The organism is Stenotrophomonas sp. Steno-Z10-BAI (assembly GCF_056393115.1).
Map to the genome: position 1 here is coordinate 622,351 of NZ_JBWJOZ010000001.1, position 57,671 is coordinate 680,021.

At 66.3% G+C, this 57,671-nt stretch carries 44 protein-coding genes and 1 tRNA gene (2 of these 45 only partly in view); 18 read left to right on the forward strand and 27 right to left on the reverse strand.

Going from position 1 to position 57,671, the window contains the following annotated elements; translation table 11 throughout:
• A protein-coding gene (gene aspS / locus AC06E9_RS02920; RefSeq protein ID WP_121039169.1) for an aspartate--tRNA ligase crosses the window boundary here: on the reverse strand, positions 1-908 show its 5' portion. The gene continues 850 nt to the left of window position 1, outside the view; 908 of the gene's 1,758 nt are visible here — the first part of the coding sequence; its start codon is at positions 906-908; its stop codon lies beyond the left edge, outside the window.
• A 435-nt stretch (positions 909-1,343) separates the two neighbouring features.
• Here aspS and AC06E9_RS02925 point away from each other — a divergent pair, with 435 nt between their 5' ends.
• Entirely contained in the window at positions 1,344-2,033 is a 690-nt protein-coding gene (locus tag AC06E9_RS02925) for a DUF3011 domain-containing protein (protein ID WP_428999447.1), read from the forward strand.
• Between the two features lie 49 nt (positions 2,034-2,082).
• On the opposite strand, the gene AC06E9_RS02930 is transcribed toward AC06E9_RS02925, so the two are convergent.
• Complete coding sequence (locus AC06E9_RS02930) at positions 2,083-2,718, reverse strand: hypothetical protein (RefSeq protein WP_121039175.1); 636 nt, start codon at positions 2,716-2,718, stop codon at positions 2,083-2,085.
• Between the two features lie 162 nt (positions 2,719-2,880).
• Between AC06E9_RS02930 and AC06E9_RS02935 the strand changes: the two genes are divergently transcribed.
• Positions 2,881-4,149 carry an MFS transporter gene (locus tag AC06E9_RS02935; RefSeq protein WP_121041194.1) on the forward strand — a complete coding sequence of 423 codons (1,269 nt, stop codon included), beginning with the start codon at positions 2,881-2,883 and terminating at the stop codon, positions 4,147-4,149.
• Between the two features lie 62 nt (positions 4,150-4,211).
• Positions 4,212-6,458, forward strand: coding sequence for a glucosylglycerol-phosphate synthase (gene ggpS, locus AC06E9_RS02940; protein WP_152152013.1), 2,247 nt, complete (start codon positions 4,212-4,214; stop codon positions 6,456-6,458).
• 174 nt (positions 6,459-6,632) lie between these two features.
• Here the strand turns inward: ggpS and blaL2 are convergent, their stop codons facing one another.
• The gene (gene blaL2, locus AC06E9_RS02945; protein WP_478055447.1) at positions 6,633-7,541 is read right to left on the reverse strand and encodes a L2 family extended-spectrum class A beta-lactamase; all 909 of its coding nucleotides are present in this window, start codon (positions 7,539-7,541) and stop codon (positions 6,633-6,635) included.
• A gap of 68 nt (positions 7,542-7,609) precedes the next feature.
• Positions 7,610-8,482: a hypothetical protein gene (locus tag AC06E9_RS02950; protein ID WP_478055448.1), complete on the reverse strand. Its 873-nt coding sequence runs from the start codon at positions 8,480-8,482 to the stop codon at positions 7,610-7,612.
• Between the two features lie 90 nt (positions 8,483-8,572).
• Between AC06E9_RS02950 and AC06E9_RS02955 the strand changes: the two genes are divergently transcribed.
• Positions 8,573-9,433, forward strand: coding sequence for a LysR family transcriptional regulator (locus AC06E9_RS02955; protein ID WP_478055449.1), 861 nt, complete (start codon positions 8,573-8,575; stop codon positions 9,431-9,433).
• Between the two features lie 108 nt (positions 9,434-9,541).
• Here AC06E9_RS02955 and AC06E9_RS02960 read toward each other — a convergent pair whose 3' ends face one another.
• The gene (locus AC06E9_RS02960) at positions 9,542-11,398 is read right to left on the reverse strand and encodes an ABC-F family ATP-binding cassette domain-containing protein (protein ID WP_121039187.1); all 1,857 of its coding nucleotides are present in this window, start codon (positions 11,396-11,398) and stop codon (positions 9,542-9,544) included.
• A 344-nt stretch (positions 11,399-11,742) separates the two neighbouring features.
• On the opposite strand from AC06E9_RS02960, the gene AC06E9_RS02965 reads away from it, so the two are divergent.
• Positions 11,743-14,136 carry a TonB-dependent receptor plug domain-containing protein gene (locus AC06E9_RS02965; protein WP_478055450.1) on the forward strand — a complete coding sequence of 798 codons (2,394 nt, stop codon included), beginning with the start codon at positions 11,743-11,745 and terminating at the stop codon, positions 14,134-14,136.
• 242 nt (positions 14,137-14,378) lie between these two features.
• Entirely contained in the window at positions 14,379-16,082 is a 1,704-nt protein-coding gene (gene ybaL / locus AC06E9_RS02970; protein ID WP_088433889.1) for a YbaL family putative K(+) efflux transporter, read from the forward strand.
• Between the two features lie 6 nt (positions 16,083-16,088).
• Here ybaL and AC06E9_RS02975 read toward each other — a convergent pair whose 3' ends face one another.
• The 4 genes from AC06E9_RS02975 to AC06E9_RS02990 form a co-directional block, all read right to left on the reverse strand.
• Entirely contained in the window at positions 16,089-16,970 is an 882-nt protein-coding gene (locus AC06E9_RS02975; RefSeq protein WP_478055451.1) for an AraC family transcriptional regulator, read from the reverse strand.
• A 209-nt stretch (positions 16,971-17,179) separates the two neighbouring features.
• On the reverse strand, positions 17,180-18,481 hold the full coding sequence (locus AC06E9_RS02980) for an O-acetylhomoserine aminocarboxypropyltransferase/cysteine synthase family protein (protein ID WP_282264007.1): 1,302 nt from the start codon (positions 18,479-18,481) through the stop codon (positions 17,180-17,182).
• 124 nt (positions 18,482-18,605) lie between these two features.
• Complete coding sequence (gene clpB, locus AC06E9_RS02985) at positions 18,606-21,191, reverse strand: ATP-dependent chaperone ClpB (RefSeq protein WP_478055452.1); 2,586 nt, start codon at positions 21,189-21,191, stop codon at positions 18,606-18,608.
• Positions 21,192-21,296: 105 nt separating this feature from the next.
• Entirely contained in the window at positions 21,297-22,613 is a 1,317-nt protein-coding gene (locus tag AC06E9_RS02990) for a retropepsin-like aspartic protease (protein WP_282264004.1), read from the reverse strand.
• Positions 22,614-22,727: 114 nt separating this feature from the next.
• Between AC06E9_RS02990 and AC06E9_RS02995 the strand changes: the two genes are divergently transcribed.
• Positions 22,728-23,438, forward strand: a complete 711-nt coding sequence (locus tag AC06E9_RS02995) for a glutathione S-transferase (protein WP_478055453.1) — start codon at positions 22,728-22,730, stop codon at positions 23,436-23,438.
• A 20-nt stretch (positions 23,439-23,458) separates the two neighbouring features.
• Here AC06E9_RS02995 and AC06E9_RS03000 read toward each other — a convergent pair whose 3' ends face one another.
• From AC06E9_RS03000 to AC06E9_RS03015, 4 genes are all read right to left on the reverse strand, one after another.
• The gene (locus AC06E9_RS03000; RefSeq protein WP_121039206.1) at positions 23,459-25,057 is read right to left on the reverse strand and encodes a SulP family inorganic anion transporter; all 1,599 of its coding nucleotides are present in this window, start codon (positions 25,055-25,057) and stop codon (positions 23,459-23,461) included.
• Between the two features lie 205 nt (positions 25,058-25,262).
• Positions 25,263-26,984, reverse strand: a complete 1,722-nt coding sequence (locus AC06E9_RS03005) for a thiamine pyrophosphate-dependent enzyme (RefSeq protein ID WP_478055454.1) — start codon at positions 26,982-26,984, stop codon at positions 25,263-25,265.
• Between the two features lie 84 nt (positions 26,985-27,068).
• Entirely contained in the window at positions 27,069-27,929 is an 861-nt protein-coding gene (locus tag AC06E9_RS03010) for an XAC2610-related protein (protein ID WP_478055455.1), read from the reverse strand.
• A 35-nt stretch (positions 27,930-27,964) separates the two neighbouring features.
• Entirely contained in the window at positions 27,965-28,447 is a 483-nt protein-coding gene (locus AC06E9_RS03015; protein ID WP_152151863.1) for a DUF3574 domain-containing protein, read from the reverse strand.
• 242 nt (positions 28,448-28,689) lie between these two features.
• Here AC06E9_RS03015 and AC06E9_RS03020 point away from each other — a divergent pair, with 242 nt between their 5' ends.
• From AC06E9_RS03020 to otsA, 4 genes are all read left to right on the forward strand, one after another.
• The gene (locus AC06E9_RS03020; RefSeq protein ID WP_478055456.1) at positions 28,690-31,140 is read left to right on the forward strand and encodes a TonB-dependent receptor plug domain-containing protein; all 2,451 of its coding nucleotides are present in this window, start codon (positions 28,690-28,692) and stop codon (positions 31,138-31,140) included.
• A gap of 108 nt (positions 31,141-31,248) precedes the next feature.
• Entirely contained in the window at positions 31,249-32,007 is a 759-nt protein-coding gene (gene otsB / locus AC06E9_RS03025) for a trehalose-phosphatase (RefSeq protein ID WP_088433909.1), read from the forward strand.
• Positions 32,008-32,093: 86 nt separating this feature from the next.
• Complete coding sequence (locus tag AC06E9_RS03030; RefSeq protein ID WP_152152472.1) at positions 32,094-33,875, forward strand: glycoside hydrolase family 15 protein; 1,782 nt, start codon at positions 32,094-32,096, stop codon at positions 33,873-33,875.
• A complete protein-coding gene (gene otsA / locus AC06E9_RS03035; protein WP_152152474.1) occupies positions 33,872-35,236 on the forward strand; it encodes an alpha,alpha-trehalose-phosphate synthase (UDP-forming) in 1,365 nt (454 codons plus the stop codon). The genes AC06E9_RS03030 and otsA overlap by 4 nt, the downstream gene beginning before the upstream one ends.
• Before the next feature lie 111 nt (positions 35,237-35,347).
• Here the strand turns inward: otsA and pgeF are convergent, their stop codons facing one another.
• The gene (pgeF, locus tag AC06E9_RS03040) at positions 35,348-36,127 is read right to left on the reverse strand and encodes a peptidoglycan editing factor PgeF (RefSeq protein WP_478055457.1); all 780 of its coding nucleotides are present in this window, start codon (positions 36,125-36,127) and stop codon (positions 35,348-35,350) included.
• Positions 36,127-37,122 carry a 23S rRNA pseudouridine(1911/1915/1917) synthase RluD gene (rluD, locus tag AC06E9_RS03045; RefSeq protein ID WP_478055458.1) on the reverse strand — a complete coding sequence of 332 codons (996 nt, stop codon included), beginning with the start codon at positions 37,120-37,122 and terminating at the stop codon, positions 36,127-36,129. Before rluD ends, pgeF begins: the two co-directional genes overlap by 1 nt.
• A gap of 116 nt (positions 37,123-37,238) precedes the next feature.
• On the opposite strand from rluD, the gene AC06E9_RS03050 reads away from it, so the two are divergent.
• On the forward strand, positions 37,239-38,123 hold the full coding sequence (locus AC06E9_RS03050) for an outer membrane protein assembly factor BamD (RefSeq protein WP_121039231.1): 885 nt from the start codon (positions 37,239-37,241) through the stop codon (positions 38,121-38,123).
• Between the two features lie 49 nt (positions 38,124-38,172).
• Here AC06E9_RS03050 and AC06E9_RS03055 read toward each other — a convergent pair whose 3' ends face one another.
• The 3 genes from AC06E9_RS03055 to sucC form a co-directional block, all read right to left on the reverse strand.
• A complete protein-coding gene (locus AC06E9_RS03055) occupies positions 38,173-39,807 on the reverse strand; it encodes an NAD+ synthase (RefSeq protein WP_222019497.1) in 1,635 nt (544 codons plus the stop codon).
• Positions 39,808-40,063: 256 nt separating this feature from the next.
• Complete coding sequence (gene sucD, locus AC06E9_RS03060) at positions 40,064-40,939, reverse strand: succinate--CoA ligase subunit alpha (protein WP_137190155.1); 876 nt, start codon at positions 40,937-40,939, stop codon at positions 40,064-40,066.
• 21 nt (positions 40,940-40,960) lie between these two features.
• The gene (sucC, locus tag AC06E9_RS03065; RefSeq protein WP_121039240.1) at positions 40,961-42,130 is read right to left on the reverse strand and encodes an ADP-forming succinate--CoA ligase subunit beta; all 1,170 of its coding nucleotides are present in this window, start codon (positions 42,128-42,130) and stop codon (positions 40,961-40,963) included.
• A 333-nt stretch (positions 42,131-42,463) separates the two neighbouring features.
• Here sucC and AC06E9_RS03070 point away from each other — a divergent pair, with 333 nt between their 5' ends.
• Positions 42,464-44,077 carry a sensor histidine kinase gene (locus AC06E9_RS03070; RefSeq protein WP_282263250.1) on the forward strand — a complete coding sequence of 538 codons (1,614 nt, stop codon included), beginning with the start codon at positions 42,464-42,466 and terminating at the stop codon, positions 44,075-44,077.
• Positions 44,078-44,149: 72 nt separating this feature from the next.
• Complete coding sequence (locus tag AC06E9_RS03075) at positions 44,150-45,535, forward strand: sigma-54-dependent transcriptional regulator (RefSeq protein ID WP_121039246.1); 1,386 nt, start codon at positions 44,150-44,152, stop codon at positions 45,533-45,535.
• A 51-nt stretch (positions 45,536-45,586) separates the two neighbouring features.
• Here AC06E9_RS03075 and pilB read toward each other — a convergent pair whose 3' ends face one another.
• The 3 genes from pilB to AC06E9_RS03090 form a co-directional block, all read right to left on the reverse strand.
• A complete protein-coding gene (pilB, locus tag AC06E9_RS03080; RefSeq protein WP_478055459.1) occupies positions 45,587-47,311 on the reverse strand; it encodes a type IV-A pilus assembly ATPase PilB in 1,725 nt (574 codons plus the stop codon).
• Between the two features lie 87 nt (positions 47,312-47,398).
• Complete coding sequence (locus AC06E9_RS03085) at positions 47,399-47,818, reverse strand: pilin (RefSeq protein WP_222019499.1); 420 nt, start codon at positions 47,816-47,818, stop codon at positions 47,399-47,401.
• A gap of 109 nt (positions 47,819-47,927) precedes the next feature.
• Positions 47,928-48,359, reverse strand: coding sequence for a pilin (locus tag AC06E9_RS03090; protein WP_222019500.1), 432 nt, complete (start codon positions 48,357-48,359; stop codon positions 47,928-47,930).
• Positions 48,360-48,719: 360 nt separating this feature from the next.
• On the opposite strand from AC06E9_RS03090, the gene AC06E9_RS03095 reads away from it, so the two are divergent.
• From AC06E9_RS03095 to coaE, 3 genes are read left to right on the forward strand one after another with little or no spacing between them, the layout of a single operon-like run.
• Positions 48,720-49,979, forward strand: coding sequence for a type II secretion system F family protein (locus AC06E9_RS03095; RefSeq protein WP_478055583.1), 1,260 nt, complete (start codon positions 48,720-48,722; stop codon positions 49,977-49,979).
• Between the two features lie 7 nt (positions 49,980-49,986).
• On the forward strand, positions 49,987-50,850 hold the full coding sequence (locus tag AC06E9_RS03100; RefSeq protein ID WP_121039283.1) for a prepilin peptidase: 864 nt from the start codon (positions 49,987-49,989) through the stop codon (positions 50,848-50,850).
• Positions 50,851-50,860: 10 nt separating this feature from the next.
• Entirely contained in the window at positions 50,861-51,472 is a 612-nt protein-coding gene (gene coaE, locus AC06E9_RS03105; RefSeq protein WP_478055460.1) for a dephospho-CoA kinase, read from the forward strand.
• A gap of 36 nt (positions 51,473-51,508) precedes the next feature.
• On the opposite strand, the gene AC06E9_RS03110 is transcribed toward coaE, so the two are convergent.
• The 4 genes from AC06E9_RS03110 to rimK form a co-directional block, all read right to left on the reverse strand.
• Positions 51,509-52,873, reverse strand: coding sequence for a sensor histidine kinase (locus AC06E9_RS03110; protein WP_121039289.1), 1,365 nt, complete (start codon positions 52,871-52,873; stop codon positions 51,509-51,511).
• Complete coding sequence (locus AC06E9_RS03115; RefSeq protein WP_019183933.1) at positions 52,836-53,513, reverse strand: response regulator transcription factor; 678 nt, start codon at positions 53,511-53,513, stop codon at positions 52,836-52,838. Before AC06E9_RS03115 ends, AC06E9_RS03110 begins: the two co-directional genes overlap by 38 nt.
• A 142-nt stretch (positions 53,514-53,655) precedes the next feature.
• Positions 53,656-54,123, reverse strand: coding sequence for a hypothetical protein (locus AC06E9_RS03120; protein WP_478055461.1), 468 nt, complete (start codon positions 54,121-54,123; stop codon positions 53,656-53,658).
• A 251-nt stretch (positions 54,124-54,374) separates the two neighbouring features.
• Complete coding sequence (gene rimK / locus AC06E9_RS03125; protein ID WP_121039296.1) at positions 54,375-55,268, reverse strand: 30S ribosomal protein S6--L-glutamate ligase; 894 nt, start codon at positions 55,266-55,268, stop codon at positions 54,375-54,377.
• Between the two features lie 142 nt (positions 55,269-55,410).
• Here rimK and AC06E9_RS03130 point away from each other — a divergent pair, with 142 nt between their 5' ends.
• Positions 55,411-56,157: a hypothetical protein gene (locus AC06E9_RS03130; protein WP_478055462.1), complete on the forward strand. Its 747-nt coding sequence runs from the start codon at positions 55,411-55,413 to the stop codon at positions 56,155-56,157.
• 24 nt (positions 56,158-56,181) lie between these two features.
• On the opposite strand, the gene AC06E9_RS03135 is transcribed toward AC06E9_RS03130, so the two are convergent.
• Positions 56,182-56,255, reverse strand: a tRNA-Gly gene (locus AC06E9_RS03135).
• A gap of 125 nt (positions 56,256-56,380) precedes the next feature.
• Positions 56,381-57,671, reverse strand: partial view of an autotransporter outer membrane beta-barrel domain-containing protein gene (locus tag AC06E9_RS03140; protein ID WP_121039301.1) — the 3' portion only. 539 nt of this gene lie beyond the right edge of the window; 1,291 of the gene's 1,830 nt are visible here — the last part of the coding sequence; its start codon lies off the right edge, out of view; it ends in the stop codon at positions 56,381-56,383.

A 57,671-nucleotide genomic window follows, 5' to 3' on the forward strand; every position in this document is an offset into this window, starting at 1 on the left:
AACTCGCTGGTCTTGACCAGTTCGGCCACGTCCACCAGCTCCAGCGCGATGCGCAGGTCCGGCTTGTCCGAGCCATAGCGACGCATCGCTTCGGCCCAGGTCATGCGCGGGAAGCTGGCGGCCAGCTCCACGTCGACCACTTCCTTGAAGATGGCGCGGATCATGGTTTCCACGAAGTCCTGCACGTCGCGCTCGCGCACGAAGGCAAACTCCATGTCCAGCTGGGTGAATTCCAGCTGGCGGTCGGCACGCAGGGCTTCATCGCGGAAGCAGCGCGCGATCTGGTAGTAACGGTCGAAGCCGGCCACCATGAGGATCTGCTTGAACAGCTGCGGGCTCTGCGGCAGGGCGTAGAACTCGCCCGGGTGCATGCGCGCCGGCACCAGGAAGTCGCGGGCGCCTTCCGGTGTGGCCTTGGTCAGGATCGGGGTTTCGATGTCCTGGAAGCCGGTGGCATCCAGGTGGCGGCGCAGGGCCTGCACCAGCTTGATGCGGGTGCGCTGCATGCGCTGCATTTCCGGGCGGCGCAGATCCAGGTAACGGTACTTCAGGCGGGTTTCTTCGCCCGGGTTCTCGTGCGCGTGGAACGGCAGCGGCTCGGCCTTGTTGAGGAGGGTGATGGCCGTGGCGATCACTTCCACCTTGCCGGTGCGGAGCTTGTCGTTGGCCGCATGGCGCGCGCGCACCACGCCTTCCACCTGCAGCACGTCCTCGTAGCCCAGGCTGGCGGCCACGGCGAATACAGCGGCGTTGTCGACTTCCACCGTCACCTGCACGATGCCTTCATGATCACGCAGATCGATGAAGACCACGCCGCCCTGGTTGCGGGCAACGTCGGTCCAGCCGGCGAGGGTTACGGTTTGGCCAATCAGGGTCTCGTCGACCAGGCCACAGAAGTGGGTACGCATGGGGGTAAAGCTCCGCAGGAGAGTGCCGGCGCCAAGCTGCGCCGGAAAGCCCGTTATTCTGCGGCCGCCAGCCCGGCGGGGCAAATCCGGGGGCTGCGGCCCGGCATCACACGCTCTGAACCGGGGCCATTCCTATAGTCCGCGCACCAACGACCGCACGGGGATGTCGCCATGCAACGCCGTCTGAGCACCGTCTGCCTCACCCTTGCCCTGGCCTGTATGGCCCCGGCCCTCCACGCCCAGATGAGTACCCGGGCCTATGCCCCGGAAAATCTGTCGCAGCTGTCCTCCTCCGACCGCAGCCGGGTCATCACCCAGGAATACGCCGACCAGTCCAATGGCCGCCGGATCCCGGACGACCAGCTGCGCTTCTACCTGGCCCAGGTCAATTCGGGCTGGAACTTCTCCCGCATCAAGCAGGACATCGCCACCTCGCTGCGCGGCAACGGCAACGGCGGTGGCTGGAATGGCGGCGGCAACGGCCCCGGCAACAACGGCACGGTCCGCTGCGAAAGCCAGGACAACCGCGAGCGGGTCTGCAACACGGGCTGGCGCAGTGCCCGGCTGTCCCGCCAGATCTCCGGGACGACCTGTACCGAGGGCCGCAACTGGGGCTCGCGCAATGGGACGGTCTGGGTCAGCGGCGGTTGCCGGGCCGAATTCGTCGAGGGCCGTGGCAATGGCGGCAACTGGGGCGGCGGTGGCGGTACCGGCGCGACGATCCGCTGCGAGAGCCAGGATAACCGCGAGCGCACCTGCAACACCGGCTGGCGCAACGCAAGCCTGGTCCGCCAGATCTCCGGTACGGCGTGTGTCGAGGGCCAGACCTGGGGCGTGCGCAATGGGGCGATCTGGGTCAATCGCGGCTGCCGCGGCGAGTTCGCCGAAGCGCGTGGCAACAGCGGTGGCAACTGGGGAGGCGGTGGCGGCAACAGCAATTACAGCGTGACCTGCAGCAGCAACGACAAGCGCCAGCAGACCTGTGCCTGGGATGCCCGTCAGGGTCGCCCGGCGCTGGTGCAGCAGTTGTCGGGCACGGCCTGCGTGGAAGGCCGCAGCTGGGGCTACAGCAATGGCAGCCTGTGGGTCAGCGGCGGCTGCCGCGCCCGGTTCGGGGCGCGCTGAGCGTTACTGCCCGCGGTAGGTGCCGACCGCGGGTCGGCACCGGTGAACGTTACGGCGCGGGCGTCTCACTGCCCCACGGCGCCGGCGGCAATGCCACCGGCTTGCTCAGATCGAACACCACCTGGAAGTGGCGGCCGCCCGGGCGGGTCAATTCGTAGACGAAGCGCTGATCCGGCTCCACTTCCATCGCCCAGGTGTTCTGCACCGAAGCCAGCATGTCCGCCTTGCGGAACATCGCCACGGAATCCGAATCGACCGGGAAGGACTGACGTTGCGCGGTACCCGGCGGTTTGCTGTCGCCACCGTACATCGTCACCGCATCCGGGCTGCCATCTTCGTGGCGGTGATCATGCTTCAGGCGCAGGCCGTTCTCGGTACGGCTCAGCACCCAGGTACGCGAGTGGTCGTCGCCGACATGGAACGGAATCCGCAGCTCGTGCGCCGGATCCTCGCAGCCACGCACATGCATCACCAGGCGCTTGCCCTCGAACGGGTCCGGCGCCTCGGTGCGCGGTTCGTTGACCGCGATGCGACCTTCGAACGCTTTGCCGCAATGCGCAGCCACGGCGGACATGAAGGCATCGGACGGTGCCATCGACACCTCATGCCCGACGGTGTCGTTGGAGCCACTGCAGGCGGTGATCGCCAATGCAGCGGCCAAAGGAAGAAGTTTGACTGCGTTCATGCCCCCACCCTAACGGTCGCGACCGGGCAGCGCAAACCGCGCGCCTGATGCGACAGACCGGTTCACGCGCGCATCGCCGCCGCTGCAACCGGGGCTTCATTGCCCCTGTGTTATGGTCAATCACGTGACTTGTTCGCCTTCTTCCCCACGAAGGGCGCACGCATGTTGCGGTTGACCGCCCTGCTCGCCGGTGTGGCGCTGCTGCTGACCGGCAGCGGCCTGCTCGGCACATTGCTGGCGGTGCGCGGGGGTGAAGCCGGCTTCGGTGCCGGCACGTTGGGGTTGGTGATGTCCGGCTATTTCGCCGGTTTTTTCATCGGCACCTTCTTCGCCCCCTCGCTGATCGGCCGCATCGGCCATATCCGTGCGTTTGCCTTCTTTGCCGCCCTCGCCGCCATCGCGGTGCTGTTGCACCCTCTGTGGATCAATCCGGTGGGTTGGGGCGTACTGCGCATCCTCACCGGCATCGCGCTGGTAGGCCTTTACACGGTGATCGAGAGCTGGCTCAACGCCGAGCCTGACCCGCGCCTGCGCAGCCGCGCTTTCTCGCTCTACATGGTGGTCAACCTCTCGGCACTGGCGCTCGGCCAGGTGCTGCTGATGCTGGGCGATGCCGGCGCGACCTCGATGTTCATGCTGACCGCGATCCTGGTCTGCGCGGCGGTATTGCCGGTCACCGCTACGCGCCTGCGCCCGCCGGAGATTCCCTCGGTGCCGCGCCTGAAACTGGCGCGGCTGTATGCGATGGCCCCGGTGGCGACGGTTGCCGCCGGCCTCTCCGGGCTGGCGATGGGTGCGTTCTGGGGCTTGCTGCCGGTCTACGCTGGTGAGGTCGGCCTGGACGGCAATGGCGTCGCCCTGTTCATGCTGACCGCCATCGCCGGTGGCGCGTTGCTGCAATGGCCATTGGGTCACATCAGCGACGGGCATGACCGCCGCACCGGACTGGTCGCACTGAGCCTGGCCGCGGCGGGTATCGCCGTGGTGGCCTCGCTGCCGATGATCCAGCTGCAGACCCATCTGCTGTTCGGCCTGTTTTTCTTCTATGGCGGGCTGGCCTTCGCGCTGTATCCCTTCGCGGTCGCGCACATGCTCGATTACCTGCCGCGCGAAGATCTGCTCTCGGGCTGCTCCAGCCTGCTGCTGGTCCATGGCGTGGGCGCCGCGCTCGGCCCCGCGTTGGCGGGCGCGGCCATGCAACAGTTCGGCGCGCCTGCACTGCCGTTGTACTTCGCGGTGGTCCTGATGCTGCTGGCGCTGTTCACCACCGCGCGCCTGCTCAGCTTCCAGCGCCTGCGCACGCATCCGGTCGGCTTCCGGCTGATGCTGCGCACCACCCCCTCGGCGCTGGAACTGATGCCCGAGACCGACACCGCGCCGCCGGATCCCGATATCCCCCTCCCCTCTGACTCCGATAAGGAAGTGCATTGACTGTTTCGACACCGACCTCCCTCACTCCAACCCGTACACCGCCGGCGCCGCCGGCCCCGCAATTGATTCTCGCCACCGATCTGGATGGCACCTTCCTCGCCGGCGATCCCGCCGCGCGTCATCGGCTCTACCGGCTGGTCGACCAGCACCCCGGCATCCGCCTGATCTTCATCACCGGCCGCGGCCTGGAAGCAGTGATGCCCCTGCTCTCCGATCCGGCCATTCCGCGCCCGGATTACGTGGTCTGCGATGTCGGTGCGACCGTCGTCGACGGCCACACCCTGCAGCCGCTGCAGCCCCTGCAATCGATGATCGACGCGCACTGGCCGGGCGAGCAGGTGGTCGCCGCCGCGATGCGTCCGTTCACCGCACTCCAGCGCCAGGATGTGCCGCAGGAACGCCGCTGCTCGTATTTCTGCGATCCGGACACGCTGGCGCCGCTGCGCTCGCAGATCCAGGCCGCCGCGCAGGCGCTGGGCTGCGATGTACTGTACTCGGCCGACCGCTATCTGGACATCCTGCCGCCGGACACCGACAAGGGCCGCACCCTGGCCGCGCTTGCGCGCCTGCTGGAGCTCCCGCGCGACCGCATCCTGGTGGCCGGTGACACCCTCAATGACCTGTCGATGTACACCTCCGGTTTCCGCGGGGTGTGCGTGGGCGATTCCGAGCCGGCGCTGACTGCCGCGACGGCCGACCTGAAGCACACCTTCCATGCACAGGCGCCGGGTTGCGGCGGCATCCTCGAAGCGATCGAACATTTCGGCCTGCTCGCCGATGACGATCCCTTCCTGCGCCCACCGCCGCAGGCGCGCGCCGATGGCGCCGACCTGGTGATGGTCTATCACCGCCTGCCCTTCGATGAAGTGATGGAAGACGGCGTGCTGGTGCAGCGCCCGCCGCGCTCGCCCAACGGCATCATCCCCTCGCTGCTGAGCTTCTTCGAAGGCGGCCAGAAGGGCTCCTGGGTCGCCTGGGGCATCGATGAACCCAAGCGCGGTCCGTTCCAGACGCACCTGGCGGTGGATGCCGAGCGCTACCCGACCCTGACCGCTGCGCGCGTGCCGCTGAGCAAACAGGAAGTGGACATTTTCTACAAGCGCTTCTCCAAGGAAGCGTTCTGGCCGATGCTGCACGTGTTCTGGGAACGCGCGAAGTTCCGTGAGGAAGACTGGCAGGTATTCCTGAAGGTCAACCGCAAGTTCGCCGAGGCCACCGCCGCCGAGGCCGCGCATGGCGCCACCGTGTGGATCCACGACTACAACCTGTGGATGGTGCCGGCCACGCTGCGCGAACTGCGCCCGGACCTGAAGATCGCCTTCTTCCACCACACCTACTTCCCGTCGGCGGATGTGTTCAATGTGGTGCCGTGGCGCCGCGAGATCATCGGCAGCCTGCTCAGCTGCGACTACATCGGCTTCCACATTCCGCGCCAGGTGGAAAACTTCGTGGACGTCGTGCGCGGTGCGATGCCGGCCGAACGGCTGGCGTGGGAAAGCTGTGCCCCGCGCTTCCTCACCTATGGGTGCGCCGTGGGTCTGGACACGATGACCACGCGCCTGCGCGTGGGCGACCGCGAAGTCGCCCTCGGTGCGCACCCGGTCGGCACCGATCTGCGCCGCATCCACAACGTGCTCGCCCGCAGCGACGTGCGCAATGACATCTTCAAGCTGCGCCGCGAGATCGGCGCGCGCAAGCTGGTGCTGTCAGTGGAGCGCCTGGATTACACCAAGGGCACGCTGGCCAAGCTGGAGGCGTTCGAGCGGTTGCTGGAGCAGCATCCGGATCGCCAGGGCAAAGTCACCCTGCTCATGATCTGCGTACCGGCCGCGCGCGAGATGACCATCTACCGCACGCTGCAGAACCAGATCGAGCAGGCGGTGGGGCGGATCAACGGGCGCTTCTCGCGGCTCGACTGGACCCCCGTGCGCTTCTTCGCCCAGGCATTGCCGTTCGAAGAGGTGGTGGCGCACTACGCCGCCGCGCAGGTGATGTGGATCACCCCGTTGCGCGATGGCTTGAACCTGGTGTCCAAGGAGTTCGTGGCCACGCAGGGCATCGAGGGCAGCAACGGCGTGCTGGTGCTGAGCGAATTCGCCGGTGCGGCGGCCGAGCTGAAGGGCGCGGTGCTGACCAATCCGCATGACCCGGCCGACCTCACCGCGGGCTTGTTGCAGGCGTTGTCGATGCCCGACGAGGAAGCCACCGGGCGCATGCGCCAGCTGTTCGGCAGCGTGGAGTATTACGACGTGGATCGCTGGGGCCGGGACTTCCTGGAAGCGGTACGCACCAGCCACACCGAAGGCTGACGTTGTACCGGTAGTGCCGGCCGCTGGCCGGCTCCAATCAGTGCTGGCTCCAAGCGGTGCCGGCTCCAAGCGGTGCCGGTTTCATGGGTTGCCGGCCAGCGGCCGGCACTACCCTGTGCTGCACCGACCAACGGTCGGTGCCTGCCGGCGGGGTGGCGTACCGGGCGGTGTGGCTTACCCGGCGTGCTGCATGATGCTTTCGGCAAGCACTGCCACCTGGCGCAGCACGTCGTTGCGGCCGGCATCGTCCACCGTCGCGCCCTGCAGGTAGCTGGTCAGCACCCACGGTGCACCGCCGGCGAGCGGCCACAGAATGGCGATGTCATTGGTGGTGTCCTCGCCATTGCTGCCGGTCTTGTCACCCACCCGCCACGCCTTGGACAATCCGGCGCGCAGCCGTGTATCGCCGGTTTCGTTGTCGATCAGCCAGTCGGCCAGCTGCCGTTTCGAGGCGGGCTTGAGGACGTCACCGAGCACGAAGCGCTGCAGGCTGGCGGCCATCGCGGCCGGGCTGGTGGTATCGCGCGGGTCGCCCGGGGCGAAGCGGTTCATCTCCGGCTCGAGCCGATCATTACGGGTCACGGCATCGCCATTGGCACGCAGGAAGGCGGTCACGCCGGCCGGCCCACCCACCATGCCCAGCAGCAGGTTCGCGGCGGGGTTGTCGCTGGTGATCATGGTCGCCCGGCACAGGTCGCGCACGGTGACGTCCTTGCCGATGTGCCGCGTGGTCACCGGCGCATGCGAGAGCATGTCCTGCTGGCGCACGGCCACGCGCCGGTCCAGCGAGAGCCTGCCCTGGTCGGCCAGGTGCAGCACTGCGGCGGACAATACGAACTTGAACGTGCTGCACATCGGGAAGCGTTCGTCCTGCCGGTTGCCGGTGCGCCAGCCGGTGCCGGTGTTGAGCAGGGTCACGCCGAGGCGCCCGCCGCTTGCTACTTCCAACGCGGCGAAGTCTTTCGCCGCGACGGCAGGTTTCGGCGCGGGCAGCGGCGTCTTGGCGAAGGCGGTGGCGGTGGCGGCCAGCGCAGACGCGGCGGCCGCGCCGGTCCATTGCAGGAACTGTCGTCGAGCGATCATGTGGTTCTCCTTTTTAAGCCGCCATGGTCGACAAACCGTGTCCAGTGGACAAACGACCATTTCAATGGTCACCCATTATTTTTTCTTATTGCTTCTGCGCCACTCTCTGTTGAGTGCGCCTTGTAAAAGCGGTCGGGACAGAAATGGGGACTTGGGTCAGGTGCGCCGTATCGATGCCTGTCGGACGTGTCACCAGGAAGAATGCGCGCCACGTGCTCTGCTCGAATCACCTCAACGGACTTATTGTTAATCAGCGCGCAGTAGTCGGCGCTGCACTCGATCAGCACCCCCCATTGGCCCAAGGGTGATTCTTCGGGCAAGCGGTAGGAGACGAGTGTGAGTTTCGATGGATCAGAATCACAGAACTCAAGAGCCTTTCGCGTCCCAACGGACTCAAATGGAAACCCAGAAAAAATGACAAAAAGCAACACCATGGCTGCCCCAACCACCAGAATGGAAGGAAGCAAAGTAATGGATGCGAACCAGAGGACGACTGCCATGATGATTCGCTGCTGCCATGGCCACTGGGAAATGTCGCCGCCCCGCTTCCATTGACTGATCCACTTCGGCCGCCACCACGATTCAACGCGTGCTGTGGAGCCGAGCCTCCGCATCCATCCAATGATGAGCGGAAGCGCGAGCATCGCCAGCACGACGGTAACAAGTACCCACCATGATTGGCGCGCTAGATGAGCGCAGGCAGCCCCCATTTCTTCAAGCACGACCGTGGAAGCCTCGAGCCAGCCAAACGCAACGAGGAGCGTCAAGCGACCTCCCTCGACCGGGAACTGACCTGCATCCACGCCAAAGGCGGACAGATAGGCACTTCGATAGAGCATTCCTTGCAAGCCAAAAACAAACGAGGATGCGGCAAGCAGAACACCCGACGTAAGTACAAACCGGAAGATGCTCTTCCGCTTTTTGGGGGTCGTTTCGGTCAAGGCTGAACTCCATTCGGCAGGTCGTTGATGCACTTTAATTGCACAAAGTGCGATCATTCATCAACTCAGCTCACGGCTCACGGCTCGCCCATGCTCCGCCCCCAGCTGCCGCTCAACGCCCTGCGCGCCTTCGAGGCTGCCGCCCGGCACCAGAATTTCACCCGTGCCGCCTTGGAACTGTGCGTCAGCCAGGCCGCACTGAGCCATCAGATCCGGGCGCTGGAGGACCGGCTGGGCGTGTCGCTCTTCACCCGCTTGCCGCGCGGGGTCGCCCTGACCGATGAAGGCGCCCGCCTGTATCCGGTGCTCAACGAGGCCTTCGACCGCATCGCGGTGAGCCTGGACCGGTTCGTCGGCGGGCATTTCCGGGAGGTGTTGAGCGTGGGCGTGGTCGGCACCTTCGCCACCGGTTGGCTGCTGCCGCGCCTGGGAGATTTCAACGCGTGCCATCCGGATATCGAACTGCGCCTGCAGACCCACAACAACCGCATCGATCTGGCCGGTGAAGGGCTGGACCTGGCGATCCGGTTCGGTGATGGCGATTGGCAGGGGCAGGTCAGCGATGCCGTCTTGGATGCCCCGTTTGCGCCGCTGTGTGCACCTGCGTTGGCACGTACGCTGCGGCAGCCGCGCGACCTGGCCAACGTGGCGTTGTTGCGCTCCTACCGCAGCGATGAGTGGCCACGCTGGCTGCAGGCCGCTGGCGCGCCGGAGCTGGACGCGCGTGGGCCCGTGTTTGATTCGTCCCTGACGCTGGCCAGTGCCGCCGCCGCAGGTGCGGGCGTGGCGCTGTTGCCGTTGAAGATGTTCGAGCAGGATCTTGCCCAAGGGCGCTTGATCCAACCCTTCGCGCAGACCCTGGACCTGGGCAGGTATTGGCTGACGCGGCTGCGCTCGCGCAGCGAGAGCGATGCGGCGCGGCGGTTCCGGGAATGGCTGGAAACCCGGTAGATCCACGCCATGCGTGGATAACGCAATGCCGGGACGGAGCGCATCCACGCACGGCGTGGATCTACACGGGATGCGGCACGTACCAGCGTGCCGCATCACCCGCCGCGATCAGGCGTCCAGCAATTCCATCCACGTCTGCTCGGCCTTGCTGAGCAGGGTGGCGGTCGCTTCGCGGTCACGGCCAAGCACCGCCATGCGGGTCGCATCGGCGTAGTTGGAAGGATCGGCCAGCTGGCGGTCCAGATCGGCCAGCAGCGCTTCCAGCTCGCCCACCTTGGCTTCGGCAGCGGCCAGCTTGTGCGGGTTGGCCGGCTTGCGCGCGGGCAGCGGCGGAGTCGGCGGCGCCGGCTCCGGGGCGGCCGCGGCCATCTTCTGCTTGGTGCCCTGCGCGGCCGGACGCGAACGCAGCCACGCCGCGTAGGCATCCAGATCGCCGTCGAACGGTTCGACCACGCCATCGGCCACACGCCAGAACGTGTCGCAGACCAGACCGATCAGATGGCGGTCATGCGAGACCATCACGATCGCGCCTTCGAAGTCGGCCAACGCTTCGGCCAGCGCTTCGCGCATTTCCAGATCCAAGTGGTTGGTCGGTTCGTCGAGCAGCAGCACGTTCGGCTGCTGGTAGGCGATCAGTGCCAGGGCCAGACGCGCACGTTCGCCGCCGGAGAAGCCGTCCACCGGTTCAAACGCGCGGTCGCCAGCGAAGTTCCACTTGCCGAGGAAATCGCGGAAGGACTGGTTCGGTGCATCCGGGGCCAAATCGCGGAAGTGCTCCATCGGCGACTGCCCTTCGTGCAGCGACTCCACCGTGTGCTGGGCGAAATACCCGATGCGCAGGTCCGGATGCGCGGCACGCTCGCCGCTGATCGGGTCCAGTTCGCCCACCAGGGTCTTCACCAGGGTGGTCTTACCGGCACCGTTCGGGCCGAGCAGACCGATGCGCTGGCCGGCTTCCAGGCCGAAGCCCACGTTGTGCAGGATCACCGAATCGGCGCCGTAACCGGCCTCGACATGGTTCAGGCGGATCAGCGAGAACGGCAGTTTGGCCGGCGGCGCGAACTCGATGCGGAACTCGCGCTCGGCACGCACCGCTTCGGTGCCGGCCAGCTTGGCCAGGCGCTTCATGCGGCTCTGCGCCTGCGCGGCCTTGCTGGCCTGCGCCTTGAAGCGATCGATGAAGCTCTGCAGATGCGCGCGCTCGGCCTGTTCCTTGTCGTGGGCGAGCTGCTGCTGGCGCAGCTGTTCGGCGCGCTGGCGCTCGAAATCGGTATAGCCGCCGACGTACAGCTTGGCACCGCCCCCGTGCAGATGCAGGGTATGGGTGGCCACGTTGTCCAGGAACTCGCGGTCATGCGAGATCAGCAGCAGGGTGCCCGGGTACTTGAGCAGCCACTGTTCCAGCCAGAACACGGCGTCCAGATCCAGATGGTTGGTCGGTTCGTCGAGCAGCAGCAGGTCGCTGGGCATCATCAGCGCGCGCGCCAGGTTCAGGCGCACGCGCCAGCCGCCAGAGAACGAGGAGACCGCGCGCGAGTGGGTCTCGGCCGGGAAGCCCAGGCCGTGCAGCAGCTTGCCGGCGCGCGCTTCGGCGTCATACGCGCCGATCTCGGCCATACGCTGGTGGGCGGTGGCCACCGCTTCCCAGTCTTCACGCGCCGCGGCCTCCGCCTCTTCACGCATGACGGCGGCCACCTCGGTGTCGCCCTCCAGCACGAACTGCAGCGCCGGATCGGGCAGCGACGGGGTTTCCTGGGCCACGCTGGCGATGCGGATCTTGCCGGGCAGATCGACGTCGCCCTTGTCCGCCTCCAGCTCGCCCTTCACGGCGGCGAACAGGCTGGACTTGCCGGCGCCATTGCGGCCGACCACGCCGACGCGGTACCCCGCATGCAGGGTCAGGTCGACGTTGGACAACAGCAGCCGCTCGCCACGGCGCAAGGCGAAGTTACGAAGGGAAATCATCTTGGGGGTCCATATAACGGAATGGAATGTGCTCGTGAGCACCTTTCCTGCGACGTAATTCTAGCGTTAACGAATACTTGACGCGCCCCGGGATGCGCGGCAGGCCTCGTTTCTCTCTCCCACGACCCTGCCTGCGCTTCCCCGGGACCCTCCTGTCGAATCGAACGCCCCACGTAAATGGTTGCTTCTGCAACGTTTTTTACGAAAACGGCGAAAATTTGACAAGCGATGAATATCCCGTTAATCCGTCTATTGCGCACCGCAACAACCGCCTTCGCTGACCCGATCCTCGATGTCGTGATGTCGCTTTGGTGCAGCACCGTCACTACCGGAGCCACATCCTGATGAACCGCAAGACCAGTACGCTCGCCGCCGCCGTAGCTGTCGCGCTCGGTATGTCCAGCTTCGCCGCCACCGCCCAGGACGCCCCTGCCCGCACCGCGGCCAACACCCTGGACACCATCATCGTCACCGGCACCCGCGTGGCCGACCGCACCGTGGCCGAGTCCCAGTCGCCGATCGACATCATCACCCCCGAGGCGCTGCAGTCCACCGGCACCACCGAGCTGGCCACCGCGCTGGCCCGCGCCCTGCCCTCGCTGAACTTCCCGCGCCCGGCGCTGACCGATGGCACCAGCGGCATCCGCCCGGCGCAGCTGCGCGGCCTCTCCCCGGACCAGGTGCTGGTGCTGGTCAACGGCAAGCGCCGCCACACCTCCGCGCAGATCAACGTCAACGGCAGCATCGGCCGTGGCTCGTCGGCCGTGGACATCAACGCGATTCCGATCGCCTCGATCGAGCGGGTGGAAGTGCTGCGCGACGGCGCCTCGGCGCAGTACGGCTCGGACGCCATCGCCGGTGTGATCAACATCGTGCTCAAGGGGTCCTCCTCCGGCGGCAGCCTGGCGCTGGATGCCGGCCAGTACTCGGCCGGTGACGGCAACAAATACCAGCTCTCCGGCGACACCGGTATCGGCTTCGCCGACGGCCGCGGCAGCGTGCATGTGGCCGGCCAGATCGTCCAGCAGGACGAGAGCAACCGCGCCGGCCCCTACCAGGGCACCGCGCCCAACACGGGCAACTTCCCGAACATCGGCCAGACCACCTTCGTGGTCGGTGACCCGCAGGTGGATGCTACCGCGGCCTCGGCCAATGCCAGCTTCCAGTTCAGCGACCACGTCTCGGCCTACGCCACCGCGATGGCCAGCAACCGCGACATCACCTCGTTCGCGTTCTACCGCTCGCGCAACAACAGCAACCAGGGCGCGCTGCTGGCGCAGACCTACCCGGACGGCTTCGTGCCGGAGATCAATCAGTACTCCAAGGACCGCTCGCTGGTCGCCGGGGTCAAGGGCGATACGGACAGCGGCTGGAACTGGGACGTCAGCTACAACTACGGCGCCAACAAGATCGATTTCCACACCCGCAACAGCATCAACTACGCGCTCGGCGTGAACAGCCCGCGCTCGTTCTACGATGGCGCGCTGGAGTACACCCAGAACATCGTCAATGCCGATGTGACCAAGACCCTGGACTGGGGCCTGGCCTACCCGGTCACGCTGTCCTTCGGCGGTGAATACCGCAAGGAAAAGTGGGAGCAGTCCGCCGGTGAACTGAACTCCTATACCGGCAGCGGTGCGCAGGGCTTCGGCGGCTTCACCCCACTCAACGCGGTGGATGCCGACCGCGACAACTACGCCGTCTATGCCGGCCTGGAAGCCGACCTCACCGACAAGTTCTCCGCCGGTGTGACCGGCCGCTATGAGGATTACTCGGACTTCGGCGACAAGTTCTCCGGCAAGCTCTCCGCGCGCTATGCCTTCACCGACAAGGTCGCCCTGCGCGCCACCGCCTCCAGCGGCTTCCGCGCGCCATCGCTGGCCCAGCAGAGCTACCAGGCGGTGACCAGCACGATCATCAACGGCGTGTTCGTCGAACGCGGCACCTTCCCGACCACCAGCCCTGCCGCGCAGGCCCTGGGCGCCAGCCCGCTGAAGGCCGAAAGCTCGACCTCCTACAGCCTGGGTCTGGTGCTGCAGCCGGTGGATCGCCTGTACCTGACCGTGGATGCGTACCAGATCGACATCGACGACCGCATCGTCTTGTCGACCAACATCACCACCAATGCCGCCGCCAATGCGCTGCTGGCCAACCTGGGTCTGCCGGGCGTCACCGCGTTCTCCTACTTCACCAACGGCGTGGACACCCGCACCCGCGGTGTGGATGCGGTCTCCAGTTACACGATTCCCTTCGCCGCCAGCTCGCTGGAGCTGACCGCCGCCTACAGCTACAACGAGACCGAGGTGAAGAAGTTCATCGCCTCGCCGGCGGTGTTCGGCGCGCTGGGCATCACCCAATCGCTGATCGGCCGCGACGAGATCGGCCGCATCGAGGACAGCTACCCGCGCGACAAGACCATCCTCAGCGGCACCTGGCGTTCGGACCGCTGGGACCTGAACCTGGCCGCCACCCGCTACGGCTCGTTCACGGTGCGCAACTCGGCTACCGCCCTGCGCGACCAGACCTACGACGCCTCGTGGGTGCTCGATGCCTCGGCCAGCTACAAGCCGAGCGAGAACTGGACCCTTACCCTGGGCGCGGACAACATCCTGGACGAGTACCCGGACCGCACCGTGGACCTGCAGAACTCCACCTGGGGCATGCTGCCGTACAGCAACTACTCGCCGTATGGGTTCAACGGCGCCTATGTGTACGGTCGCGTGACCTACAAGTGGTAACCCAAGGTAGTGCCGGCCGCTAGCCGGCAACCTCCTGATAAACCCCATGCCCCGGTTCGCCGGGGCATGTGCGTTCTGGCCGCAGGAAACCGGGATTCCGCGCATTCACCGTTCAACCTACGGGCTGTCCCGGACAGCACATGACCTGACCACGGGGACATAGCAGCATTGCGGCCATCGATGTTTGCCCGGACCGGCCGCATCGGTGAAAATCGGGGCACCCCCCCTCTTTGCGAGCCCCGATGCACCATGACACCGACCTGATCAACATCGTTGCCGTTGGCCTTGGGCTCGCCTTCATTTTCGGCGCGCTGGCCAACAAGCTGCGTTTGTCTCCCCTGGTCGGTTATCTGATTGCAGGCATCTGCGTAGGTCCGTTCACCCCCGGCTTCGTCGCCGACCAGGCACTGGCCAACCAGCTGGCCGAGATCGGGGTGATGCTGCTGATGTTCGGGGTCGGCCTGCATTTCTCGCTCAAAGACCTGATGGAGGTCAAAGCGATCGCCATCCCGGGTGCGATCGGCCAGATCCTGGTCGCTACCCTGCTCGGTTGGGGCCTGGCGGCGTTGATGGGCTGGCCGGTGATCTATGGCGTGGTATTCGGTTTCTCGCTGGCCACCGCCAGTACCGTGGTGCTGCTGCGCGCGATGGAAGAACGGCGCCTGCTGGAAACCACGCGCGGCAAGATCGCCATCGGCTGGCTGATCGTGGAAGACCTGGCCTGCGTCCTGGCGCTGGTGATGATGCCGGTCCTGGCCGGCGTGTTCGGGCCCGATGCGGCCAATGAAACCCATACCGTCGGCAGCGTGCTGGCCAGCATCGGCTGGACCTTCGTGCAGCTGGGCCTGTTCGTGGCGGTGATGCTGGTGGTCGGGCGCCGGGTGATTCCGTGGATCCTGGAGCGCATCGCCGGCACCGGTTCGCGCGAGCTGTTCACCCTGGCCGTGCTGGCCATCGCACTGGGCGTGGCGTTCGGCTCGGCGATGCTGTTCGGCGTGTCGTTCGCACTCGGCGCGTTCTTCGCCGGCATGCTGCTCAACGAATCCGAACTGAGCCACAAAGCCGCCAATGATTCACTGCCGCTGCGCGATGCGTTCGCGGTGCTGTTCTTCGTCTCGGTCGGCATGCTGTTCAACCCGGCCATCCTGATCGAACACCCGTGGCAGGTCCTGGCCACCGCGGCGATCATCATGTTCGGCAAATCCGCCGCTGCGTTCGTGATCGTGCGCGCGTTCGGCCATCCGACCGGTACCGCACTGACGATTTCCGCCAGCCTGGCGCAGATCGGCGAATTCGCCTTCATCATTGCCGGCCTCGGCGTGACGCTGGGGATCCTGCCGCCGACCGGTCAGGCGCTGGTGCTGGCCGGTGCGCTGATCTCGATCATGCTCAACCCGCTGGTGTTCGGCCTGCTCGACCGCTGGCTGCTGAAGCATCAGGAAACCGCTCCCACCACGGTGGAGACGGAATTGCCGCCGGGCCCGTCGCTGGACCTGCACGACCATGCCATCGTGATCGGCTACGGCCGCGTCGGCAGCGCGCTGGCGCAGGTACTGCGCGACCGGGGCGTGCCGGTGATGATCATCGACGACAACAAGGAACACGTCGCCGAAGCACACGCGGCCGGCCTGCCCGGTATCCGCGGCAGTGCCGCCTCCGACCGCGTGCTGGCCGAAGCGCATCCCGAGCGCGCCAAGATCGCCGTGCTGGCGATTCCGCAGCCGCTGGAAGCCGGTGAAACGCTGGCCAAGCTGCGCGCGCTCAACCCCGGCCTGACCCTGCTGGCAAGGGCGCATAGCGATGCCGAGGTGAAGCACCTGCTCGCCCACGGTGCCGATGGCACGGTGATGGCCGAGCGCGAACTGGCTTACTCGCTGGCCGAGATGGTGATGTCCACCCCGCCGTACCGCACGATGGGGCAGCAGCACAGCATTCCAGTGGTGTGAGGGGCGCTACGCGACCGGCACGCAGATATCCGCACGCAGGATCGCCTCAGGGACCTCTTCCGGATCGTCGAGGTAGTGGTAATACAGCTCGACGTCGCGCAGCGTGTGGCCGCTCTCGGGCAGCCAGTCGCGCAGCAGCGCATCGGTGGCGGCCTCCAGCCCTGCGTAACTGCCCACATGGCGCAGCACGGCATACGTGCCACCGCCCAGCGTCAGCGTACGCAGCGGGGCTGGTAGCGCCTGCGGCGTGCGCCCGAATCCCATTGCGCAATCGAACACGCATTCCTGCGCCGGCGCGTCGCGGTGGTCCGTCCGTGCGATGCCGACCAGCTGCTGCAACTGTTCGGCCCATCCCTGCTCCGCCGCCCAGGTGAAGATCTCGCCGAAGGCCTGATCCAGATCATCGAAGGCCCCTTGCGTGCGCAGCGCCACCACATCGAAAGGCTCCAGCGTGGTCACCGTAACTTGCAACGGCACCGTCCCGTCCGCGTGATCGCCCGCCGGCAGCGACAGCCGCTGCTGCCAGTGGCTGCGCAGCCCGGCATCCTCACGCAACGTGCTCGGCGTGGCATCCAGCGTTTGGCGACAGGCACGGGCCAGCGCCTGCGGGCTTTCATAGCCGACGTTCAAGGCGACCTCGGTGACCCGGCTCTCGGCCTGGCCGAGCAGCGTCAGCGCCTGCAGCAGACGCAGGCGCGCCACGGTGCGCCCGGGCGTTTCGCCGGTCAGCGCGCGGTACAGGCGATGGAAGTGGAACGGCGACTGGTGCGCGATCGCGGCCAGTGCCTCCAGATCGGGCAAGGGATCGCCAGCGCGCAGGCACGCCTGCAGATGGGCGATGACACGATCGATACCGTGGCGCTGGCGTACCTGGGCAATGCGGCGCATGGCGGGCTCCCTCTCTAGGTGATGCTCAGCCTGCGCCGTGCCCCGCGCCTGCGCGTGGCCGATCTTGCGCAGTTGGGGGATCGTCAGCCGATCCTAACCCCGCGCGTAGGGCCACGCATGGATTCTCTACCCCCATGGCAGAGAATCCATGGCGCCATGGCAAAACCCCCACGGCGGCCGGCCCGCACCGGCCGCCGTGGGTCCCACCTCTACGCCTTGGCCAACGCCTGCTCCAGGTCCGCCAGCAGGTCGTCGATGTGCTCGATGCCGACCGACAAGCGCACCGTGTCTTCGCTGACGCCCGCCTTCTCCAGCTCGGCGGCATCCAGCTGCCGGTGCGTGGTCGAGGCCGGGTGCGTGGCCAGTGATTTGGCATCGCCCAGGTTCACCAGACGGGTGAACAGCTGCAGTGCATCCAGGAAGCGCGCGCCGGCGGCGCGGCCACCGGGCAGGCCGAAGGTCAGCACGCCGGAGCCGTGGCCGCGCAGGTACTTCTGCACCAGCGCGTGTTCGGGGTGGTCGGGCAACGCGGCGTAGTTGACCCAGGCCACCTTGGCATGACCCTGCAGATGCTTGGCCACGGCCAGGGTGTTCGCGTTGATCCGGTCCAGCCGCAGTGCCAGCGTCTCGATGCCCTGCAGGATCAGGAAGGAATTGAACGGTGAAATCGCCGCGCCGGTATTGCGCAGCGGTACCACCCGCGCGCGGCCGATGTAGGCGGCCGGCCCGAGGGCTTCGGTGTAGACCACGCCGTGGTAGCTCACGTCCGGCTCGTTCAAGCGGCGGAAACGCTGCTTGTGTTCCGCCCAGGGGAAGCGTCCGGAATCCACGATCGCCCCGCCCAGGCTGGTGCCATGTCCCCCGAGGTACTTGGTCAGCGAATGCACCACGATGTCCGCGCCGAAATCGATCGAGCGCTGCAGGTACGGCGTCGCCACCGTGTTGTCCACGATCAGCGGTACGCCATGCGCATGCGCGATCTTCGCGACCGCTTCGATGTCGGTGATGTTACCGCGCGGGTTGCCGATGGACTCGACGAACACCGCCTTGGTGCGGTCATCGATCAGCGCGCCGAACGCCTGCGGGTCGCGGTAGTCGGCAAAGCGCGTTTCGATCCCGAACTGCGGCAGCGTGTGCGCGAACAGGTTGTAGGTGCCGCCATACAGCGCACTGGCCGAGACGATGTTGTCGCCGGCCTCGGCGATGGTCTGGATCGCGTAGGTGATCGCGGCCTGGCCCGAGGCCAGGGCGAGCGCGCCGATGCCGCCCTCGAGCGCGGCGATGCGCTGCTCGAGCACATCGGTGGTCGGGTTCATGATGCGGGTGTAGATGTTGCCCGGCACCTTCAGGTCGAACAGGTCCGCGCCATGCTGGGTGTCATCGAAGGCGTAGGCCACGGTCTGGTAGATCGGCACCGCCACCGCGCGGGTGGTGGGATCGGGCCGGTAACCGCCATGCACCGCGATGGTCTCCGCGCGCCACTGTGATTCGGGACTGCCGTGTTCGGACATATCGCATCGTCTCCAGGTGAATGCCGACGATACCGAACAAAAAACCCCCGCCGAAGCGGGGGTTCATGCCAAACATGCATGGTGTGAGGCCCAACGGTTATCAGGTCGCCGATGCGCGCGGGGCTCAGCCCTTCACGAACACCAGCTTGCCCTCGGCCGCATCGACCCGGATCACATCGCCATTGAGGAACTCGCCGGAGAGGATCTTCTGCGCCAGCGGGTTCTCCAGCTGCGACTGGATGGCACGCTTGAGCGGGCGGGCGCCGTAGACCGGATCGAAGCCGACGTTGCCCAGCAGCTGGAAGGCCTCGTCGCTGACCTCGATGCGCAGGCCACGCTCGGCCAGGCGCTTCTCCAGGCCCTGCATCTGGATGCGGGCGATCTGCTTGATCTGCACCTTGTCCAGCGGATGGAACACGACAATGTCGTCCAGGCGGTTGATGAATTCCGGGCGGAAGTGCGCCTGCACCACCCCCATCACCGCCGCCTTCATCTGCGTGTAGGCCTCCGGGCTGTCATCGCTGCTCATGCCCTGGATCTGGTGCGAGCCCAGGTTGGAGGTCATCACGATGACGGTATTGCGGAAGTCCACCGTGCGGCCCTGGCCATCGGTCAGGCGGCCGTCGTCGAGCACCTGCAACAGGATGTTGAACACATCCGGATGCGCCTTCTCCACTTCGTCCAGCAGGATCAGCGAGTACGGGCGACGGCGCACCGCCTCGGTGAGGTAGCCGCCTTCTTCGTAGCCTACATAGCCCGGGGGCGCACCGATCAGCCGCGCGACGCTGTGCTTCTCCATGAACTCGCTCATGTCGATGCGGATCATCGCGTCGCTGCTGTCGAACAGGAATTCAGCCAGCGCCTTGCACAGTTCGGTCTTGCCCACGCCGGTCGGCCCCAGGAACAGGAACGAGCCGCTCGGGCGATCCGGATCGGACAGGCCCGCACGCGAACGCCGCACCGCATCGGACACCACCTTGATCGCCTCTTCCTGGCCGACCACGCGGTTGTGCAGCATGTCTTCCATGCGCAGCAGCTTGTCGCGCTCGCCTTCCAGCATGCGGTTGACCGGAATGCCGGTCCAGCGCGAAACCACTTCGGCGATTTCCTCGGCGGTGACCCGATCCTGCACCAGCTTGAACTCGCTGGTTTCCACTTCCTGCGCGGCCGCCAGCTGCTTTTCCAGCTGCGGCAGCTGCCCGTACTGGATCTCGCTCATGCGGCCGAAATCCTGGCGGCGCTGGGCCGATTCCAGTTCCAGCTTGGCCTGTTCGATCTGTTCCTTGATCCGGGTCGCGCCCTGCAGCGTGGCCTTCTCCGACTTCCAGATTTCGTTGAGATCGGAGAACTCGCGCTCCAGCGCATCGATGTCATTCTCAAGATCGGCCAGGCGCTGGCGCGAGGCATCGTCCTTTTCCTTCTTGAGCATTTCGCGCTGGATCTTGAGCTGGATCAGGCGCCGCTCCAGGCGGTCCAGCTCCTCCGGCTTGGAGTCGATCTCCATGCGGATGCGCGAGGCGGCCTCGTCCATCAGGTCGATGGCCTTGTCGGGCAGCTGGCGGTCGGCGATGTAACGGTGCGAGAGCGTGGCCGCCGCGACGATGGCCGGGTCGGTGATCTCCACGCCGTGGTGCACGGCGTACTTTTCCTTCAGCCCGCGCAGGATCGCGATGGTGTCTTCCACGCTCGGCTCGCCGACCAGCACCTTCTGGAAGCGGCGTTCCAGCGCAGCATCCTTTTCGATGTACTTGCGGTATTCGTCCAGCGTGGTCGCGCCGACGCAGTGCAGTTCACCGCGGGCGAGCGCCGGCTTGAGCATGTTGCCGGCATCCATCGCGCCATCGGCCTTGCCCGCACCGACCATCGTGTGCAGCTCGTCGATGAACAGGATCACCTGCCCTTCGCTCTTGGCCAGGTCGTTGAGCACGCCCTTGAGGCGCTCTTCGAACTCACCGCGGAACTTGGCGCCGGCGATCAGCGCGCCCATGTCCAGCGAGAGCACGCGCTTGCCACGCAGGCCCTCGGGCACTTCGTCGTTGATGATGCGCTGGGCCAGGCCTTCCACGATGGCGGTCTTGCCCACGCCTGGCTCGCCGATCAGCACCGGGTTGTTCTTGGTGCGGCGCTGCAGGACCTGGATGGTGCGACGGATTTCCTCATCGCGGCCGATCACCGGATCCAGCTTGCCGGTCTCGGCCCGCGCGGTCAGGTCGATGGTGTATTTCTCCAGCGCCTGGCGCTGGTCTTCGGCGTTTTCCGACTGCACGGTCTCGCCGCCGCGCACCTTGTCGATCGCGGTCTCGATCTTCTTCTTGTCGGCACCGGCGGCGCGCAGCGCCATGCCCAGGGTGCCGCCATCGTCCACCGCAGCCAGCACGAACCACTCGCTGGCGATGAAGGCATCGCCATGCTGCTGGGCCAGCTTGTCGGTGTTGTTGAGCAGCCGGTTCAGATCGTTGCCGATCGACAGGTTGCCTTCCTGTCCGGAGACCTTGGGCAGGGCCTCCAGGGTTTCATTCAAGCGTTCGCGCAATACCGGCACGTTGACGCCGGCCTGGGCCAGCAGCGGGCGCGTGCTGCCGCCCTGCTGGTCCAGCAGCGCGCTGAACACGTGCACCGGTTCGATGATGTTGTGGTCGCGGCCCACGGCCAACGACTGCGCGTCGGCCAGCGCCTGCTGGAAACGCGAGGTGAGCTTGTCCATCCGCATGTTCTTGTCCTCGATGTAAACGGGGCTGGCCGTGCCAGCACTGTCCCTGAAATGCGGTTACGGGGGCGTGTTTCAAGGGTGGATGAGATGCCGATTCAGGGTTCGTCAGGCCGTCGGTGGCCGGGCCAGCAGCGGCGGTTCGGGCGGCTGCGGGACCAGGCAGCCGAGACCGGCGGGCAGGTCCAGTGCCACGGTGTAGCCCCCGGTGACGCCGTAGCCGATCCGCCACGACGAAGGGAACAGATCCGGCGGCTGGAACGCGATATCCACCGCAATGTCGCTCAACGTATCGGTGACCTGCAGTGGCGTGCTGGCGGGCGCGTACTCGATGTCCTCCGCACCGCGCGTGGTGATCACGTTCCTGCGCTGGATCGCGGCGGCCGGCACCGACGAGCGCGGCGCGCCGCGCATCTGGAAGGCCCCATGGAAGCCCGTGTCGACCAGCATCAGGTTGTTCTCGCGGCCCCGGATCGGAAAGCGGACCTGCTGGAAGGGACCCCACAACGAGGAGGTGAAGACGGTCCGGCGCGTGCACGCGGCCGGGGTCTGTGCTCCCAGCAGCGTCAGCGTTTCACGCGAGAGCGTGATCCGCCCCAGCGCGCGCAGCACGTCCAGGCCGATCAGGTTGAGCTCGCGCGCCGCTTCGCTGTTGAACGACACATCACGTACCCGCTGCCCACCCACCTCGATATCGATCGGTGCCACCAGGCCCGCCTGCTGGATATCGCCCTCGACGATGCGCGACACCACGAAGCCCTCGGTAACGGCCAGGCCGAGCGAGTCGGCCAGCGCGCGGCTGATGTGCGAGCGCGGGGCCCCGGTATCAACGATGAAGGCGGCCTCTTGGGTGACCGGCGCGCCATCGCGCGTGCCGTGCAGCGTGAGGGTCACCGAGGGCAACTCATTGCTGAACTGGATCGGCACCGCCACGTCCTGGGCCCGCTCGGCTGCGGGCAGCGCGCTGCGCGGCCATGTGGTGAAGGACGCGAACGCCGGCCGGGTGACATCGGGCACTTCATCGCCGGCCCTGAGCATCGGCAGGATGGTGCGCTGGTAGTCCTCGCGCACGCGCAGCATCAGGCTCGCCCATCCGGCGATATCGCCCTCGATCAGCGCATTGCCCGCGAGGGTGGATTCGCACAGGAACGCCAGACCCTGCAGCGCCGGCGGTGCATCCCGGGTTTCATCCAGGCACTGGCGTGCTGCACGGTTGGAGGCGGCCAGCTCGCCACGGACACGATGGTAGCCCGCTGCACCGAGGTGACGGCGCGGACCGGATGCACCGCTCATCTCACGCAACGAGGTCAGTTCCGCACGCAGCACCGCATCGCTGTAGCCGAACCCATCGTGCAGTGCCACCGGATCGGCCGCCACCGTGGCCGGCAACACCGCCACGCACATGCCCAGGACCCACTTCCGCATCGCGTACTCCCATCAACATGCCCGCTCGACCCTAGCACGGGAACCACGCTGCGCTCACGCCTGCTTTCGGCAGCACCGGCGATGCTGGAGGTCGGTTCCATACGGAGTGGCGGCATGCATTACGAACTGTATTACTGGACCGGCATCCAGGGCCGCGGCGAGTTCGTGCGGCTGGCGCTGGAAGATGCCGGCGCGGGCTACACGGACATGGCGCGCATCCATGGCGATGTGGTCATGCAGCCGTACCTGCAGGGCAAGGTTGAAGGTCTGCAGCCATTCGCCCCTCCGTTTCTGCGTACCGGCCGGCAGGTGATCGCCCAGGTCGGCGCGATCCTGGACCACCTGGGCCCGGAACTCGGCCTCGTCCCGGATGCCAGTTCACGGCGGCAGCAGGCACTCCAGCTGCAATTGACCATCGCCGATCTGGTCGCTGAGGTGCACGACACCCATCACCCGATCGCAGCGTCGACGTACTACGAGGATCAGAAGCACGAAGCCAAGGCGCGCGCCGCCTCCATGCGCGGCGAGCGCATGCCCAAGTTCCTGGGCTATTTCGAGAACGTGCTCAAGCACAACGGCGGGCGGCATCCGCTGCGCGAGCATTCCTACGTGGATCTCTCCCTGTTCCAGCTGCTGAGCGGGCTGGAGTACATGTTCCCGCGCCGCATGCAGGCGCTGTGGCCGACGCTGCCGCAACTGCGTGCATTGAAGGACCGGGTGGAAACCCGGCCCAACATCGCCGCCTATCTCGCCTCCGAACGCCGTCTGCCGTTCAACACCAACGGCATCTTCCGGCATTACCCGGAGCTGGATGGCGAGGCATGATCCGTAGCACGACCGGAGCGCTACGCGCGTTCTGAGGGCTGCTTCTGCAGCGACAACAACGCCAGCAACCCGGCCAGCGCCACATAGGCGCCGGTGAACTGCCAGCTGATGATCTTCGGCAGTCCTTCCAGCTGCCACGGCAGATAGATGCCACCGCGCGGGTCCACCGAGTGGATCAGGCCAAACAGCGTCAGCGCCGCCGCCACCAGCAGGAACCCGGAGGCGCGCAGCAGCCTCCCGTCGATCATTGCGACCACCGCCGCGATCCACAGCATCGAGGTGATGATGAAGCCATTGCCCAGGGTGAAGATCACCGCCAGCTCCGGCAGGCCATGCCCATCCAGGGTGGTGGTCATCGCCGCCAGCTGTTCCGGTGCGATCCAGCCCGGGGCCTTGATCGCCAGCAGGTACGCCACCGAGGGCAGGAAGCCCAGCACCATCGCGCCGGCATGCTCGCGCGGCGTGGCCTGGAAGGCCTGGGTGGTGATGTCGATCGCCACGTACACGATGATCGGGGCCAGCACAGCCAGCGGCAGCCACTGCACCAGCCCGGAGATCACGCCCAGCATGCCGCCGATGCCGACGAACAGGCCGGTCAGCAGCGTGTAACCGCTGCGCGCGCCCATGTGCTTGTAGGCCGGCTGGCCGATGTACGGCGTGGTCTGCGCCACACCGCCGCAGAAGCCGGCCACCAGCGTGGCGATGGCTTCCACCAGCAGGATGTCGCGGGTGCGGTAATCGTCACCGGCGGCGCGCGCGCTCTCGGAGACATTGATGCCGCCCACCACCATCAGCAGGCCGAACGGCAGCAGCAGCGGCAGGTAGGTGATCGCGGTCGGCAGGCCGTCGATGAAGCCGAGCGTCGGCCACGGCAGCACCACCTGCGGCGGCACCCACTCAGGCACCTTGAAGCCCGGTGCACCCAGCCCGGCAAGCCCGAGGCCGTAATACAGGATCGTGCCGAACACGAACGCGACCAGCACGCCGGGCGCGCGGATCGGCAACTTGCGCTTGGCGATCAGCACGTACAGCAGCAGGCCCAGCGTGACGAAGCCGACGATCGGCGAGCGCAGCGTTTCCAGCAGCGGCAGGAAGCCCATCAGCACGATCGCGATACCGGCGATGGAGCCGAGCAGCGAGGCACGTGGCAGCGCGCGGGTGACCGCTTCGCCGAAGAACGAAAGGATTACCTTGAGCACGCCCATGATCACCAGCGAGGCCATGCCCAGCTGCCAGGTCGCGATGGCGGCATCGTGCGGCGCCAGGCCCTGCCCTTTGAAAGCCAGGAAGGCCGGGCCGAGCACCAGCAGCGCCATGCCGATGCTGGTCGGCGCATCCAGGCCGAGCGGCATCGCGGTGACATCGTCACGGCCGGTACGCGCAGCCAGGCGCCGGGCCATCCAGGTGTAGAGCACGTTGCCGACCAGCACGCCGAAGGCGGTGCCCGGGAACATGCGGCCGAACACCACATCGGCCGGGAACTGGAAGATGCCGACCAGTGCCATCGCGATGAAGCCGAGGATCGACAGATTGTCGACCACCAGGCCGAAGAAACCATTGAGATCGCCGGCAACGAACCAGCGGGGGCGTCCGGTGGGGACGGGAGCAGTGGCGGACATGCGCAGGGCGGCCGTGGGGAGGGGGTAGCCGATGGTAGGGCCTCCCCGCCCCCAGTAACAGGCGCATGGATGGAACGCCGGGAAACGTCCGCCGACGGGGGACGCGCCACCGCGCGGTAGTGCCGGCCGCTGGCCGGCTCCCGCCATTGCCTGGAGCATCCTGAGGATGCCGGCCAGCGGCCGGCACTACCGGACCGCGTGGGGATCAGGGCTTGTTGAGGAAGTTGTTCGCCAGCAGGTCGCGCACATCCCCGACCCGCCCGCTGAGCAGCGCCTTGGCGGCGTACAGGGCAGTACCGGCCACCTGCTTGGCTTCCACCTGCGGCGGCATTACCAGCTCGGTCGGGCTGGTGTGCACGTCCAGCAGCGCCGGGCCAGGATGGGCCAGGATGTCCTGCACGGCCTGCTCCAGGTCTTCCGAGCGGGTGACCGTGCGCCCATAGAAGCCGATCACCTCGGCCAAGCGGCCGAAATCGGGGTTCTTCAGGTCGGTGTAGTTGTCCAGCAGGCCTTCGACCTTCTGCTCCAGCTCCACGAAGTTCAACGAGCTGTTGTTGTAGACCACCACCTTGATCGGCAGGTTTTCCTGCACCGCGGTGAGCAGATCGCCGAGCAGCATCGCCAGGCCACCGTCACCGGACAGCGAGATCACCTGCCGGCCCGGGTAGGCCTTCTGCAGGCCCAGCGCCTGCGGCATCGCGTTGGCCATCGTGCCGTGCAGCAGGCTGGTCAGCGTGCGGCGGCGGCCATTGACGCGGATATGGCGCAGGATCCAGACCATCGGCGAGCCACCGTCGGCGGTGAACAACGCATCGTCCGCGGCGTGGCGGTCGATCAGTGCAGTCAGGTGCTGCGGGTGGATCAGCTCGCCCTCGCCCGGCTGCTCTTCCTTGGCGCGCGTGGCGAGCGCCTTCTCGCGGTGCTCCATGCATTCGTCCAGGAAGCTGCGGTCCTCGCGCTCGGGCAGCAACGGCAGCAGCGCCTCCAGGGTCGGGCCGATATCGCCCACCACGCCCAGGTTCACCGGGTGCCGGCGGCCAAGATGGCTGCCATCGCGATCCACCTGGATGAGGGTCGCCTTGTCCGGGTAGTACTGGCCCCAGGCGAAGTCCGCGCCGAGCAGCAGCAACGTGTCGCAGGCCATCAGCGTGTGGTACCCGGACTCGATGCCGAAGATGCCGGTCATGCCCATGTTGTACGGGTTGTCGTACTCCACGAAATCCTTCGCGCGCGAGGTATGCGCGATGGGCGCCTTGAGCCGGGCACCGAGCGCCACCAACGCATCATGTGCATGCTCGCAGCCGGCACCGGCATAGATGCCGATCCGCTTGCCCTCGCCGATCAGCGCGGCGATGCGCTGCAGTTCATCGTCCGAGGGGCGCAGTACCGGCTGGGTGTAGTGCACCGAGAACGGCACATCGTGCTTGACCTCGGCTTCGCTGATGTCGGCCGGCAGTATCACCACCGCCACCCCGCGGCGGCTGATGGCGGCCTGGCAGGCAAGGGTCACTACGCGGCGCGCCTGCTCGGCGCTCTGTACCTGTTCGCAGAACACGCTGCAGCTGCTGTACACCGCCTTGAAATCGACTTCCTGCGGAAACTCCATGCCCAGCTCGGCGGTGACCACCTGGCTGGCGATCAACACCATCGGCGCACGGTTGCGGTTGGTCTCGAACACGCCGTTGATGAAGTGCAGGCCACCGGGGCCGCACGAGCCGGCGCAGGCGGTGAGCTGCCCGCTGATCAACGACTCGGCACCGGCGGCAAACGCGGCCACTTCCTCATGCCGCATGTGCACCCACTCGATCTCGCTGTGGTGGATGGCATCGGTGACGTAATTGAGGGTATCGCCGACGATGCCGTAACAGTGACGGACACCGGCGGCCTGCAGGGTTTCAACCACGATCTCGGCAACGCGCTTGCTCATGACATGCTTCCACGACGAGGGGGAAGCGTCAGCCTAGTCCCGGGCAAGTGACACTCATGTGGGTTTACCCGTGGCAGCGCGCGATCACGGCTGCGTGTTCACCCAGCCCAGCACCGCGCCGCGTGTGGGATTGTCATAACGCACCTGCACCCAGCCATCGCGCTCATCCAGCAGTTCCACGCGGTCATCGCGCACCAGATACCGCTTGGTCGTGGCATCACCGGGCTGGCTGTACAAGGGCAGCCGCGCCACCCTCACATGGCCGGAAATGCGCAGCAGCGGCGAACCGGCGCGCGGTGTCTCCAGGCCATCGCCGATGGCGGTCTCCAGCACGTTGCCGTCAGGATCGAAGCTACTCCAGACCGCCAGCGGACCGCTGTCGGCGGTCTGCTTCACGAACACGTAAGGCTCGAGCACATCGTCGAGCATCAGCAGGCGCTCGGCGCGGTACAGGTACAGGCGACCGCCGTCGTAGCGGTACTGATCCACGTACCACATCGGCCCGCTGCGGCAGCTGCTGCTCAGGGTGCGGTTGTCTTCCTCCACGGTCAGACCCATCAGGTCACCGCACTGCGCGCGGTCGTTCGGGATGGGCGCCAGCGCCACCAGTTCCTGTCGCGCTGGAACGTAGCGGTAGACCGCGACCGCCTCGTTGACCATGCCGACCGCGGCGCGCGCGACCAGCTCCGGGCGGCCATCGAAATCGACGTCCTCGGCGGACAGGCGTGCGTTGCCGTCCGCGTCGGTCACCCCCGGCAGCACCTGACGCATGCCCGACGGTGCCAGTACGACGGCAATGCCGCCGTCGTCCTGCAGTGTCGCCTGCACCTGCACGCCGGCAGCCACCTCGAGCTGAAGCCGGGCCGGGTCGGCATCCTGCGCGTGCGCGCACGTCACCGCCAGGCCCATCAACAGCGCGGCCAGCATCGCATCCCTGTGTTTCATCATCGCTCCGTGCAGCGCCACCGCGGCGCCCTGGATCAGAACGATACTTCAACCGCCTGCTGCGCCCACAGCACCGACTGGTGCCCGGTGGCCTGCTTCCACGCCAGGCGGATCGCTTCGATGTCGGCGCGGCGCTGCGGGGTGTTCTCGTGCAGGACCACCAGCACCTTGGTGCGCAGGCGGTTCGGCTCGGGCGCACCGCGGAACAGCCACTGGCCGTAGGCGTCGAACACGGTCAGGCCGTCCGGGAAGCGCGGCGTGACTTGCTTGTCGAGGAAGGCGCGCCACTGCGCGTCACTGATGCCCTCGGTCTGCGGGCGGTCGGCCACGCCGGTTTCTTCGCCCACGCCGAAATAGAGCTCGCTGCGGACCCAGCCGGCGGCGGCATCCGGGCGCGCGGCGTCGCCCTGCAGGGTGGCCGTGGCAGTGGCGGGCGGGGTCGGCGTGGCGGCCGGGGTGGCGGTGGCACAGCCGCTGGTGGCCAGGACCAGGGCAAACAGAATGGCGCGGAACGACATGGACAACTCTCCGGAAACACAGGGACAGGCAGGGGAAGGAGCGTGCCGGACATCCGGGTCCGGCGCAGATCGCCAACGGCTATCTGCTGATAACCACCCCGATGGGACTTGCATCACACAGGGACATCACGCGAAGATAATATATCGCTTCATCCGGATGGATTGGTAGTGCCAGCCATGGGTCGCACCACCCGTCCCCCCCTCCCCCCGTTCCTCCCCCTCGTCGTTCTGCTGGAGTCCGCATGTCCCGTCCGTCCGCGTCGCGCCTTGGCCTTGCCATCGCGCTCGTCCTCTCCTCCCCCCTGCTGGCCCAGGACGTACTTGCGCAGGACGCGCCGAACACCGCCAAAACGCTGGACACCGTGATCGTCACCGGCACCCGCGCCGTGGACCGGACCGTGCTGGAATCCACCTCGCCGGTGGACGTGCTCACCGCCGAGGACATCCGCAAGGCCGGTGTGGTCAATGGCGAACTGGGCAGCGCGCTGCAGGCGCTGCTGCCCTCGTTCAACTTCCCGCGCCAGTCCAACTCCGGCGGTGCCGACCACATCCGTGCCGCCCAGCTGCGCGGGCTCTCGCCCGATCAGGTGCTGGTGCTGGTCAACGGCAAGCGCCGCCACAGCAGCGCGCTGGTCAACACCGACAGCAAGATCGGCAAGGGCACCACCCCGGTCGACTTCAACGCGATCCCGGTCAGCGCGATCAAGCGCATCGAGGTGCTGCGCGATGGCGCCGGCGCGTTGTATGGCTCCGATGCGGTGGCCGGCGTGATCAACGTGATCCTCGATGACGCCCCGGAAGGTGGCGCGTTCGAAGCCAGCTTCGGCGCCAACCACACCGATCTCAAGCCGATCGACCGCACCCTCACCGATGGCCAGACCAGCTACGCCAGCGCCAAGGTCGGCACTGCGCTGGGCGACAACGGCGGCTTCCTGCGTGTCGGCCTGGAACTGAAGAACCACGAGGGCACCAACCGCGCCGGCTTCGACCAGATCCCGCCGTGGGACCAGACCCCGACCAACCTGGCCCTGCAAGGCAAGCGCAACTACGAGCTCGGCGATGGCAAGACCAAGGATCTCAACGCCTGGTACAACGCGCAGCTGCCGTTCGGTGAGACCTCCACGTTCTACAGCTTCGCCACCTTCAACCAGCGCGACAGCGAAGGCGCGAACTACTTCCGCTACCCGGACAGCGACGCCAACTGGGCGCAGATCTACCCGAACGGCTACCGCCCGATTTCCGAAGGCGAGAACCGCGACGTGCAGGCCGTGGCCGGCGCGAAGGGCCAGTGGGGCGAGTGGAACTACGATGCCAGCCTGGATTACGGCGTCAACACGTTCACCTACCGCCTGCGCAACTCGCTGAACGCCTCGCTGGGCCCGACCAGCCCGACCCGGTTCAAGACCGGTGATTACCGCAACGAGCTGACGGTGGCGAACGTCGACCTCGGCCGCGTGTTCTCGCAGGGCGACAGCATCACCCACAGCCTGGGCCTGGGTCTGGAAGCGCGCCGCGACCATTACCAGACCCGCCCGGGCGACCCGAGCAGCTATGCTGCCGGCCCGTTCACGGATCGCCCGACCGGCTCGCAGGCCGGCGGCGGCCTGACTCCGCAGGATGCCACCTCGCTGTCGCGCGATGTGGCCAGCGCCTACGCCAGCCTGTCCAGCCAGTTCGGCGAGCATTTCTCCAGCGATCTGGCGGCGCGCTACGAGCACAGCGACGACTTCGGCGGCGAGCTCACCGGCAAGCTCGGCCTGCGCTATGAATTCACCCCGGCCTTCGCGCTGCGCGGTGCGATCTCCAACAACTTCCGTGCCCCGTCGCTGGCGCAGATCGGCTACGAGTCCACCTCAACCGGTTACAACGCCGCCGGCCAACTGGTGCAGGGCCGCGTGCTGTCGGTCAACAATCCGATCGCGCGCGGCCTCGGCGCCACCGATCTGAAGCCGGAGAAGTCGCTCAACACCAGCCTGGGCTTCACCAGCCGCATCGGTGAACATTTCGATGTCTCGCTGGACTTCTTCCAGATCGATATCGATGACCGCATCGCGCTGTCGGAAAGCATCACCGGTGATGCGCTGACCGACTACGTGCAGCAGCAGTTCGGCGTGGCCGGCCTGCAGAGCGCCAGCTTCTTCGTCAATGCCGCCGACACCCGCACCCGCGGCGCGGAACTGGTGAGCAACTGGCGGCAGTCGCTGGGGGATGGCGAGCTGGTACTGACCGGCACCTACGCCTATACCAAGACCACGTTGAAGAACGTGCTCGCCACGCCACCGGGCCTGCTCGCGCTGGATCCGGACTACGTGCTGTTCGGCGTGGAAGAGACCAATACGCTGACCGATGCCACCCCGCGCACCCGCGCCGCGCTGGCCGCCAGCTGGGCCAATGACCAGTGGTCGCTGAGCAGCCGCCTGAGCCGCTACGGCAGCGTGACCCGTGTGTTCAACTTCGGTGATGGCTACATCCCGCGCCAGACCTACGGCGCCGAGTGGCAGCTGGATGCCGAAGTGGAGTACAAGATCACCCCGCAGTGGAGCGTGGCGCTGGGTGGGCAGAACCTGACCGACAACTATTCGGATCTGTCCAACGATGACATCTACTACTTCGGCAACCTGCCGTACGACGTGCTGTCACCGATCGGCAGCAATGGTGCGTACTACTACGGGCGCGTGCGGTATACGTTCTGACGGGGGGTGCAGCCGACCCATGGTCGGCTCTACCGGCGGTGAACGGGGAAGACGCGTGGCGTGATGCCATGACCTGACGATCACACCCACGCTGGCATGTTGGTCACCATGGCCAACGACTTCCCCCAACGTCCGCCGCCGCCGCTGCTGGACGATGCCTGTGCGCTGTTCCTGGACGTGGATGGCACCCTGATCGAATTCGCGGACGACCCCGAGTCGGTCGCGCTGCTGCCCGATGTGCGTGAAGCGATCGGGCGCATCAGCGACCGGCTGGATGGCGCGGTCGCGCTGATCAGCGGGCGCCCCCTGGCACAGCTGGACAAACTCTTCGCCCCCTTGAGCCTGCCCGCGGCCGGCCTGCACGGCCACGAGCTGCGCAACCATGAGCAGCGCGCGCAGAGCAGCGATCCTTCCGCCGATACCAGCGAGTGGCTGCATGCCCTGCACCAGCAGGCGATGCGTTTCGCGCATGGCTATCCCGGCGTACTGGTGGAGGACAAAGGCCGCAGCCTGGCCCTGCACTGGCGCGGGGCACCGCACGCCGCCAACGACGTGCGTGCCTTCGCTGAACGGCATATCCGGGGCCATGGCGGCTACCGGCTGCAGCCCGGTGACCATGTCATCGAGTTCCTCCCCGAAGGCAGCGACAAAGGCCGTGCGATGCGGCAGCTGATGCTGCAGCCGCCGTTCCGCGATCGCATGCCGGTGTTCGTCGGCGATGACCTCACCGATGAATTCGGCTTCGGCGCGGCCAACGACCTGCACGGCTGGAGCGTGCTGGTCGGTGCACGCGAGCCCAGCGATGCGGTGTTCGCGCTGCCGACGATACGCAGCGTGCACGCCTGGCTTCGCGAGAATGCCTACTGATGCCTTGACCCCAAGGCCCCCTGACGCCGCGCGCAGGTCTCCCCCACCGGTGTGCCGCCGCGGCATGACACGAGACTTCCTGCATCATGAGCGAACCCGATCTGAATCTGGGCGTGGTCGGCAATGGCAGCTTCGGCGCGCTGATCGACAAACACGCGCGCGTCGTCTGGAGCTGCCTGCCGACCTTCGACGGCGACCCGACCTTCTGCGCCCTGCTCGGCCCCAATCAACAGGACGGCGGTGACTTCGGCATCGAGCTGGAGGACATGGTCGACAGCGAACAGAGCTACCTGACCAACACCGCCATCCTGCGCACGGTACTGCGCGACAAGCACGGCGGCGCGCTGGAAATCATCGATTTCGCGCCGCGCTGGCGCCAGAACGACCGCTTCTACCGGCCGGTCAGCCTGATCCGCCAGGTGCGGCCACTGTCCGGCAACCCACGCATCATCGTGCGCGCGCGGCCGCTGGCCGACTGGGGTGCCCGCGTCCCGGATGCGACGTGGGGCAGCAACCACATCCGCTGGGTACTGCCCGACCATGTGCTGCGCCTTACCACCGATGTGCCGCTGCGTTTCGTCCGCGATGGCCTGCCGTTCGTGCTCAACCACCCGGTGCACCTGGTGCTCGGCGTGGACGAATCGCTGAACCGTTCGCTCAGCGGCTACGTGCAGGAGTCCTTGCAGCGCACGCGTGACTACTGGCGCGAATGGGTGCGCTATCTGTCGATCCCGCTGGAATGGCAGGACGCGGTGATCCGCAGCGCGATCACGCTGAAGCTGTGCCAGTACGAGGACAGCGGCGCGATCATCGCCGCGATGACCACCTCCATTCCGGAAGCGCCCGGCAGCATCCGCAACTGGGATTACCGCTACTGCTGGCTGCGCGATGCCGCCTTCGTGGTGCGTACGCTCAACCGCCTCGGTGCGACCCGCACGATGGAGCAGTTCCTGGGCTACATCTTCAACCTGGCCACCGCCGATGGCAGTCTGCAGCCGCTGTATGGCATCAGCTTCGAGGCCAAGCTGGAAGAGAGCGAAGTGCCCTCGCTCTCCGGCTACCGCGGGATGGGCCCGGTGCGGCGCGGCAACCTGGCCTGGGTGCAGCGCCAGCACGATGTGTACGGCAGCGTGGTGCTCGCCTCCACCCAGCTGTTCTTCGATCGCCGCCTGCAGGACCCGGGCGATGCGCACACCTTCGCGCGGCTGGAGCCGCTCGGCGAGCAGGCCTTCACCCTGCACGACGTACCCGATGCCGGGCTGTGGGAATTCCGCGGCCGCACCGAAGTGCACACCTACACCAGTGCGATGTGCTGGGCCGCGTGTGACCGCCTGTGCAAGATCGCCGTGCGATTGAAACTGGATGACCGCGCCACCTATTGGCGCGAGCGCGCCGACATCATCCATGCGCGCATCATGCGCGACTCGTGGAGCGAAGCACTCGGCCACTTCACCGATACCTTCGGCGGCCATCGCCTGGATGCGTCGTTGCTGCTGCTGGCCGACATCGGCTTCATCGAGGCCACCGATGCGCGCTTCGTCGCCACGGTCGAGGCGATCGGCCGCGATCTCAAGCACGGCAACGCGCTGTATCGCTACGTCGCGCCGGATGATTTCGGCGAGCCGGAAACCAGCTTCACCATCTGCACGTTCTGGTACATCGACGCGCTCGCCGCGATCGGTCGCCTGGACGAAGCACGCGAGATGTTTGAAACCCTGCTGGAGCGCCGCAACCATCTGGGCCTGCTTTCCGAGGATCTGGCGTTCGACAACGGCGAGGCGTGGGGCAACTTCCCGCAGACTTACTCGCACGTGGGCCTGATCACCGCTGCCATGCGCCTGTCGCGCAGCTGGCAGGAGGCGTCATGAGCCGCCTGGTCGTCGTGTCCAACCGGGTCGCCGTCCCCGGTGAATCCCGCGCCGGCGGCCTGGCGGTCGGCCTGCTCGCCGCGCTGAAGGAGCGTGGCGGCCTGTGGTTCGGCTGGAGCGGCAAATCCGTGCGCGACAACAGCGGCACCCTGCATGAGCAGGTGGACGGAGACATCCGCTACGTCACCATGGACCTCAACAAGCGCGACGTGGATGGCTACTACAACGGCTTCGCCAACCGCACGCTGTGGCCGCTGCTGCACTTCCGGCTGGACCTGGTCGACTACGACCGCGCCACGCGCGAGACCTATCGCCGCGTCAACGCGCTGTTCGCCGAGAAGCTCGCGCCGCTGCTGCGCGAGGACGACATTGTCTGGATCCACGATTACCACCTGATCCCGCTGGCTTCGCTGCTGCGCGAGCGTGGCATCGGCTGCCGGATCGGGTTCTTCCTGCACGTGCCGATGCCCTCGGCCGATCTGCTGCAGGCGATGCCAGACCACCTCCGGCTGTTCTCCAGCCTGTATGCCTACGACCTGGTCGGCTTCCAGACCCAGCGCGATGCGGACCGATTCCAGTCCTATGTGCGTCTGTTCGGTGGTGGCCGCGTGCTGCCCGATGGCGAACTGGAGGCACCCGGCGGCCGGCGTTTCCGCGCTGCCGCCTTCCCGATCGGTATCGATACCGACTTCATCGCCCGCCAGGCCAAGGCGGGGGCGAACAAACCGGCGGTCAAGGACCTGCGCGGGAGCCTGCGCAATCGTCAGCTCGCGATCGGCGTGGATCGGCTGGACTACTCCAAGGGCCTGCCCGAGCGCTTCCAGGGGTTCGAACGGTATCTGGAACGTCATCCGGACCAGCACGGCTCGTTGACCTATCTGCAGATCGCCCCGGTCTCGCGCGGGGATGTCACCGAGTACCGCCAGCTGCGCAGCCAGCTGGAACAGATCGCCGGGCACATCAACGGCGGGCATGCCGCGCCGGACTGGACCCCGCTGCGCTACGTCAACCAGAACTTCACCCATGCCACGCTCACCGGCTTCTACCGGGCAGCGGCGGTGGGCCTGGTGACGCCCCTGCGCGACGGCATGAACCTGGTCGCCAAGGAGTACGTGGCCTCGCAGGACCCGGAGAACCCGGGCGTGCTGGTGCTGTCATTGCTGGCCGGTGCCGCCGATGAGTTGAAGCAGGCGCTGCTGGTCAATCCGCATGACCTGGATGGCGTGGCGGACGCCATCGCCACCGCGGCGACGATGCCGCTGAAGAAGCGCGTGGAGCGCTGGCAGGCGATGATGGATCACCTGCGCACCTACGACATCAATCATTGGCGGCAGACGTATCTGCAGGCGCTGGAAGGGTGATGCCGGCCAGCGGCCGGCACTACCGGTGATGGCGGGAGTGATGCAGCCAGGCTACGGGGAGCGCATGCGGTAGTGCCGGCCGCTGGCCGGCTCCCTGCTACCGTCCAACGGTCAGGGCGCGATCCACGCCAGGGTTGCCATGCGCCCGGTGCGGCGGTCGCGCCGATGCGAGTAGAACCGCTGCGGGTCCGCCAGCGTGCAGTACTGCCCGCCACTGATATGTGCCGGGTCCAGCCCTGCCGATTGCAGGCGCCGGCGGGCCAGCGCGTACAGGTCCACCTTCCAGTGCCCCGGCCGGGTTGGCAGGAAGGCCACGGCAGCGCCTTCATCACCTGCGACGAACGCCTCGAACACGTCCTCACCGATCTCATACAACGCGGGCCCGGCCGCCGGGCCCAGCCATGCCTGCAGCTGGGCGGCCGGGGTCTGCATGGCGGCCACGGTGGCCTCCAACATGCCGTCGGCCAGCCCGCGCCAGCCGGCATGGGCCGCCCCGATCTCACCGCCCTCGCGGGCGGCGAAGACCACCGGCAGGCAGTCAGCGGTGAGGATGGCCAGCACCACGCCCGGAACCGAGGTCACCGCCGCATCGGCGGTGGGTTCGGCCTCGACGCCAACGGCCGTCGGCGGCGCGGTGAAGCGCCGCACGCCGGTGCCATGCACCTGGCGAAGCCAATGCGGCGCCGAGGGCAGGCCCAACCCGGGCACGAGCAGGTCGCGGTTGCGCTGCACCTGCGCCGGGTCATCCCCGTCAGCGGCGTAGCGGTTGCCCATGTTGAACTGGTCGAACGGCGCCACCGAACCGCCCGCGCCATAGCGCAGGGTGGTCAGCGCATGGACCCCGGTCGGGGCGGGCCAGTCGGCGGGCAGCACGGGCACGGGGGCGTCCATCAGCGGCGGTTGCGTTCCTGCTCGGCGAAGCGCTTGCTGTCTTCGCGCAGGGCGTGCAGCAGGGCCTGCATGTCGGCCGGCGGCGGCGCGCTGTTGCTGATCTTCTCGCCGGTGATCGGGTGCACGAACTCCAGCGTTTCAGCGTGCAGCGCCTGGCGCTTGAAGCCGCGCAGTTCGGCGACCAGCTCCTCGCTGGCGCCCTTGGGCAGTTTCAGCGCGCCGCCATACAGCTGATCGCCGATGATCGGATGACGCAGATGCGCCATGTGCACGCGGATCTGGTGGGTACGGCCGGTTTCCAGGCGGCATTCCAGCGCGGTGTGCGCACGGAAACGCTCGCGCAGGCGGTAATGGGTGATCGCTTCCTTGCCGTCTTCGCGCACGGCCATGCGGATGCGGTCGCGCGGGTGGCGGTCGATGCCGGCGGTGGCGGTGCCGCCGGAGACCAGCGCACCCACCACCACGGCCAGGTACTGGCGGTGCACTTCACGCGCGGAGAGCTGCTCGACCAGCGCGGTCTGCGCCTGGATCGTACGGGCGATCACCATCACGCCGCTGGTGTCCTTGTCCAGGCGGTGCACGATGCCCGCGCGCGGCAGCACCGCCAGCGAGGGATCGCGGAACAGCAGCGCATTGACCAGGGTGCCGGTCGGGTTGCCCGCGCCGGGGTGGACCACCAGGCCGACCGGCTTGTTGATCACGAAGACATGCTCGTCCTCGTACAGGACCTCCAGCGGGATGTCCTCCGGCTCGGCATGGGTCTGGGTGTCGAGAACGACATGCAGGCTGGCCACCTCGCCCCCGCGCACCGGGTCACGGCCGCGCACGCTGTCACCGTCCAGCAGGACGTCGCCGGACTTGATCCACTCGGTCAGCTTGGACCGGGAGAATTCGGGGAAGAGCTCGGCCAGGACGGCGTCGAAACGCCGGCCGGCAGCGGTATCGGGCACGATGGCCTGGCGGGGGGAATCGGAATCAGCAGGGGTATCGGACATGGGGGTACACCGCAATAGGGACAATTTTGGGGTCCGGGCGACCAGTTTCAGTCGCGGGACAGGCCACTAGGCTATCATCGACCCTTCGTATTCCAGCCGCGTCCCGCCCTGACCCCATGATCCGACGCTCCGTTATGCTGTCCGCGCCCGTCCGCCTCGCCGCCCTGATGCTGGTGCTGCTCTTCGTCGCCACCGGCTGTCACCGCGGTACCAAGGGCAAGAATCCGGATGAAGGCCTGCCGGTCGAAACGCTCTATGAGAAGAGCCACAAGCTCATGGAAGGGGGGAACTGGAGCGGTGCCGAAGCCAGCTTCCGCCGCCTGGTAGCCCAGTACCCGTATGGCCCGTATACCGAACAGGCCATGATCGAAAGCGCCTACGCGCAGTACAAGGCCGGCAAGCACGATGACGCGGTGTCCAGCGTGGACCGCTTCATCCGTACCTACCCGACCCACCGCAACATCGCCTACCTGTACTACCTGCGTGGCCTGGCCAACGGCAACCGCGACACGGTCTTCCTGCGCCGCGTCTGGTCGCTGGACCCGAGCCGCCGTGACCTGTCGAGCCCGCGCCAGGCCTATGCTGATTTCACCATCGTCACCGAGCGCTACCCGAACAGCCGCTACGCCGCCGATGCGCGCCAGCGGATGATCGCCCTGCGCGACGTGTTCGCCCAGTACGAGCTGGACAACGCCCTGTACTACCTGCGCCGCGAGGCCTACGTCTCGGCCGCTGGCCGCGCCAACTTCCTGCTGGAGAACTACCCGCAGAGCGCGTTCCAGTACGACGCCGTGGCCGCCCTGGGCGAGGCCTACACCCACCTGGGCAACAAGACCCTGGCCGACGATGCCCGCCGCGTGCTCGAGCTGAACCAGCCCGACCACCCGTGGCTGCAGGGCAAGTGGCCGAAGTACCCGTGGATGGTGCGCAAGCTGAACCCGTTTGCCGGCGAGAAGTCCGCCAGTACCGGTGAACGCAACGCCACGATGAACCGCAAGTAATGAAAAAGGCCCCGAAAGGGGCCTTTTTTATTACGGTAGCGCTCGACGCCTACCCCTTGTACCCATTGCTGATCGGGTACCGCCGCTCACGCCCGAACGCCCGGCGCGAGACCTTCGGCCCCGGGGCCGCCTGATGGCGCTTCCACTCGCTGGTGCGCACCAGGCGCAGCACACGGTCCACCACCTCGGCGGCGTAGCCGGCGGCCACGATCTCCTCGCGCGACTGCTCCTGGTCCACATAGCGGTACAGGATGCCGTCCAGCACGTCGTAGGCCGGCAGCGAATCCTGGTCGGTCTGGTTGGCGCGCAGCTCGGCCGAGGGTGGGCGGGAAATCACCGCCGGCGGGATCACCGGGGCGCCGCCCACGGTATTGCGCCACTTGGAGAGCCCGAACACCTCCGTCTTGTACAGGTCCTTGAGCGGGGCGTAGCCGCCACACATGTCGCCGTAGATGGTCGCGTAGCCCACCGCATACTCGCTCTTGTTGCCGGTGGTCAGCAGCAGCCCGCCAAACTTGTTGGAGAGCGCCATGAGGATCACGCCGCGGCTGCGCGACTGCAGGTTCTCTTCCGTCACATCCGCCGCCTGCCCTTCGAACATCGGGCCGAGCGCGGCCATCAGCCCCTCGAACACCGGCTCGATCGAGACCGCTTCCAGCGTCACGCCCAGCGCGCGGCACTGCTCGGCCGCCAGGTCGTTGGACATGTCCGCTGTGTAACGCGAGGGCAGCCGCACCGCGGTGACATTGGCCGCGCCCAGCGCGTCCACCGCCATCGCCAGCACCAGGGCCGAATCGATGCCGCCGGACAGGCCCAGCCAGACCTTCTTGAAGCCGTTCTTGCGGCAGTAATCCTGGATCCCGCGGGTCACCGCGCGCCAGGCCAGTGCATCCATGCTCTCGTCGCCGTCGTCGATCCACTCGCGTGGCAGGAAACGGCGGGTGCCGGCGTCGTAATCCACCACCAGCCACTGGTCGGTGAAGGCCGCCGCGGCCGGATGCACGGTGCCATCGCCGTCAGCGACGACTGACGCGCCATCGAACACCAGCGCGTCCTGGCCGCCCACCACGTTGAGGTAGGCGATCGCCGCCCCGCTCTCGCGGGTACGCTCGGCCAGCAGCGCATCGCGCTGGGCATGCTTGCCACGCTCGTAGGGGGAGGCATTGGGCACCACCACCAGCTGCGCGCCGGCACGGACGGTATCGGCCAGCGGTTCGGCGAACCACAGGTCTTCACAGACCAGCACGCCCACCGGCACGCCCTTCAGCTCGAACACGCAGCTGCCGCCGTCCGGATCGACATCGAAGTAACGGCGCTCATCGAACACCGCGTAATTGGGCAGCTCGCGCTTGCGGTAGGTGTGCTCGACCTTGCCATCGCGCAGCACGCTGGCCGCGTTGTAGACCACCGCACCAGCGGCCTGTGGCCAACCGACCACCGCCGCGATGCCGGTGGTCGCCGCCGCGATGCGCTCCAGCGCCTGCTGGCAGTCGTACAGGAAGCCCGGCCGCAACAGCAGGTCCTCCGGCGGATAGCCGCTGATCGCCAGCTCGGGGAACACCACCAGCTCGGCACCGTACTCATCGCGCGCCTCGGCGATCATCGTGATGATGGTGTCGGTGTTCTGCGCCACTGCGCCAACCGGGAAATCAAACTGCGCCAGGGCAATGCGGAGCGACGTCATGGGGGTCCAGCCTGTAGTTGCAATACACGCATTGTAGTGCCGGCCGCTGGCCGGCAACCACGCATTCGGCGGCAGCACGATGAGGAGCCGGCCAGCGGCCGGCACTACGTGGCGTGCTTGCCTTCCAGCGGCCGGGACCTACCGCTTCGGGTATCGCCTGAAACGCAGAAAGGCCGCCCGGAGGCGGCCTTTCTGTTTGGAGCAGCCGAGCATGGCTCGGCTCTACCGCACGTCCGCCGCTTGCGCGGCGGGCGGCTTATTTCACCAGCTTGGCGATGGCAGCGCCCAGGTCGCCCGGCGAACGGACGGTGACAACACCGGCAGCTTCCATGGCGGCGAACTTGCCTTCGGCGGTGCCCTTGCCGCCCGATGCGATCGCACCGGCGTGGCCCATGCGCTTGCCGGCCGGAGCCGAGGCGCCCGCGATGAAACCGACGACCGGCTTCTTCACGTGGTTCTTGATGTACTCGGCACCGGCTTCTTCAGCGTCGCCGCCGATTTCGCCGACCATGATGATGCCCAGGGTCTGCGGATCTTCGTTGAACAGCTTCAGGCAGTCGACGAAGTTCAGGCCGTTGATCGGGTCACCACCGATGCCGATGCAGGTGGACTGGCCCAGGCCGACTTCGGTGGTCTGCTTGACCGCTTCATAGGTCAGGGTGCCCGAGCGCGACACGATGCCGATCTTGCCCGGCATGTGGATGTGGCCCGGCATGATGCCGATCTTGCACTCGCCCGGGGTGATCACGCCGGGGCAGTTCGGGCCGACCAGCACGGTGTCCGGATGGGCACGGGTCAGCACGTTCTTGACGCGCAGCATGTCCAGCACCGGGATGCCTTCGGTGATGCACACGATGACCTGGATGCCGGCAGCAGCCGCTTCCAGGATCGCGTCAGCCGCGTACGGCGGCGGCACGTAGATGACCGAGGCGTTGGCGCCGGTGCTCTGCACGGCGTCGGCAACGGTGTTGAAGACCGGCAGATCGATGTGGGTGGTGCCGCCCTTGCCGGGGGTCACGCCGCCAACAACCTGGGTGCCGTACTCGATCATCTGAGTGGCGTGGAAGGTGCCCTGCTGGCCGGTGAAGCCCTGCACGATCACCTTGGTGTTCTTATTGATCAAAACTGACATTGGATTTCCTTCGGTGTCGGATCAGGCGGCGGCTTTGACAGCAGCGACGACCTTCTTGGCACCGTCGTTGATGTTGTCGGCCGGGATGATGGCCATGCCGCTGTCACGCAGCAGCTGCTTGCCTTCTTCCACGTTGGTGCCTTCCAGGCGCACCACGACCGGAACCTTGACGCCCACTTCCTTGACCGCGGCGATGATGCCTTCGGCAATCATGTCGCAGCGGACGATGCCGCCGAAGATGTTGACGAAGATGCCTTCAACCTTGTCCGAGGACAGGATCAGCTTGAACGCTTCGATGACGCGCTGCTTGTTCGCACCGCCGCCCACGTCCAGGAAGTTCGCCGGCTCGCCGCCGTTGAGCTTGATGACGTCCATGGTGGCCATGGCCAGGCCGGCGCCGTTGACCATGCAGCCGATGTTGCCGTCCATGGTGACGTAGTTGATGTCCAGCTCCGAAGCGGTCACTTCGGTTTCGTCTTCCTGGGTCTTGTCGCGCATGGCAACCAGAGCCTTCTGACGGAACGCGGCGTTGTCGTCGCTGTCGAACTTGCCGTCCAGCGCGTAGAGGTTACCGTCGTCCAGGATGGCCAGCGGGTTGATTTCAACCAGGGCCAGGTCCTTTTCGTTGAACAGGCGGTACAGGTTCACCATGATGTTGGCGAACTGGCCGGCCTGCTTGGCGGTCAGGCCCAGCTTGAAGCCGAAATCACGGCCGTGGTAACCCTGCACGCCTTCAACGAAATCGACGTTGAGCGAGTGGATCAGCTCGGGGGTTTCAGCGGCGACCTGCTCGATCTCCACGCCGCCTTCCGAAGAAGCGATGTAGGTGATGGTCTTGGTGCCACGGTCAACCAGCACCGACAGGTACAGTTCCTTGACGATCTCACCGGCGGTGGTCACCAGCACCAGGTTGACCGGCAGTTCAACGCCTGCGGTCTGGTAGGTGGCCATCTTGGTGCCGAGCATCTTGGCCGCAGCGGCCTTCACGTCGTCGGTGGTCTTGCAGAACTTGACGCCGCCAGCCTTGCCGCGGCCGCCAGCGTGGATCTGCGCCTTGACCATCCAGGGGCCCTGGCCCAGGGCGTTGGCAGCTTCAACCGCTTCGTCCGGGGTAGCCGCGACCTTGCCGGCCGGAACGGGAATGCCGTACTCGGCAAGCAGCTGTTTTGACTGGTATTCGTGGAAATTCATGCGTCACCGTGGGAATAGGAACGACCGCACGCATCTCCAAGGCTCCCTCACGGGGGCGCCGGTAAGGACCGCGGCGGGCCCACTATTGTGGACGACACGGCGCGCGGGCGCAAAGAAGTCAGTCCCAAGACACGCACGGGGAGCCGTTTCCGGCGCAATTTCAGACAGTTGCGGCAGCTCCCGGGAACCGCCACCCGGCCCCCCTGCGGCATGGCCGCGCAGCTGGCCCGCGCCTGCATACCGCCCGGCCTTCACACGCCCGGCCCCGGCCGCCTGCCCCCAAACCCGGCCGGACCCCCTACACTGCCCCCATGCCAGAAGGGGAGTTCCGGCGTGTCACCCAGTGCTTCATTGATCGACCGCATCGAATCGATACCGCGGCGCGAGCTGTATTTCTTCGCGCTGTACCGCCTGCTGATGGCCACCGTCATCGGCGCGCTGCTGTTCAGCCCGCTGAGCGGCCTGGTCGGCACCGCTGACCACCCCAGGCTGGCGACCATCGTGGCCAGCGGCTACCTGGTGGTGGCCGTGCTGGTGCTGCTGTTCGGGCGCAACGAGCGCTGGCTGCGCACCATCGTGGTGTGGAGCGTGGCCGCCGACATCATCGCCGCCACCCTGCTCGCCCACGCCCTGCCCGGGGCCAGCGCAGGCATCTCGATGTCGCTGCTGTTCAACATCGCCGCCGCCGCGACCCTGCTGCCGCTGAGCATGGGGCTGGGCCTGGCCGCTGCCGCCAGCGCGGCCACCGCCGGCGAATACATCTGGAAGCAGCTCGAAGGCGGCGACCCGACCCGCACCCTGGCCGAGCTGGCCATGTTCGTCACCAGCTATCTGGCCATCGCCTTCATCAGCTACCAGGTCGGCAACCGTGCCCGCATGAACCAGCAGCTGGCCAACCAGCGCGGCGATGAAGTGGCCAACCTGTTCCAGATCAACGAGCTGATCATCCGCCGCATGCGCACCGGCGTGATCGTGGTGGACGGCGCCAACCGCATCACCCTGGCCAACGAAGCCGCCTCCACCCTGCTCGGCGATGCCGATGGCAACAGTGGCAGCGGCCGGCTGGAACTGGGCAGTGCCTCGCCCGAGCTGAGCCGCCGGCTGCTGCGCTGGCGCAACGGCTGGACCAACGAAGAACTGCCACTGCAGCTCTCGCCGGACCAGCCCGAAGTGCAGCCGCGCTTTGCCCGCCTGCTGGCCGGCAGCGACCTCACCCTCGTGTTCCTGGATGACTCCACCGTGGTCTCGCGGCGTGCCGAGTCCTTGACGCTCTCGGCGATGGGGCGCTTCTCGGCCAGCCTCGCCCATGAGATCCGCAACCCGCTGGCGGCGATCAACTACGCCGCCCAGCTGCTGGAAGAATCCACCGATATCGGCGACACCGACCGCCGCCTGCTGCAGATCATCAACCAGCAATGCCAGCGCACCAACGGCATCGTCGAAAGCGTGCTCGGGCTGGCGCGGCGCGAGCGTGCCAATCCGGAGAACGTGGATCTGGCCTCGTTCGTGCGCCGCTTCGTGCTGGAGTACAAACAGGGCCTGTCGCTGGAAACCGACAGCGTGGAGCCGATCATCAGCGAGACCTCGGTGCACGCCCTGGTCGATCCGCGCCACCTGCACCAGATCCTTACCGTGCTGGTGCACAACGCGCTCAAGTACGGCCGCGTGGCCGAAGAGCCGGCGCGCGTGCGGCTGCGCGTGGCGCGCCAGGACCGCACCGCCATCATCGATGTGATGGACCGCGGCCCGGGCATTCCCGAGACGGTTGCCAGCCAGCTGTTCCGCCCGTTCTTCACCACTTCCGAGCACGGCACCGGGCTGGGCCTGTATATCGCCCGCGAACTGTGCCGTGCCAACCAGGCACGGCTGGAATACGTCTCGGTGCCCGCCGGCGGTGCCTGTTTCCGTCTCGTACTGGCCGGCCCCCACACGATGATGGCCGGATGAGCTGCGCGCACACCCGGACGCCACCGTCAAACATTTGTCGCCAACGACCGCCCTCGGCTATCTTCCTTCCTTATGAATGACACCCGCAGCGCCCTCGTCGTCGACGACGAACGTGACATCCGCGAACTGCTGGTACTGACCCTGGGCCGCATGGGCCTGCGCATCAGCACCGCAGCCAACCTCGCCGAAGCCCGTGAGCTGCTGGCCAGCAATCCGTACGACCTGTGCATCACCGATATGCGCCTGCCCGATGGCAACGGCATCGAGCTGGTCACCGAGATCGCACAGCACTACCCGCGCACACCGGTGGCAATGATCACCGCGTTCGGCAGCATGGATCTGGCGGTGGAAGCCCTGAAGGCCGGCGCCTTCGATTTCGTCAGCAAGCCGGTGGACATCTCGGTGCTGCGCGGCCTGGTCAAGCACGCGCTGGAACTCAACAACACCGAACGCGCCGCGCCCGCACCGCTCGCCCCGGAGCAGGCCGCACGCCTGCTCGGCGATTCGCCCTCGATGGATGTGCTGCGCGCCACCATCGGCAAGGTCGCGCGGAGCCAGGCACCGGTCTACATCCTCGGCGAATCCGGCGTCGGCAAGGAACTGGTCGCACGCACCATCCACGCGCAGAGCGCGCGCGCGCCGGGCGCCTTCGTGCCGGTCAACTGCGGCGCGATCCCGTCCGAACTGATGGAAAGCGAATTCTTCGGGCACAAGAAGGGCAGCTTCAGCGGCGCGCATGCGGACAAGCCCGGCCTGTTCCAGGCCGCGCATGGCGGCACCCTGTTCCTGGATGAAGTGGCCGAGCTGCCCCTGCAGATGCAGGTCAAGCTGCTGCGCGCGATCCAGGAGAAATCGATCCGCCCGGTCGGTGCCGCCACCGAAGTGCCGGTGGACGTGCGCATCCTTTCGGCCACGCACAAGGACCTGGGCGAACTGGTCGAAGACGGCCGCTTCCGCCACGATCTGTACTACCGCATCAACGTGATCGAACTGCGCGTGCCGCCCCTGCGCGAACGCCGCAGCGACCTGCCCGCGCTGGCCGCCTCGATCCTGGCCCGGCTGGCCCGCACCCACGGCCGCCCGACCCCGCTGCTGGCGCCCTCGGCGCTGGAAGCCCTGGCCCAGTACCACTTCCCCGGCAACGTGCGCGAACTGGAGAACATCCTCGAGCGCGCCCTCGCCCTGGCCGAAGAAGACCGGATCGGTGCCAGCGACCTGCGCCTGCCCCAGCACGCCCCACGCTTCGGCGCCGGCAATGCGCCGCCCACCCAGGAAGAAGCCGTGGTCGATCTGCCGGCCGGCAATGGCGCCCTGCCCTCCTACATCGAACAGATGGAGCGCACCGCCATCCAGAAGGCGTTGGAAGAAAACCGCTGGAACAAGACGCGTACCGCCGCACAGCTGGGCATCACCTTCCGGGCGTTGCGCTACAAGCTGAAAAAGCTCGGCATGGAGTAGAGAGACAAAAAGGCCCGCTTGCGCGGGCCTTTTCTCATCTGCGGACGCCGCTCAATCCTTGGTCACACGATTGATCTCCGCCAGACCGGTCACCCCGGCCGCGGCCTTGATCAGCGCCGATTGGCGCAGGTCATTCACCCCCGCCAGCTGCGCGGCCTCGGCGATCTGCAGCGCATTGCCACCGGCCAGCACGATGGTCGAGATCTCATCGGTCATCGGCATCACCTGGTACAGACCGGTACGGCCCTTGTAGCCCTCGGTGCACTCATCGCAGCCGACCGGCTCGAACAGCTTGATCCCGGCATCCAGCTGCGCCTGGGTGAAACCCTCGGCCAGCAGCGCATTGGCCGGCAGTTCCACCGGACGCTTGCAGTTGTTGCACAGCCGGCGAGCGAGGCGCTGGGCGATCACCAACGTCACCGAGCTGGTGATGTTGTACGGCGCGATGCCCATGTTCATCAGGCGCGCGATGGTCTGCGGCGCATCGTTGGTATGCAGCGTGGAGAGCACCATGTGGCCCGTCTGCGCCGCCTTGATCGCGATCTCCGCCGTTTCCAGGTCGCGGATTTCGCCGACCATGATGATGTCCGGATCCTGGCGCAGGAACGAGCGCAGCGCCGCGGCGAAGGTCATGCCGCGCTTGACGTTCTGCTGCACCTGGTTGACGCCGGGCAAGCGGATTTCCACCGGGTCTTCGGCGGTGGAGATGTTGCGCGTTTCATCGTTGAGGATGCCCAGCGCGGTATACAGCGAGACCGTCTTACCCGAACCGGTTGGACCGGTAACCAGCACCATGCCGTACGGCTTGTGGATCGCATCCAGGAACAGCTTCTGCTGGGCCGGCTCGTAACCGAGCTTGTCGATGCCCAGCTTGGCGGCGCTGCCATCCAGGATACGCAGCACCACCTTCTCGCCGAACAGGGTCGGCAGCGTGCTGACGCGGAAATCGATCTGGCGGGTCTTGGAGAGGTTGAGCTTGATGCGGCCATCCTGCGGCACGCGCTTCTCGGCGATATCCAGCTGCGCCATCACCTTCAGGCGTGCGGCGATGCGCTGGTTGAGCTTGACCGGCGCCTTGGCCACGTTCTTGAGCAGACCATCAATGCGCAGGCGTACGCGGTAGTCGTCTTCGTAGGGTTCGAAATGGATGTCCGAGGCGCCTTTGCGGATGGCGTCGACGAGGACTTTGTTGACGAACTTTACGACCGGGGTGTCATCGCCTTTGGCGTCGACGCCGGAATCGATGGAGCCACCCTCTTCGTCTCCTGCGGAGACGTCCAAGTCGCCCATCTCGTCGTCGCCGCCAAGTGCCGAGCCCAGCGTGTCCTGCTTGGACTGCCACTGCTCCAGCGTACGGCGGATCTGGTCCTCGTCGACCAGGATCGGCTCCACCACCAGATTGGTGTGGAACTTGATCTCATCGAGCGAGTGCGTCGGGTTGCTGGTGCCGATGAAGAGTTTGCCGCCGCGCTTGAACAGCGGCAGCACGTGGTGCTTGCGCAGCAGTTCCTCGCTGACCAGGCCCATGGCGTTCTGGTTGTTGTCGAACACCGAGACGTCCAGTAGGGGCATGCCGAACTCCAGCGCGTTGGCCGCAGCCAACTGGGCACTGGTGACCAACCTCTTCTGGGCAAACCACTGCGGAAGCGGCATCTTTGCGGCAGCCGCCTGGGCCATGGCTTCTCGCGCGACGACCTCCTCCAGCGCACCATCCTGGACCAGGCGACGGGCCAGACCGGTAATGCCAACCAGATTGGGGCCAAGTGCTACGTTCATAAATTGCTCCTACGCTGCTCAGCAGCCTATCCCAAGCCTCATCCTTGGAGAACTACTTCTTCCTTGAGACAGCACCTTTCCACAGGCTCAGCCGTGCGGGCAGGATTTGGGTGCAACTTCCTCGGGCGCGCTGGTTTTGCAGTCCCAGATCCCGGTAGCCGCAGCGTACGTAATTGTGACGGTCGCAGACGCCACTTTGGCATTGACGCCCGTAGCGTTCATTGTGGCGGTGATCACACACGGGCTCGCGGCCGGCGCGGATATGGCGTCCACGTATTTGCCGCTACTCAGCGCTGTCGCGGGAATACTGCATGATGTTGCCGAAGCATCGTTGGCAAACTGCTCACCGATAGCTGGCTTCAGGCCGCCGAGCAGGCTCACTGCCTCAGACAGCTGCGCCCGAGCCGTGTAATCGTTGTACTGCGGAATCGCAATTGCTGCGAGGATCGCAATGATCGCAATGACAATCATCAACTCGATCAGAGTAAAGCCACTTTGCTTCTTCATATCGGCGCTCCCCAACGCGCGAGTGGAGTAATGAAGCGGAAGACAAACCCGGCTTCATGTCAAAAAAAAGCCCCGGCTACACCGGGGCTTTCATAAACTTTCGGCGCGCTTACTTAGCGGCAACCGTGGTGCAGGCCTTCGGCTGAACTTCCGGATCGGCGTCGGTCGAGCAGGTCCATGCGCCGGTCGCCGGTGCAAACGACAGATTCACTTTTTTGCCCTTGGCCTTAGCGTTGACACCAGCGGATGCCATGGTTGCGGTGATTACACAAGGAGTTGCGGCATTGGCGGCGACCGAAGCGACGTACTTACCGGACGTCACCGAATTCGCCGGAACAACGCAAGAAACAGCCGCACTGTCATCCTGCGCAAATGCCTCAGCAATCGGGGTCTTCAGACCACTGGCAAGCGTGTACGCTTCGGACATCTGCGCACGCGCGGTGTAATCGTTGTACTGCGGGATCGCGATGGCGGCCAGAATGGCGATGATCGCCACAACGATCATCAGTTCGATCAGGGTAAAGCCCTGCTGCTTCTTCATGAGTACATCCCCTAGAGGTAGATAAATAAGTAGGGCACTGGGCCGTTGCCTGACCGGCGGACCGGGTGAGCTAGGCGGGCGCCCGTGCGGGTGGATCGAAGCAGGTTGCGTGCCAACAGTGCCAGCAATGCTCCCCAGCATTCCCCGGCGCAATCATGGCACCAATCTTCAGGATTGGAACCCCCCGCACAACAATTTGCGACGCATCCGGCAATGTGACCTGTTGCGTCACCTTTTGACACCCCCGGTCCGGGCTTGCTGCCCAAGGCCGACGCCCAGCAGGACTGCCAACACCCTCCGGAACCGGCTACCATGCGCCGAGATAGCCCGCCTGGGGAAGGTGCGGCTGGGGAGCCCTGTATGTCTGTCAGCCGTAGCGCGATCAAGAAAGAGCCCGTGGCGCGTAGCACCATGGAGATGAAGCCGTTTGTCTGGGAGGGGACCGACAAGCGGGGCGTCAAGATGAAGGGCGAACAGCCCGCCAAGAACGCCAATCTTCTGCGAGCCGAGCTGCGGCGGCAGGGGATCATGCCCAGTGTGGTCAAGCCCAAACCGAAGCCGTTGTTCGGTTCGGCCGGCTCCGCGGTAGGGGCGAAGGACATCGCGTTCTTCAGTCGCCAGATGGCGATCATGATGAAATCCGGCGTACCGATCGTCAGCTCGCTGGAGATCATTGGCAGTGGGCACAAGAATCCACGGATGCGCAAGCTCGTGGACTCCATCCGTACCGATATCGAAGGCGGCTCGTCCCTCTACGAAGCCATCAGCCGCCACCCGGTCCAGTTCGACGAGCTCTACAGGAACCTTGTCCGTGCGGGTGAAGGTGCGGGTGTGCTGGAGACCGTGCTGGACACGATTGCCACGTACAAGGAGAACATAGAGGGCCTCAAGGGAAAGATCCGCAAGGCCTTGTTCTATCCCGCGATGGTGGTGGTGGTTGCCATGCTGGTCAGCGCCATCATGCTCATCTTCGTCGTGCCCCAGTTCGAAGAGGTCTTCCGCGGGTTCGGAGCGGATCTACCTGCGTTCACCCAGATGATCGTGAACCTGTCGCGATTCATGGTGTCGTACTGGTGGGTAATGCTCGGGGCAGTGCTTGGAGCGGTGTTCGGCTTCATGTACGCCTACAGACGTTCGCCGAAAATGCAGCACACGATGGATCGCCTGATCCTGAAGGTGCCGGTGATCGGCCAGATCATGAACAACAGCGCGATCGCCCGCTTTGCCCGCACCACCGCCGTGACCTTCAAGGCCGGCGTGCCACTGGTGGAGGCGCTCGGCATCGTGGCCGGCGCCACCGGCAACAAGGTCTACGAGGAGAAGGTGCTGCGCATGCGCGACGACGTGTCGGTCGGCTACCCGGTCAACATGGCCATGAAGCAGGTCAACATCTTCCCGCACATGGTGGTGCAGATGACCGCCATCGGTGAAGAGGCCGGCGCGCTGGACACCATGCTGTTCAAGGTCGCCGAGTACTACGAGCAGGAGGTCAACAATGCCGTGGACGCCCTGAGCAGCCTGCTGGAACCGATGATCATGGTCTTCATTGGTATTATCGTCGGCGGCATGGTGATCGGCATGTACCTGCCCATCTTCAAACTCGGCGCGGTAGTTGGATAACTAATCAATGGCATTTCTCGACCAGCATCCCGGTCTCGGCTACCCCGCCGCGGTCGGACTGGGACTGCTGATCGGCAGTTTCCTCAACGTGGTGATCCTGCGCCTGCCCAAGCGGCTGGAGTGGGAGTGGAAGCGCGATGCGCGCGAGGTGCTGGAAGAGCCGGACATCTACGAGCCACCGCCCCCCGGCATCGTGGTGGAGCCCTCGCACTGCCCGCATTGCAAGCACAAGCTCTCCTGGTACGAGAACATCCCGCTGTTCAGCTGGCTGGCCCTGCGCGGCAAGTGCCGGCATTGCCATGCCCCGATCTCGATCCAGTACCCGCTGGTGGAGCTGCTGACCGCCGTGCTGGTGGCCGCCAGCGTCTGGCAGTTCGGCTTCGGCTGGCAAGGCTTCGGCGCGATCGTGCTGAGCTGCTTCCTGGTGGCGCTGTCCGGGATCGACCTGCGTACCCAACTGTTGCCGGATCAATTGACCCTGCCGTTGATGTGGCTGGGGTTGATCGCGGCCAGCGACAATCTCTATATGCCGGCCAAGCCTGCCCTGCTGGGTGCGCTGGCGGGCTATCTGTCGCTGTGGTCGGTGTGGTGGCTGTTCAAGCAGATCACCGGCAAGGAAGGCATGGGCCACGGCGATTTCAAGCTGCTGGCGGCCCTGGGCGCGTGGTGCGGGCTCAAGGGCATCCTGCCGATCATCCTGCTCTCGTCCGTGGTGGGCGCGATCATCGGCTCGATCTGGCTGTACTCGCGCGGCCGTGACCGGGCCACGCCGATCCCGTTCGGGCCGTACCTGGCCATTGCCGGCTGGATCGTGTTCATGTGGGGCGAGCCGTTGATTGACGGCTACCTGAGCTACGCCGGCCTGCGTTGAGGCCGGTGCGATGAGCCGCTTCGTCATTGGGCTGACCGGCGGCATTGCCGCCGGCAAGAGCGAGGTCAGCCGCCGCTTCGAAGCGCTGGGCATCACCGTGGCCGACGCCGATCTGGCGGCCCGGGCGGTGGTGGCACCCGGCAGCGAGGGGCTGGCGCGGATCGCCACCCACTTCGGCAAGGACATCCTGCTGGCCGATGGCCAGCTGGACCGTGCCGCGCTGCGGGCCCGCATCTTCGCGTCGGCACAGGAGCGCCAGGCGCTGGAGGCGATCACCCATCCAGCCATCCGTCAGTTGCTGCGCGAAACCTGCGAACAGGCCGAGGGGCCGTATGCGATCGCGGCGATTCCGCTGCTCACCGAGGCCGGTGGCCGCCAGCAGTATCCCTGGCTGGACCGGATCCTGGTGGTGGACGTGCCGGTGGCCGTGCAGCATGCACGGCTGATGCAGCGCGATGGCATCGATACCGCCTTGGCAGACCGCATGATCGCCTCCCAGGCCAGCCGCGAGGCGCGCCTGGCATTGGCCGATGATGTGGTGGTCAATGATGGCCACCCGGACCACCTGCAGGCACATGTGGAGCGGCTGGATCGGGCCTATCGGGCGTTGGCGGCGCGGTAGATCTGGAGGAGCCGACCAACGGCCGGCTCCACCGTGTCAGGCGGGGGAGAACGTCAGCGTGGCAATCACGCCGCGCCCGGCGCCTGGCCGCACGTTGACCTGCCAGCCGTAGAGATCGCACAGGCGGCTGACGATGGACAGGCCGATACCCCCACCCTGCGAATGCCCCGCATGCGTTCCGCGATAGCCGCGCTGGAACAGCTTGGCGGCATCTTCTTCGCTCAGGCCGGGGCCGCTGTCGATCACCTCGACGGCGTTGTTGCCCACGCGCACGCGCACCGCGCCTTCCTTGGAGTACTTCACGGCATTGCCGATCAGGTTGCCCAACGCGACCGAGAGGGCCGATTCCGGGGCATCGATCACCAGGTCGTGGTTGCCTTCCAGGATCAGCTCCAGCGGCTTGCCGCCGAGCTGGGCACGGTGCGAATCCAGCAGCTGCTCGGAGACGCGGGCGACGTTGCTGCTGCCCTGCCCGCGCTCGTTGCGCGAGAGCAGCAGCAGCGCACCGATCAGATCGGTACATTGCTGCTCGGCACGCTGGATGCGCTGCAGGCGCTGCAGCACCTTGGGATCGAGGTCCGGGCGGGTCAGCAGCAGTTCGGTGGCGCCGCGAATGACGGCCAGCGGCGTGCGCAGTTCGTGGCTGACGTCCGCATTGAATTCGCGGTCGCGCTGTACGACCTCGGTGAGGCGCGCGGAGTAGTCATCCAGCGCTTGGGCGAGCTGGCCCACTTCATCGTCCGGGAAACGCGGCGCCAGCGGTTCGGGCTCGCTGGTGCCACCGCGATATGCGCGCAGGCGGGCGGCCAGATCGGACACCGGCTTCATCACCTTGGAGGCGGACCACCAGCCCAGCACCAGCGACAGCACGCTGAACACCAGCACCGAGAAGAACAGCGCGCGGTTGAGCTGGCTCTCACCGCGGATGCTCTCGGTCATGTCATAGGCGAGGAAGAACCATACGTCCGGCGTTTTACGCACCGCCAGCTTGTAGGAAAACGGCTTGCCGCCGTCATCCACGCCGCTGACGCCGTGGATGCCGTCGTTGAATTCGTACCAGTCCGGCTGTTCCTGGCGCAGCGCTTCGAACTTGTCCGAGCGGACCAGCCGCGCGTACATCTGCTGCACGGGCAGGTCGGGACTGCGCGAGGGATCGGCCGCGAATCGCTTGGCGTACTCGTTGATGTTGCGATTCATCACATCTTCGACCAGCTGGTTTTCCACGCGGGCGCGGGTCCAGTTGGTGGCGAACGCAAACAGCGTGGTCAGGCAGAAGCCCAACAGCACGAACGAGACGATGATGCGGCTGCGCAGCCGGCGCCGATATGGCGCGCGGCGACGCCCCCCCCTGCCCGTCACCGGATCAGGCTTCCGGCGCGGCGATGCGGTATCCGATGCCATGACGGGTCTGGATCATCGGAACCTCGAAGGGCTTGTCGACCACGGCGCGCAGGCCGTGGATATGCACGCGCAGGGAATCCGAATCCGGCAGCTCCTCGCCCCACACGCGGGTTTCCAGCTCCTGGCGGGTGACGACGGCCGGGGAGGCCTCCATCAGCGCCTGCAGGATCTTCAGTGCAGTCGGGTTGAGCTGCAGCAGCTTGCCTTGGCGGCGCACTTCCAGCGTGTCCAGGTTGTATTCCAGATCGCCGGTTTCCAGCACGCGGGTCTGCACGCCCTTGCCGCGACGCGACAGGGCGTTCAGACGCACCTCCACTTCCTGCAGCGCGAACGGCTTGATCAGATAGTCATCGGCGCCGGAATCGAAGCCGGCCAGTTTGTTATCCAGGGAATCGCGCGCCGTCAGCATCAGCACGGGCGTCTGCTTGCGCGCCTCGTTGCGCAGCTTGCGGCAGACCTCGATCCCATCCATGCCGGGCAGGTTGAGGTCCAGCACGATCGCGTCGAACTCATGGACGACCGCCAGGTGCAGGCCGGTGACGCCATCGGCTGCGAAGTCCACGGTGTGACCGCGGTCTTCGAGGTAATCGCCCAGGTTGGCGGCAATGTCGCTGTTGTCTTCGATGACGAGAATTCGCACTGGGACCTCTGATTCGTGGGGTTCAACGGAAAGAACGGAGCCGCAGGGCAGCATGTGGAAGGGGACTGCGCGACCTCAAGCTGACCATACAGCGTCGATTCTTAACATTAGACACCGTCGAATGCTGGCGCAGCGTCAAAACTCAGCGCTGATTCGACTGCGCGGGCTGAAGCTCACGCATCATGTTCTTGGCGCTTTCCGTCGCAATGCGTCGCTGGGCGACTGTGGCGCAGACACGCTGCGGCCGGTTGCTGCCGGTCGGCCGTTCGCTGCGGCAGACCATCCGGCTGTCTTCCTTGGCGGTGCTCATCAAGGTGTTGATGAGTTCCTGGTCATTGAACACATCCGTGCGCTGCAGTGGCGGAAGCTGGTCCACGCGCTCATTGCTGCCCAGCTTTACCCGGATCCGGTTCAGGGCCGCCTGCACGCGGCTCCGGTTTTCCAGGGTCATCTCGCTGTACTCCTCACTGCGCAGTGCGTTTTCGACGCTGGTCAGCTGCTGGGCGGCGGGGGCATCAGCGGTCAGCGTGACGGCGGCTTCCGCGGTCGGCTTGGCATGGACGGCGAGGGAAAAGCAGCCCAGCAGGGCAATAACGGTCAATCGAGACATCCCTGACTTCCTTATCCGAAAATGAATGAGAGCCAACTCTACGAGGATGAAAGGCTTCCTACAAGTTACCGATGGCAGGGGAAAACGGAGCTGCCGGCCAGAAAAAGGCCCGGACAGCTGACGCTGACCGGGCCTGAAGGTGTTTCCCGATTACCGATCCTGCTGAGGAGGGCAGAGCTGCGGTTCGACAGAGCCTACGCCGGGGCCGATTAAACCGATGTTAAGGCCCTGCCCCACCTTGAAAAACCGCATCAACCCTTTGTATTTGCAGGTTTTTTCAAGGAAGCGACATGATCAATGATGCGCCCGGCAAGATCCGCCTGGCAGATCGCCTCGATACCCTCCAGCCCAGGCGTGGAGTTGACCTCGAGCACCAGCGGGCCGCGGCTGGAGCGGATCAGGTCCACGCCGGCTACGCCCAGGCCCAGCGCCTTGGCCGAGCGCACCGCCACCAGCTGCTCGGCCCGGCTGGCCTTGGCGGCCCGGGCGCTGCCCCCGGCATGCAGATTGGAGCGGAAATCCCCCTCCGGCGCCTGCCGTTGCATCGCCCCGACCACCTGATCGCCGACCACCAGGCAGCGCAGGTCGGCGCCCTGCGCCTCGCCGATGAACTCCTGCATCAGGAAGTTGGCATAGAGCCCGCGCAGTGCCTCCACGATGCCGCGCGAGGCGCTGGCCTTTTCGGTGAGGATCACCCCGCGGCCCTGGGTGCCCTCGTTGAGCTTCACCACATGCGGCGGCGGGCCCAGCATCGAGAGCAGATCGACGGTGTCATCGGGGTTGTCGCCGAACACCGTGACCGGCATGTCGATGCCCTTGGAAGCCAGGATCTGGTGGGCGCGCAGCTTGTCGCGGGCACGCAGGATGGCGTCTGAGGGGTTGGGCGTGCGCGCGCCCATCATCTCGAACTGACGCAGCACGGCCGTCCCGTAGCGGGTGACCGAGGCACCGATGCGCGGGATCACCGCGTCCACCCCGGTGATCGGCCGCCCCTTGTAATGCATGGTGAAGCCATCCGCGGCGATGCGCATGTAACAGCGCAACGGATCGAGAATGCGCACGGTATGGCCCCGCGCACGCGCGGCCTCCACCAGGCGACGCGTGGAGTACAACTTGCTGTTGCGGGACAGGATGGCGAGTTTCATCGCGGCGCAGGGGGCAGGAAAGCGCGAAGCATAGCGTGCGGTGCGTAGGCCGCGATGACGGGCCACCCTGGCGATGCTGCGGCGCGCATCCAGCGGTTGTTCCACAATAATGGGCGCCCACACAGATGCCCCGGCAACACGGATGACCACGCCTTCCACCCGTCATTGTTTCGCGGCCCTGCTCGGGGTTCTGCTCTCAGCGGGCACGCATGCCGCGCCTGCCCATTTCACGGGCTACAGCGACTTCTACAGGTCGTTGGGCGATCCCCTGTTCGAGGGAAAGGGAACCGCACTCGACAAGCCCTGCACGGACGCACCGCGCGAGTGTCTGTGGACCACCTCGATGACGCAGGCCCTGCGGCGCTACGATGCAACCGATTGGATCGTTCCGGGCACCTTGCAGATGAACCCGGCCGATGGCGCACCCGACATTGCCTTCGATGGCCAGGCGCTGATGGTCGGTACGCGGCGGTGGCCATTACGCAGCGCTGTCCGTCTTGCACCACCGAACTGGCCCAGCCGCACCCGCATCGACCCGGAGAATCTGGCCAACGTCACCGCCTGGCAGCACGGCACGTCGGTGTGCCTGGACATGCAGTATGTGAGCAGTGGTAAAGGCGGTCGCTACACGCTGGTGGTGCTGTTGCAGGGTGAGCACCTGTACACCCTGCCCCCGCTGTTTGGCAGTTGCGTCGCCCTACAGAAGGCGGCGGGCAATGGATTCAGTTATCCGAGCAATACCTATCTGGGCCCGGGCATGGAAACCGACCCAAGTGGCCTGCAGGTGGACTATCTGCTATCGGATGGCAAGACACGCGTTGCGCGTTATCTGCTGCGCTTTCCTGATCGGGGCGACCCTTTCACCTTCGAGGCATCGCGCGTGCGATGACGCTTGGCCTGGGAAGGTGACGCGTGGAGCGGGTGAAGGGAATCGAACCCTCGTCAGTAGCTTGGGAAGCTACAGCTCTACCATTGAGCTACACCCGCAAGGCGCGGCGTAAGTCTATTCGGGCGGGGCCCTCGAACGCAACGGGCGGCACTGGGCCGCCCGTTGTTTCACGCTCTTCTGCCGCCGTGCACGGCGCCCGCGGGCGGGCGCTGCGCACCTGGGATCAGAAGCTGCCGCCGAAGCTGGCGAACAGCGACACGTCACGTGCACGCTTCTGCATCGTGGTGGTGCTCATGCCGATGTTGCTGCTCAGGCCCCACAGGTTCAGGCGCGCACCCAGCACGGCGGTGGCGTAGTTCTTGTCGAACGCCAGGCCCGGCACCTTGTACATGCCCACGTCCGGCATGGTCTGCAGCCAGGCGCTGGCCTGCTTGCTGTCCTCGAACTCGTGGTCATAGGTGACCTGCACGTAAGGCTTGACGTTGCCGCCATCGAAGCGGGCCTGCCAGCCGACGCGGCCGACGGTCGAATCCGTATCCTGGTCGCCATAGCCCAGCGCCGAGGCGCTCAGGTTGGACTCGGTGTAGCCGTCCAGCTTGACCTTCTGCCAGATCACGGCGGCGACCGGACCGTGGCGGAAGCCGCCTTCGGTGCCGAACTCGTAGCCGGCGTTCAACGCGGCGGTCAGGTTGCTGCCTTCCGGCGAGCCCTTGTGGATGCGCGTTGCCGGGCCGAGCTGCAGCTTGCGGGTCACGTCGTAATCCAGCCAGCTGTAGCTCAGCTGGCCATTGACCCAGGCGCGCTCGCCATACCAGCCGGCGAACAGGCCCAGCGTGGTATCGGACTGGGTGAAGTCGCCCTTGTTGTTGCCGAAATCGGCGTCCATGCGGCCATAGCCGGCGAAGCCGCCGACCACCATGCCGTCACGCGCCCAATCCACACCGAACAGGCCGGCCGGGGCCATGCCGTCATACAGATCGGCGTGGGCGTAGCGCTGCATGTCGCCGCGCAGGTTGCCCCACCAGCTCAGGCCGTCGGCCGGACGGCCATCCACGTGCCAGCTGACCTGGTCAGCGCGCGAGCGGCCGATGGTCTGTGCCGAGTGGGTCAGGATCTGCTGGTTGCGCGGGGCTTCCAGGATCGACAGGGTGTACTCGCCCAGCATCTGGTGCGTGGCGGTGGTCGGGTGCACGCCATCGGCGAACACGTAGCTGTTGGCCGCGTTCGGGGTGACATAACTGGTCGGGTTGCAGGTCAGCGACGAGGCCGTGGTGCAGGCCGGGCTGGTCACGTTGACGAAGCCGTACTGGCCCGGGTTGGCGACGATTTCCTGCAGGATGTGGAAGGTATCCACCGGAATCACCTGCAGGCCCGCGGCCTTCAGGCCACCGAACAGGGCATCGTTGTAGGCCTTGGCCAGCGCGGTACCGGCGGCCATGCCGGCCGGGCCACCGGCGCGGGCGCCCGGGGTCAGGCCGACGTCCGGAATGGTCGGGACCACGATGTATTCGGCG

What these genes read in the sequence shown, in the direction of transcription:
- AC06E9_RS02930 (WP_121039175.1), bottom strand. Translation starts at nt 2,718, where the DNA reads ATGAACGCAGTCAAACTTCTTCCTTTGGCCGCTGCATTGGCGATCACC.
- AC06E9_RS02935 (WP_121041194.1), top strand. Translation starts at nt 2,881, where the DNA reads ATGTTGCGGTTGACCGCCCTGCTCGCCGGTGTGGCGCTGCTGCTGACC.
- blaL2 (WP_478055447.1), bottom strand. Translation starts at nt 7,541, where the DNA reads ATGATCGCTCGACGACAGTTCCTGCAATGGACCGGCGCGGCCGCCGCG.
- AC06E9_RS02955 (WP_478055449.1), top strand. Translation starts at nt 8,573, where the DNA reads ATGCTCCGCCCCCAGCTGCCGCTCAACGCCCTGCGCGCCTTCGAGGCT.
- AC06E9_RS02960 (WP_121039187.1), bottom strand. Translation starts at nt 11,398, where the DNA reads ATGATTTCCCTTCGTAACTTCGCCTTGCGCCGTGGCGAGCGGCTGCTG.
- AC06E9_RS02965 (WP_478055450.1), top strand. Translation starts at nt 11,743, where the DNA reads ATGAACCGCAAGACCAGTACGCTCGCCGCCGCCGTAGCTGTCGCGCTC.
- ybaL (WP_088433889.1), top strand. Translation starts at nt 14,379, where the DNA reads ATGCACCATGACACCGACCTGATCAACATCGTTGCCGTTGGCCTTGGG.
- AC06E9_RS02975 (WP_478055451.1), bottom strand. Translation starts at nt 16,970, where the DNA reads ATGCGCCGCATTGCCCAGGTACGCCAGCGCCACGGTATCGATCGTGTC.
- AC06E9_RS02980 (WP_282264007.1), bottom strand. Translation starts at nt 18,481, where the DNA reads ATGTCCGAACACGGCAGTCCCGAATCACAGTGGCGCGCGGAGACCATC.
- clpB (WP_478055452.1), bottom strand. Translation starts at nt 21,191, where the DNA reads ATGCGGATGGACAAGCTCACCTCGCGTTTCCAGCAGGCGCTGGCCGAC.
- AC06E9_RS02990 (WP_282264004.1), bottom strand. Translation starts at nt 22,613, where the DNA reads ATGCGGAAGTGGGTCCTGGGCATGTGCGTGGCGGTGTTGCCGGCCACG.
- AC06E9_RS02995 (WP_478055453.1), top strand. Translation starts at nt 22,728, where the DNA reads ATGCATTACGAACTGTATTACTGGACCGGCATCCAGGGCCGCGGCGAG.
- AC06E9_RS03000 (WP_121039206.1), bottom strand. Translation starts at nt 25,057, where the DNA reads ATGTCCGCCACTGCTCCCGTCCCCACCGGACGCCCCCGCTGGTTCGTT.
- AC06E9_RS03005 (WP_478055454.1), bottom strand. Translation starts at nt 26,984, where the DNA reads ATGAGCAAGCGCGTTGCCGAGATCGTGGTTGAAACCCTGCAGGCCGCC.
- AC06E9_RS03010 (WP_478055455.1), bottom strand. Translation starts at nt 27,929, where the DNA reads ATGAAACACAGGGATGCGATGCTGGCCGCGCTGTTGATGGGCCTGGCG.
- AC06E9_RS03015 (WP_152151863.1), bottom strand. Translation starts at nt 28,447, where the DNA reads ATGTCGTTCCGCGCCATTCTGTTTGCCCTGGTCCTGGCCACCAGCGGC.
- AC06E9_RS03020 (WP_478055456.1), top strand. Translation starts at nt 28,690, where the DNA reads ATGTCCCGTCCGTCCGCGTCGCGCCTTGGCCTTGCCATCGCGCTCGTC.
- otsB (WP_088433909.1), top strand. Translation starts at nt 31,249, where the DNA reads ATGGCCAACGACTTCCCCCAACGTCCGCCGCCGCCGCTGCTGGACGAT.
- AC06E9_RS03030 (WP_152152472.1), top strand. Translation starts at nt 32,094, where the DNA reads ATGAGCGAACCCGATCTGAATCTGGGCGTGGTCGGCAATGGCAGCTTC.
- otsA (WP_152152474.1), top strand. Translation starts at nt 33,872, where the DNA reads ATGAGCCGCCTGGTCGTCGTGTCCAACCGGGTCGCCGTCCCCGGTGAA.
- pgeF (WP_478055457.1), bottom strand. Translation starts at nt 36,127, where the DNA reads ATGGACGCCCCCGTGCCCGTGCTGCCCGCCGACTGGCCCGCCCCGACC.
- rluD (WP_478055458.1), bottom strand. Translation starts at nt 37,122, where the DNA reads ATGTCCGATACCCCTGCTGATTCCGATTCCCCCCGCCAGGCCATCGTG.
- AC06E9_RS03050 (WP_121039231.1), top strand. Translation starts at nt 37,239, where the DNA reads ATGATCCGACGCTCCGTTATGCTGTCCGCGCCCGTCCGCCTCGCCGCC.
- AC06E9_RS03055 (WP_222019497.1), bottom strand. Translation starts at nt 39,807, where the DNA reads ATGACGTCGCTCCGCATTGCCCTGGCGCAGTTTGATTTCCCGGTTGGC.
- sucD (WP_137190155.1), bottom strand. Translation starts at nt 40,939, where the DNA reads ATGTCAGTTTTGATCAATAAGAACACCAAGGTGATCGTGCAGGGCTTC.
- sucC (WP_121039240.1), bottom strand. Translation starts at nt 42,130, where the DNA reads ATGAATTTCCACGAATACCAGTCAAAACAGCTGCTTGCCGAGTACGGC.
- AC06E9_RS03075 (WP_121039246.1), top strand. Translation starts at nt 44,150, where the DNA reads ATGAATGACACCCGCAGCGCCCTCGTCGTCGACGACGAACGTGACATC.
- pilB (WP_478055459.1), bottom strand. Translation starts at nt 47,311, where the DNA reads ATGAACGTAGCACTTGGCCCCAATCTGGTTGGCATTACCGGTCTGGCC.
- AC06E9_RS03085 (WP_222019499.1), bottom strand. Translation starts at nt 47,818, where the DNA reads ATGAAGAAGCAAAGTGGCTTTACTCTGATCGAGTTGATGATTGTCATT.
- AC06E9_RS03090 (WP_222019500.1), bottom strand. Translation starts at nt 48,359, where the DNA reads ATGAAGAAGCAGCAGGGCTTTACCCTGATCGAACTGATGATCGTTGTG.
- AC06E9_RS03095 (WP_478055583.1), top strand. Translation starts at nt 48,720, where the DNA reads ATGTCTGTCAGCCGTAGCGCGATCAAGAAAGAGCCCGTGGCGCGTAGC.
- AC06E9_RS03100 (WP_121039283.1), top strand. Translation starts at nt 49,987, where the DNA reads ATGGCATTTCTCGACCAGCATCCCGGTCTCGGCTACCCCGCCGCGGTC.
- coaE (WP_478055460.1), top strand. Translation starts at nt 50,861, where the DNA reads ATGAGCCGCTTCGTCATTGGGCTGACCGGCGGCATTGCCGCCGGCAAG.
- AC06E9_RS03110 (WP_121039289.1), bottom strand. Translation starts at nt 52,873, where the DNA reads ATGGCATCGGATACCGCATCGCCGCGCCGGAAGCCTGATCCGGTGACG.
- AC06E9_RS03120 (WP_478055461.1), bottom strand. Translation starts at nt 54,123, where the DNA reads ATGTCTCGATTGACCGTTATTGCCCTGCTGGGCTGCTTTTCCCTCGCC.
- rimK (WP_121039296.1), bottom strand. Translation starts at nt 55,268, where the DNA reads ATGAAACTCGCCATCCTGTCCCGCAACAGCAAGTTGTACTCCACGCGT.
- AC06E9_RS03130 (WP_478055462.1), top strand. Translation starts at nt 55,411, where the DNA reads ATGACCACGCCTTCCACCCGTCATTGTTTCGCGGCCCTGCTCGGGGTT.